The 54,980-nt window shown below is 74.4% G+C and carries 51 protein-coding genes and 1 pseudogene; 23 read left to right on the forward strand and 29 right to left on the reverse strand.

Annotated elements, in window-relative coordinates:
• The 3 genes from ABZW32_RS20735 to ptsP form a co-directional block, all read left to right on the forward strand.
• On the forward strand, positions 1-313 hold a 313-nt coding region (locus tag ABZW32_RS20735), incomplete at its 5' end, for a hypothetical protein (protein WP_356217872.1).
• A 293-nt stretch (positions 314-606) separates the two neighbouring features.
• Positions 607-1,056, forward strand: a complete 450-nt coding sequence (locus ABZW32_RS20740) for a PTS glucose transporter subunit IIA (RefSeq protein ID WP_356217874.1) — start codon at positions 607-609, stop codon at positions 1,054-1,056.
• 74 nt (positions 1,057-1,130) lie between these two features.
• A complete protein-coding gene (ptsP, locus tag ABZW32_RS20745) occupies positions 1,131-2,801 on the forward strand; it encodes a phosphoenolpyruvate--protein phosphotransferase (RefSeq protein WP_356217876.1) in 1,671 nt (556 codons plus the stop codon).
• Between the two features lie 70 nt (positions 2,802-2,871).
• Here ptsP and ABZW32_RS20750 read toward each other — a convergent pair whose 3' ends face one another.
• On the reverse strand, positions 2,872-3,789 hold the full coding sequence (locus ABZW32_RS20750; protein WP_356217878.1) for a hypothetical protein: 918 nt from the start codon (positions 3,787-3,789) through the stop codon (positions 2,872-2,874).
• Between the two features lie 58 nt (positions 3,790-3,847).
• Positions 3,848-5,824 carry an acetoacetate--CoA ligase gene (locus ABZW32_RS20755; RefSeq protein WP_356217880.1) on the reverse strand — a complete coding sequence of 659 codons (1,977 nt, stop codon included), beginning with the start codon at positions 5,822-5,824 and terminating at the stop codon, positions 3,848-3,850.
• Between the two features lie 211 nt (positions 5,825-6,035).
• Between ABZW32_RS20755 and ABZW32_RS20760 the strand changes: the two genes are divergently transcribed.
• On the forward strand, positions 6,036-8,384 hold the full coding sequence (locus ABZW32_RS20760) for a TIM-barrel domain-containing protein (protein ID WP_356217882.1): 2,349 nt from the start codon (positions 6,036-6,038) through the stop codon (positions 8,382-8,384).
• 168 nt (positions 8,385-8,552) lie between these two features.
• Here the strand turns inward: ABZW32_RS20760 and ABZW32_RS20765 are convergent, their stop codons facing one another.
• The gene (locus ABZW32_RS20765) at positions 8,553-9,050 is read right to left on the reverse strand and encodes a hypothetical protein (protein ID WP_356217884.1); all 498 of its coding nucleotides are present in this window, start codon (positions 9,048-9,050) and stop codon (positions 8,553-8,555) included.
• 140 nt (positions 9,051-9,190) lie between these two features.
• On the opposite strand from ABZW32_RS20765, the gene ABZW32_RS20770 reads away from it, so the two are divergent.
• Complete coding sequence (locus ABZW32_RS20770) at positions 9,191-9,751, forward strand: hypothetical protein (RefSeq protein ID WP_356217886.1); 561 nt, start codon at positions 9,191-9,193, stop codon at positions 9,749-9,751.
• A 128-nt stretch (positions 9,752-9,879) separates the two neighbouring features.
• Here ABZW32_RS20770 and ABZW32_RS20775 read toward each other — a convergent pair whose 3' ends face one another.
• Positions 9,880-10,389, reverse strand: coding sequence for an NUDIX domain-containing protein (locus ABZW32_RS20775; protein WP_356217888.1), 510 nt, complete (start codon positions 10,387-10,389; stop codon positions 9,880-9,882).
• A gap of 23 nt (positions 10,390-10,412) precedes the next feature.
• Between ABZW32_RS20775 and ABZW32_RS20780 the strand changes: the two genes are divergently transcribed.
• From ABZW32_RS20780 to ABZW32_RS20795, 4 genes are all read left to right on the forward strand, one after another.
• Positions 10,413-11,162 (forward strand): M15 family metallopeptidase, encoded by a 750-nt coding sequence (locus ABZW32_RS20780; protein WP_356217890.1) that lies wholly within the window; start codon positions 10,413-10,415, stop codon positions 11,160-11,162.
• A 13-nt stretch (positions 11,163-11,175) separates the two neighbouring features.
• A complete protein-coding gene (locus tag ABZW32_RS20785; protein WP_356217891.1) occupies positions 11,176-11,514 on the forward strand; it encodes a DUF962 domain-containing protein in 339 nt (112 codons plus the stop codon).
• A 63-nt stretch (positions 11,515-11,577) separates the two neighbouring features.
• Complete coding sequence (locus ABZW32_RS20790; RefSeq protein WP_356217893.1) at positions 11,578-12,033, forward strand: zinc ribbon domain-containing protein; 456 nt, start codon at positions 11,578-11,580, stop codon at positions 12,031-12,033.
• A gap of 26 nt (positions 12,034-12,059) precedes the next feature.
• Positions 12,060-13,250, forward strand: coding sequence for a lipid-transfer protein (locus ABZW32_RS20795; protein ID WP_356217981.1), 1,191 nt, complete (start codon positions 12,060-12,062; stop codon positions 13,248-13,250).
• A gap of 233 nt (positions 13,251-13,483) precedes the next feature.
• Here the strand turns inward: ABZW32_RS20795 and ABZW32_RS20800 are convergent, their stop codons facing one another.
• The 4 genes from ABZW32_RS20800 to ABZW32_RS20815 are packed head-to-tail and all read right to left on the reverse strand — an operon-like array spanning position 13,484 to position 17,894.
• A complete protein-coding gene (locus ABZW32_RS20800) occupies positions 13,484-14,110 on the reverse strand; it encodes an ATP/GTP-binding protein (protein WP_356217894.1) in 627 nt (208 codons plus the stop codon).
• Positions 14,091-14,525, reverse strand: coding sequence for a DUF742 domain-containing protein (locus ABZW32_RS20805; RefSeq protein WP_356217896.1), 435 nt, complete (start codon positions 14,523-14,525; stop codon positions 14,091-14,093). Before ABZW32_RS20805 ends, ABZW32_RS20800 begins: the two co-directional genes overlap by 20 nt.
• A gap of 10 nt (positions 14,526-14,535) precedes the next feature.
• Entirely contained in the window at positions 14,536-14,973 is a 438-nt protein-coding gene (locus ABZW32_RS20810) for a roadblock/LC7 domain-containing protein (protein WP_356217898.1), read from the reverse strand.
• Positions 14,970-17,894 carry a nitrate- and nitrite sensing domain-containing protein gene (locus tag ABZW32_RS20815; protein WP_356217900.1) on the reverse strand — a complete coding sequence of 975 codons (2,925 nt, stop codon included), beginning with the start codon at positions 17,892-17,894 and terminating at the stop codon, positions 14,970-14,972. Before ABZW32_RS20815 ends, ABZW32_RS20810 begins: the two co-directional genes overlap by 4 nt.
• 376 nt (positions 17,895-18,270) lie before the next feature.
• On the opposite strand from ABZW32_RS20815, the pseudogene ABZW32_RS20820 reads away from it, so the two are divergent.
• A pseudogene (locus ABZW32_RS20820) lies at positions 18,271-18,591 on the forward strand (hypothetical protein); the annotation flags it as partial.
• Positions 18,592-18,725: 134 nt separating this feature from the next.
• Here ABZW32_RS20820 and ABZW32_RS20825 read toward each other — a convergent pair.
• The 4 genes from ABZW32_RS20825 to ABZW32_RS20840 form a co-directional block, all read right to left on the reverse strand.
• Positions 18,726-23,465: a hypothetical protein gene (locus ABZW32_RS20825; protein ID WP_356217901.1), complete on the reverse strand. Its 4,740-nt coding sequence runs from the start codon at positions 23,463-23,465 to the stop codon at positions 18,726-18,728.
• Positions 23,466-23,531: 66 nt separating this feature from the next.
• A complete protein-coding gene (locus ABZW32_RS20830) occupies positions 23,532-24,452 on the reverse strand; it encodes a hypothetical protein (RefSeq protein WP_356217903.1) in 921 nt (306 codons plus the stop codon).
• Positions 24,449-24,673: a hypothetical protein gene (locus ABZW32_RS20835; protein ID WP_356217905.1), complete on the reverse strand. Its 225-nt coding sequence runs from the start codon at positions 24,671-24,673 to the stop codon at positions 24,449-24,451. The genes ABZW32_RS20830 and ABZW32_RS20835 overlap by 4 nt, the downstream gene beginning before the upstream one ends.
• The gene (locus ABZW32_RS20840; protein ID WP_356217906.1) at positions 24,670-26,220 is read right to left on the reverse strand and encodes a hypothetical protein; all 1,551 of its coding nucleotides are present in this window, start codon (positions 26,218-26,220) and stop codon (positions 24,670-24,672) included. The genes ABZW32_RS20835 and ABZW32_RS20840 overlap by 4 nt, the downstream gene beginning before the upstream one ends.
• A 63-nt stretch (positions 26,221-26,283) precedes the next feature.
• Between ABZW32_RS20840 and ABZW32_RS20845 the strand changes: the two genes are divergently transcribed.
• From ABZW32_RS20845 to ABZW32_RS20855, 3 genes are read left to right on the forward strand one after another with little or no spacing between them, the layout of a single operon-like run.
• Positions 26,284-27,072, forward strand: a complete 789-nt coding sequence (locus ABZW32_RS20845) for a 5-oxoprolinase subunit PxpA (protein ID WP_356217908.1) — start codon at positions 26,284-26,286, stop codon at positions 27,070-27,072.
• Positions 27,069-27,686: an allophanate hydrolase subunit 1 gene (locus tag ABZW32_RS20850; RefSeq protein WP_356217910.1), complete on the forward strand. Its 618-nt coding sequence runs from the start codon at positions 27,069-27,071 to the stop codon at positions 27,684-27,686. The genes ABZW32_RS20845 and ABZW32_RS20850 overlap by 4 nt, the downstream gene beginning before the upstream one ends.
• Entirely contained in the window at positions 27,683-28,582 is a 900-nt protein-coding gene (locus ABZW32_RS20855) for a biotin-dependent carboxyltransferase family protein (protein ID WP_356217912.1), read from the forward strand. Before ABZW32_RS20850 ends, ABZW32_RS20855 begins: the two co-directional genes overlap by 4 nt.
• 11 nt (positions 28,583-28,593) lie before the next feature.
• On the opposite strand, the gene ABZW32_RS20860 is transcribed toward ABZW32_RS20855, so the two are convergent.
• The 4 genes from ABZW32_RS20860 to ABZW32_RS20875 all read right to left on the reverse strand — a co-directional run bounded on the left by ABZW32_RS20860 (position 28,594) and on the right by ABZW32_RS20875 (position 33,073).
• Positions 28,594-29,130, reverse strand: coding sequence for a GNAT family N-acetyltransferase (locus ABZW32_RS20860; RefSeq protein ID WP_356217914.1), 537 nt, complete (start codon positions 29,128-29,130; stop codon positions 28,594-28,596).
• Positions 29,131-29,746: 616 nt separating this feature from the next.
• A complete protein-coding gene (locus ABZW32_RS20865) occupies positions 29,747-30,250 on the reverse strand; it encodes a DUF2867 domain-containing protein (RefSeq protein WP_356217916.1) in 504 nt (167 codons plus the stop codon).
• A gap of 604 nt (positions 30,251-30,854) precedes the next feature.
• Positions 30,855-32,252, reverse strand: coding sequence for a HEAT repeat domain-containing protein (locus ABZW32_RS20870; RefSeq protein ID WP_356217918.1), 1,398 nt, complete (start codon positions 32,250-32,252; stop codon positions 30,855-30,857).
• Between the two features lie 341 nt (positions 32,253-32,593).
• Entirely contained in the window at positions 32,594-33,073 is a 480-nt protein-coding gene (locus ABZW32_RS20875) for an ankyrin repeat domain-containing protein (RefSeq protein WP_356217919.1), read from the reverse strand.
• 329 nt (positions 33,074-33,402) lie between these two features.
• Between ABZW32_RS20875 and ABZW32_RS20880 the strand changes: the two genes are divergently transcribed.
• Together ABZW32_RS20880 and ABZW32_RS20885 are read left to right on the forward strand one after the other, a co-directional pair.
• Complete coding sequence (locus ABZW32_RS20880; protein ID WP_007262923.1) at positions 33,403-33,597, forward strand: hypothetical protein; 195 nt, start codon at positions 33,403-33,405, stop codon at positions 33,595-33,597.
• 50 nt (positions 33,598-33,647) lie between these two features.
• Positions 33,648-35,285, forward strand: a complete 1,638-nt coding sequence (locus ABZW32_RS20885; protein WP_356217921.1) for a hypothetical protein — start codon at positions 33,648-33,650, stop codon at positions 35,283-35,285.
• A gap of 27 nt (positions 35,286-35,312) precedes the next feature.
• Here the strand turns inward: ABZW32_RS20885 and ABZW32_RS20890 are convergent, their stop codons facing one another.
• The gene (locus tag ABZW32_RS20890; protein ID WP_356217923.1) at positions 35,313-36,815 is read right to left on the reverse strand and encodes a PLP-dependent aminotransferase family protein; all 1,503 of its coding nucleotides are present in this window, start codon (positions 36,813-36,815) and stop codon (positions 35,313-35,315) included.
• A 204-nt stretch (positions 36,816-37,019) separates the two neighbouring features.
• On the opposite strand from ABZW32_RS20890, the gene ABZW32_RS20895 reads away from it, so the two are divergent.
• From ABZW32_RS20895 to ABZW32_RS20905, 3 genes are all read left to right on the forward strand, one after another.
• Positions 37,020-37,790 (forward strand): glycerophosphodiester phosphodiesterase family protein, encoded by a 771-nt coding sequence (locus tag ABZW32_RS20895; protein ID WP_356217924.1) that lies wholly within the window; start codon positions 37,020-37,022, stop codon positions 37,788-37,790.
• Between the two features lie 66 nt (positions 37,791-37,856).
• Positions 37,857-39,227: an MFS transporter gene (locus tag ABZW32_RS20900; RefSeq protein WP_356217926.1), complete on the forward strand. Its 1,371-nt coding sequence runs from the start codon at positions 37,857-37,859 to the stop codon at positions 39,225-39,227.
• A 323-nt stretch (positions 39,228-39,550) separates the two neighbouring features.
• Positions 39,551-39,925: an RNA polymerase-binding protein RbpA gene (locus ABZW32_RS20905; RefSeq protein WP_007262928.1), complete on the forward strand. Its 375-nt coding sequence runs from the start codon at positions 39,551-39,553 to the stop codon at positions 39,923-39,925.
• Positions 39,926-40,028: 103 nt separating this feature from the next.
• On the opposite strand, the gene fxsA is transcribed toward ABZW32_RS20905, so the two are convergent.
• The 4 genes from fxsA to ABZW32_RS20925 form a co-directional block, all read right to left on the reverse strand.
• Entirely contained in the window at positions 40,029-40,631 is a 603-nt protein-coding gene (fxsA, locus tag ABZW32_RS20910) for an FxsA family membrane protein (protein WP_356217927.1), read from the reverse strand.
• 99 nt (positions 40,632-40,730) lie between these two features.
• A complete protein-coding gene (locus ABZW32_RS20915; RefSeq protein WP_356217928.1) occupies positions 40,731-41,498 on the reverse strand; it encodes a polyprenol monophosphomannose synthase in 768 nt (255 codons plus the stop codon).
• Between the two features lie 338 nt (positions 41,499-41,836).
• A complete protein-coding gene (locus ABZW32_RS20920; protein WP_356217929.1) occupies positions 41,837-43,477 on the reverse strand; it encodes an amidohydrolase in 1,641 nt (546 codons plus the stop codon).
• An 88-nt stretch (positions 43,478-43,565) separates the two neighbouring features.
• Entirely contained in the window at positions 43,566-44,006 is a 441-nt protein-coding gene (locus ABZW32_RS20925) for an Lrp/AsnC family transcriptional regulator (RefSeq protein WP_162793337.1), read from the reverse strand.
• A gap of 229 nt (positions 44,007-44,235) precedes the next feature.
• Between ABZW32_RS20925 and ABZW32_RS20930 the strand changes: the two genes are divergently transcribed.
• Positions 44,236-44,676, forward strand: a complete 441-nt coding sequence (locus ABZW32_RS20930; protein WP_356217930.1) for a hypothetical protein — start codon at positions 44,236-44,238, stop codon at positions 44,674-44,676.
• Positions 44,677-44,684: 8 nt separating this feature from the next.
• Here ABZW32_RS20930 and ABZW32_RS20935 read toward each other — a convergent pair whose 3' ends face one another.
• Complete coding sequence (locus tag ABZW32_RS20935; protein WP_356217931.1) at positions 44,685-45,776, reverse strand: phosphotransferase family protein; 1,092 nt, start codon at positions 45,774-45,776, stop codon at positions 44,685-44,687.
• 12 nt (positions 45,777-45,788) lie between these two features.
• Complete coding sequence (locus tag ABZW32_RS20940) at positions 45,789-46,925, reverse strand: hypothetical protein (protein ID WP_356217932.1); 1,137 nt, start codon at positions 46,923-46,925, stop codon at positions 45,789-45,791.
• Between the two features lie 210 nt (positions 46,926-47,135).
• Here ABZW32_RS20940 and ABZW32_RS20945 point away from each other — a divergent pair, with 210 nt between their 5' ends.
• Positions 47,136-47,429, forward strand: a complete 294-nt coding sequence (locus ABZW32_RS20945) for a hypothetical protein (RefSeq protein ID WP_356217934.1) — start codon at positions 47,136-47,138, stop codon at positions 47,427-47,429.
• Positions 47,430-47,435: 6 nt separating this feature from the next.
• On the opposite strand, the gene ABZW32_RS20950 is transcribed toward ABZW32_RS20945, so the two are convergent.
• The 3 genes from ABZW32_RS20950 to ABZW32_RS20960 form a co-directional block, all read right to left on the reverse strand.
• Complete coding sequence (locus ABZW32_RS20950; RefSeq protein ID WP_356217935.1) at positions 47,436-47,816, reverse strand: GNAT family N-acetyltransferase; 381 nt, start codon at positions 47,814-47,816, stop codon at positions 47,436-47,438.
• Positions 47,817-47,827: 11 nt separating this feature from the next.
• Positions 47,828-49,000: an acyl-CoA dehydrogenase family protein gene (locus ABZW32_RS20955; protein ID WP_356217937.1), complete on the reverse strand. Its 1,173-nt coding sequence runs from the start codon at positions 48,998-49,000 to the stop codon at positions 47,828-47,830.
• 145 nt (positions 49,001-49,145) lie between these two features.
• Positions 49,146-49,847: a TetR/AcrR family transcriptional regulator gene (locus ABZW32_RS20960; protein WP_356217938.1), complete on the reverse strand. Its 702-nt coding sequence runs from the start codon at positions 49,845-49,847 to the stop codon at positions 49,146-49,148.
• A 169-nt stretch (positions 49,848-50,016) separates the two neighbouring features.
• Between ABZW32_RS20960 and ABZW32_RS20965 the strand changes: the two genes are divergently transcribed.
• Together ABZW32_RS20965 and ABZW32_RS20970 are read left to right on the forward strand one after the other, a co-directional pair.
• A complete protein-coding gene (locus ABZW32_RS20965; protein WP_356217940.1) occupies positions 50,017-50,655 on the forward strand; it encodes a DUF6230 family protein in 639 nt (212 codons plus the stop codon).
• Positions 50,646-51,659, forward strand: a complete 1,014-nt coding sequence (locus ABZW32_RS20970) for a DUF6114 domain-containing protein (RefSeq protein ID WP_356217941.1) — start codon at positions 50,646-50,648, stop codon at positions 51,657-51,659. Before ABZW32_RS20965 ends, ABZW32_RS20970 begins: the two co-directional genes overlap by 10 nt.
• Positions 51,660-51,710: 51 nt before the next feature.
• On the opposite strand, the gene ABZW32_RS20975 is transcribed toward ABZW32_RS20970, so the two are convergent.
• From ABZW32_RS20975 to ABZW32_RS20985, 3 genes are all read right to left on the reverse strand, one after another.
• Positions 51,711-51,869 (reverse strand): SCO1431 family membrane protein, encoded by a 159-nt coding sequence (locus tag ABZW32_RS20975; RefSeq protein WP_356217943.1) that lies wholly within the window; start codon positions 51,867-51,869, stop codon positions 51,711-51,713.
• Between the two features lie 139 nt (positions 51,870-52,008).
• Positions 52,009-52,440: an SPW repeat protein gene (locus tag ABZW32_RS20980; protein ID WP_356217944.1), complete on the reverse strand. Its 432-nt coding sequence runs from the start codon at positions 52,438-52,440 to the stop codon at positions 52,009-52,011.
• An 82-nt stretch (positions 52,441-52,522) separates the two neighbouring features.
• Positions 52,523-53,896, reverse strand: coding sequence for a C39 family peptidase (locus tag ABZW32_RS20985; protein ID WP_356217946.1), 1,374 nt, complete (start codon positions 53,894-53,896; stop codon positions 52,523-52,525).
• Between the two features lie 125 nt (positions 53,897-54,021).
• Here ABZW32_RS20985 and ABZW32_RS20990 point away from each other — a divergent pair, with 125 nt between their 5' ends.
• On the forward strand, positions 54,022-54,657 hold the full coding sequence (locus tag ABZW32_RS20990) for a hypothetical protein (RefSeq protein WP_356217948.1): 636 nt from the start codon (positions 54,022-54,024) through the stop codon (positions 54,655-54,657).
• Positions 54,658-54,980 lie beyond the last annotated feature (323 nt).

Consider the following 54,980-nt stretch of genomic DNA (forward strand, 5'->3'; position numbering starts at 1 on the left):
TTTTTCAAAGGAACCTCATCCACCGAAGTGGACGGGGTATCAACTTCTGGCGTTGATTTTTGGCACGCTGTTGAGTTCTCAAGGAACGGACGCTTCCTTTGTACTCACCCTCGCGGGCTTTCCTCCGGGCTTTCGTTCTGTTCTTGCGTTTCCGACTCTATCAGACTCTTTCGTGTCCGATTTTCCTCGGCGCTTTCGAGGTTCTGCACTTTCGCGCTTTCCCTTTCCGGCGATCCAAACTCTAGCAGTGGATTTCCGTCTCTCCGACCACCGTCCGTTTACCGAAAGGGCACGCGGAAAGTATGGAGATTGAGAGTTGCACTGCTGGAGGAGGAGTCCCGTCCATCGGCTGTTCGCGAGAAGTTCACACGACACGCCCTGGCGGGAGTCACGACAGTACAGGCCCCGTGGTGCCCAAGCAAATCGATTCACGCGTATGGTCTAGTCCACCGGTCTAGTCCACTAGTCTCCGTGCCGAAGGACCAGCCCGGATCGGGACCAACATCGGGCGAACCCGAACATCCTGTGACATATCCTTCCGAGAGTACGCCGTTCGCGACAGGTAGTGACGGCGACACGAAGAAGCCCCACCCCTGGGAGGCCCCCATGACCAGCGTGACGTCCCCACTTGCCGGGCGTGCCATCGGACTCGCGGCAGTGCCCGATCCGGTGTTCTCCGGCGCGATGGTGGGACCGGGCACCGCTATTGATCCCGTGCGCGAGCCCTCGGAGGCGGTGGCCCCCGTGGACGGTGTGATCGTCTCTCTGCACCCGCACGCGTACGTGGTAGTCGACGATGAGGGCCACGGTGTGCTCACGCACCTCGGGATCGACACCGTCCAGCTCAACGGCGAGGGCTTCGAGCTCCTCGTGAACAAGGGCGACACCGTCACGCGGGGCCAGACGGTCATCCGCTGGAACCCCGCCGCCGTCGAGGCCGCCGGCAAGTCCCCGGTCTGCCCGGTCGTGGCGCTCGAAGCGACCCCCGACTCCCTCTCCGGCGTCGTCGAGTCCGGGGACGTCAAGGCCGACGACGTCCTTTTCGGCTGGCAGTGACGCGTCCGCCCGTGCGGGCGAGTCGGACATCCACCGCGGCGGCTGGGGCCGCCGCTCAATCGGAGACGGGTGAAATGGAGACAACGCTGCGAGGCGTCGGCGTGAGCCACGGTGTGGCGATCGGCGAGGTTCGGCACATGGGCACGGCGGTTCTCGAACCGCCGGCCAGGCAGATCACCGCGGACGAGGCGGGGCGCGAACAGGGGCGCGCCCGTCAGGCCGTGGAGGCTGTGTCGGCCGACCTGATCGCGCGCGGCCAGCTGGCCGGTGGCGAGGCTCAGCACGTGCTGGAGGCCCAGGCGATGATCGCCACGGACCCCGAGCTGATGGCTGACGTGGACCGGCGGATCGCCGTCGGCAGCACGGCCGAGCGCGGTATCTACGACGCGTTCGCCTCCTACCGCGACCTGCTCGCGGGAGCCGGTGAGTACATGGCCGGGCGGGTGGCCGACCTGGACGACGTGCGCAATCGCATCGTGGCGCGCCTGCTGGGCGTTCCGATGCCGGGCGTGCCGGACAGCGACGAGCCGTACGTGCTGATCGCCCGGGACCTGGCGCCCGCCGACACCGCTCTGCTCGACCCGGCGCTGGTCCTCGGCTTCGTGACCGAGGAGGGCGGGCCGACGAGCCACAGTGCGATCCTGGCGCGTGCGCTGGGCGTGCCGGCGATCGTGGCGCTGCCCGGTGCCGGTGAGATCGCCGAGGGCACGGTGATCGCGGTCGACGGCAGCACGGGTGACCTGTTCGTCGAGCCGACCGCGCAGAAGCGGGCCGAGCTGGAGGCCGCGGCCGCCGAGCGGAAGGCGGCGCTGGCCGCCTCCTCCGGTCCGGGCGCGACCTCGGACGGTCACAAGGTGCCGCTGCTGGCCAACGTCGGCGGTCCGGCGGACGTGCCGGCGGCCGTGGAGGCCGGGGCCGAGGGTGTGGGTCTGTTCCGCACCGAGTTCCTGTTCCTGGACGACAGCAAGAAGGCTCCGTCCGAGGAGAAGCAGATCGAGTCGTACCGCAAGGTGCTGGAGGCCTTCCCCGAGGGTCGTGTGGTGGTGCGGGTGCTGGACGCCGGCGCCGACAAGCCGCTGGACTTCCTGACCCCGGGCGACGAGCCGAACCCGGCGCTGGGCGTGCGTGGTCTGCGCACCCTGCTGGACCACCCGGAGGTGCTGCGCACGCAGCTGACCGCGCTGGCCAAGGCGGCCGAGGGCCTTCCGGTGTACCTGGAGGTCATGGCGCCGATGGTGGCCGACCGGCGCGACGCCAAGGCCTTCGCCGACGCCTGCCGCGAGGCGGGTCTGCGGGCGAAGTTCGGTGCGATGGTGGAGATCCCCTCCGCCGCGCTGCGGGCGCGCTCGATCCTGCAGGAGGTCGAGTTCCTGTCGCTGGGTACGAACGACCTCGCGCAGTACGCCTTCGCCGCCGACCGTCAGGTGGGTGCGGTGTCGCGGCTCCAGGATCCGTGGCAGCCGGCGCTGCTCGACCTGATCGCCATGTCGGCCGAGGCCGCCAAGGCGGAGGGCAAGAGCTGTGGTGTCTGTGGTGAGGCCGCTTCGGATCCGCTGCTGGCCTGTGTGCTGACGGGTCTGGGTGTCACCTCGCTCTCCATGGGTGCCGCTTCGATTCCGTACGTGCGGGCGACGCTCGCCAAGTACACGCTCGCGCAGTGCGAGCGCGCGGCCGCGGCCGCGCGTGCGACGGACAGCGCGGAGGAGGCCCGGGCGGCCGCCCAGGCGGTGCTGTCCGGCGAGTAGCCGTGGCGTGTGTGATCGATCGAGGGGCCTTCGCCGGTGGCGGGGGCCCCTCGGTCGTGTGCGGGGCCGGTCAGTGGTGGGGGTCGGGGAGGTCCACCTCGTAGCCCGGGCAGTATTCGACGCCCGGTTCGGGTGCCACGGGCTCGCCGGTGTCGGCGTCGGTGCAGTAGGCGTCGAAGACCGAGGCGGCGTTGAGGGCGATGAGGCGGCCCCGGTCGAGGCGCCAGCCGTGGACCCGGTCGCGGAAGCCCTCGGTGGTGCTGCGGAGCACCAGTCCCCCGGCGGCGCCGAGGGCGAGGCCGGCGGCGAGGACGGTCACGAATGCGAGGGCTTCGGTGCCTTCGGTGCGGGGTGGGCCGCAGGGGTCGTCGGGTGTTTCGGCGTGGAGGACGGCGAGGAGCTGTTCGTCCGGGCCCGGGACGCTGCAGACGAGGTGGTGGTGGCCGGGGCCGGCCACGGCGAGGAGCCGCCGGAGGATTTCGGTGGCCCGTTCGAAGGAGGCCCGGCCGATGTCGGTGCCGCAGTCGGCGCATTGTCCGGCGCGGGCCAGGAGCATGCCCGCGTACTCCCTGGTCGCCTGCCGGAGGGAGGCGTCGACGAGGAGGGGTACCAGTTCCTCGACGGGCTGGCCGGTGTAGGGCAGGCCTCCGGGGCCGCCGAGTCCGGAGGTGAAGCGGGTGCGGGCCGCGGCGGTGTCCGGGTCGAGGCCGTGTTCGGCGCAGTAGTCGGCGTACTCCTCGGGATCGAAGAGGGCGACGGTGGTGTGGACGCCCTCGGTGGCGAGGGTGCGGAGCAGGGCGTCGACGTGGCGGAGGTAGTCGGCGTAGGCGTCGTGGTGGTCGAAGCAGAAGCTGCGGTAGTCGCGCATGGCCGCGAAGTCCCCGGGGTCGGCGAGGAGGCCGACGGTGCTGGGGACCTCGCGGCGCAGCGTGCCGTCGATGTCACGGGTGGTGCGCGAGGTGCGTGAGGTGTCCGGTGTGCCCTTCATGGTTCCCCCTGAGTGGTGCGACAGCTTGCTCACTCAGAGTAATCGCGGGCACTGACAGTCACTTCCGGGTGCGGGCCAGCTCCTCGTAGAAGGCGAGCAGGTCCGGGTTGTCGACCGAGCCCGGGTTGACGGCCTTCTCCAGGGGGGTGCCCTGGAGGAGCCGCTTGACGGGGACCTCGATGCGCTTGCCGGTCAGGGTGTGCGGGACGGCCGGGACCTCGATGACCTCGTCGGGGACGTGGCGCGGGGAGAGCTGCTCGCGGATGGTGGCGGCGATCTTCTTGCGCAGCGCCTCGTCGAGGACGGCACCGGGGGCGAGGTGGACGAAGAGCGGCATCCAGTAGCCGCCGTTCGGTTCCTCCAGGCCGATGACCAGGGACTCCTTGATCTCGGGGAGGCGTTCGACGGCCTCGTAGATGTCGGCCGAGCCCATCCGGACGCCCTGCCGGTTGAGGGTGGAGTCGGAGCGGCCGTGGATGACGACCGAGCCGTGGTCGGTGATCGTGATCCAGTCCCCGTGGCGCCAGACGCCGGGGAACATCTCGAAGTAGCTGTCGCGGTAGCGGCTGCCGTCGGGGTCGTTCCAGAAGTGGATCGGCATGGACGGCATGGGGGCCGTGACGACGAGTTCGCCGACCTCGCCGGTGAGCGGCTTCCCCGCGGGGTCCCACGCCTGGAGGTCCGTACCGAGGCAGGCCGCCTGGAGTTCGCCGATGTGGACCGGGAGGGTGGGGACGGCGCCGGCGAAGCAGCTGCACACGTCGGTGCCGCCGCTGACGGAGGCGATCCAGAGGTCCTCGGCCACCTCGTCGTGGAGCCAGCGGAAGCCGTCGGGCGGGAGCGGGGAGCCGGTGGTGGCGACGCACTTCACGGCGGAGAGGTCGAAGTCCCGGGAGGGGTGGACCTCGGCCTTGCGGCAGGCCATGACGTAGGCGGCGGAGGTGCCGTAGAGGGTGGCTCCGGTGCGCTCGGCGATCCGCCACTGGGCGCCGGTGTCGGGGAAGCCGGGGCTGCCGTCGTAGAGGACGACGGTGGTGCCCGTGAGCAGGCCGGAGACGAGGAAGTTCCACATCATCCAGCCGGTGGAGGTGAACCAGAAGAAGCGGTCCTCGGGGCCGAGGTCGCAGTGCAGGCCGAGCTGCTTGAGGTGCTCCAGGAGGATGCCGCCCTGGGACTGCACGATCGCCTTGGGGGCGCCGGTGGTGCCGGAGGAGTAGAGGATCCAGAGCGGGTGGTCGAAGGGGACCGGCTCGAAGACGGGCTCGGTGTCGGCGGAGGTCAGTTCCGACCAGGGGCGGGTGCCCTCGGGGGCGGGGGTGCCGAGCAGCGGGATGTGGACGACGGCGCGCAGCGAGGGGAGCCCCTCGCGCAGTTCGGCGACGGTCTCGCGGCGGTCGTGCTCCTTGCCGCCGTAGCGGTAGCCGTCGACGGTGAACAGGACGACCGGCTCGACCTGCTCGAAGCGGTCGAGGACGCTGCGGGCGCCGAAGTCGGGGGCGCAGGAGGTCCAGACGCCGCCGACGGCGGCGGTGGCGAGGAGGGCGACGACGGCTTCGGGGATGTTGGGGAGGTAGCCGCTGACCCGGTCGCCGGGGCGGACGCCGAGGGCGCGCAGTTCGGCGGCGAGCGAGCCGACCTGGCGGCGCAGGTCGGCCCAGGTGACGGGGGTGGGTTCGTGGGTCTCGTCGACGTGGAGCAGGGCGGGGTCCGCGGCGCGGGCCGGGTCCTCGGCGGCTCGCAGGGCGTGCTCGGCGTAGTTGAGGGTGGATCCCGTGAACCAGCGGGCGCCGGGCATGGCGCGGTCTTCGAGGACGGACTCGTAGGGGGTGGTGAAGCGGACGTCGAACCACTCGGCGACGGCCTGCCAGAAGGTGTCGAGCTCGTCGACGGACCAGCGCTGCAGGGCCGGGTAGCCGCCGTCGGCGGGGGCGCCGAAGCGGTTCGCGGCCCAGGCCTGGAAGGCGGTGACGCGGGCCGCGGCGATCCGGTCGGGGCTCGGGGACCAGAGGGGTTCCGGCTGGGTGGCTGAGGTCATGGGTCGGCTCCCGGTCAAGTCTGTGGATCGCGCTTCGTGTGCGTACGGTGCCACCGGTGCGCGGGTGTGTGCGCGGCGGCTCACAGGGACCATGCCATGTGATCGACATCCGCACCAGAGGTGTCCCGGGCGGTCGGATGTGATCGTTTTCCGGGTGAACGGCAGCTGAACGCACCCCGCGGGCCGGGAGGCCGGTGGCAGGGTGAGCGGCATGGACGGTCGTGATCTGGTGCGTGCGGTGAAAGAGATCGGTACGGCGCGCGGGCGGCGGGCCTGGCGCTCGGCCTGGAGCCACCGGCGGGCGGATGCGGAGGGGCTCCCGCGCCGGGGTGCCGAACGGGCCCGGGTGCCGGGGCTGCTGACGGGGACGCAGGCGCGGCCGGGCGGGGGCGTGCTGCGGTTCGCGCGGTCCGAGCTGCTGGTACGGGTGACCGTGGGCGGGGCGGTGTTCTGGAGCTGGGACGGGGCGGAGCCCACGCCCTCGTACGCGGTGGTGGGCGGCGGCCCGGAGCCCGATCCGCGGGCGGTGCTGGAGCCGGACACGGGCGGCGGCTGGCGGGTGGTGTCGGAGCGGGTGACGGTGGCGGTGTCCCGGCACGGGGCGGTGGAGGTGCGGACCCCGGGCGGGGCGGTGCTGCGGCGGGAGCTGCCGCCGCGCTGGTGGGATCCGGTGGCGGGGCCCGCCGAGGGCGGGTCCCGGTGGCTGCAGCGGGCGGAGGTGCCGGCGGACGCGCGGTTCTTCGGGCTGGGCGGGCGGGCGCGGGGGCCTCGGCTGCGGGACGGGGAGTACCGGCTGTGGAACACGGACCCGAAGGGCGGGTTCGGGCCGGACACCGATCCGCTGTACATCACGATGCCGGTGCAGGTGGTGGTCGCGGACGCCGGGACGCACCTGGCGTTCTACGACAACACCTGGGACGGGCGGGTGGCGCTGCGCGGCGGTGAGGAGGGGGCCGGTTCGGGCCCGGACCGGCCGGGGGCGAGCGAGCTGCGTCTGGAGGGCGGGCCGGCGCGGTGCTGGGTGCTGGTGGGGACGCCGGCGCGGGTGCTCCAGGGGTGGGCGGGGCTGACGGGGGCGGCCGCGGTGCCGCCCGAGTGGGCCCTGGGGTACCAGCACGCGCGCTGGGGGTTCGGGAGCGCGGCGGAGGTGCGGCGGGTGGTGGACGGGTACGCGGAGCGGGGGCTGGCGCTGTCGGCCGTGCACCTGGACATCGACCACTACGACGCGCACCGGGTGTTCACGGTGGACCGGGAGGCGTTCCCGGACCTGCCGGGGCTGGCGGCGGAGCTGGCGGAGCGGGGGGTGCGGCTGGTGTCGATCGTGGACCCGGCGGTGAAGGCGGGGGACGCGGTGCACGCCGCCGGGCTGGCGGTCGGTGACCGCGGGGCGTTCGTACGGGACGCGCGGGGGCGGGAGGTGCGGGGGGAGGTCTGGCCGGGCGAGTGCGCCTATCCGGACTTCACGGATCCGGCGGTGCGGGAGTGGTGGGGCGGGCTGTACGAGGAGCGGCTGGGTCAGGGCTTCGCCGGGTTCTGGCACGACATGAACGAGCCGGTGTCGTTCGCGCCGTGGGGGGACGCGACGCTGCCGCGGTCGGCCCGGCACGTGCTGGAGGGGGCGGGCGGGGACCACCGGGCCGGGCACAACGTGTACGGGCTGTCGATGGCGCGGGCCGGGTGGGAGGGCCTGGTGCGGCTGCGGCCGGCGGAACGGCCGTTCCTGTTCTCCCGCTCGGGGTGGGCGGGGATGCAGCGCTACGGGGGCACGTGGTCCGGGGACGTGGAGTCCGGCTGGGACGGGCTGCGGGCCTCGCTGGCGCTGGTGCTGGGCCTCGGGCTGTGCGGGGTGCCGTATTCGGGGCCCGACGTGGGCGGCTTCGGGGGGTCGCCGTCGCCGGAGCTGTACCTGAGGTGGCTGCAACTGGGGGCGTACCTGCCGCTGTTCCGGACGCACTCGGCGATCTGGGCGGGCCGGCGCGAGCCGTGGGAGTTCGGGCCGGAGGTGGCGGAGCGGGCCGCGGAGGTGCTGGCGGAGCGGGAGCGGCTGCGGCCGTACTTCGTGACGCTGGCGCACCTGGCGCGGCGGACCGGGGCCCCGTACGTGCGGCCGCTGTGGTGGGGGTCGCCGGAGGACCGGGTGCTGCGGGACTGCGAGGACGCGTTCCTGCTGGGGGACGCGCTGCTGGTGGCGCCGGTGCTGGAGTGCGGGGCGGACCGGCGGGCGGTGCGGTTGCCGCGCGGGCGGTGGTACGACACCGCCACGGGGGCGGCGCACGAGGGGCCCGCGCAGGTGCTGCTGGACGCCCCGCCGGGGCGGACGCCGGTGCTGGCGCGGGCGGGGGCGGTGCTGCCGGTGCGGCGCCGGGACGGGACGGTGGGGCTCGAGGCGTGGGCCCCGGCCCGGGGCCGGACGGGCGGCGGGGTGGTCATCCGGGACCCGGGCCCGGGGTTCGAGGCGGGCGAGGTCGAGCGGTACACCGTGCGGTGGGCCGGGGACGCGGTGGTGGTGGAGGACGAGGCGGGCGCGACGGTGCGCGGCGTCGAGCTGCGGGGGCTGTGAGGGGTGTGAGGGGCGGCGGCGCACGGGGTGCACGGGCGTCGCGGCGTCGGGCGTGCGGGGTGTCGCGGCATACGGGCACGGCGCGGCGTACGGGCGCGGCGTACGGGGCGTCCTGTTCCCGGCTCGGGGAGGCCGCCCCGCGCCCACGGGCGACGGCCCGACGGCTGGTCAGTCGGGCGAGTGGTGCATGACGACGAGGGAGAGCATGCTGTCCCCGTCGTGGAGCTCGGCGAGCTTCTCCTTGCCCGTGACGGTGGCCAACAGGTGCCAGTCGGACTTCTCGTAGCCGAGGAGCCCGCCGTCACGGGGTTGCCGCCGCCAGCCGAGGCGCTCCAGTTCGGCTCCGATCGCGGGCAGGGAACGGTCGGCTTCGCCGGTGTCCACGGCGACCGCCCAGTCGACCATGGTGGGGTGCTTCCTGCCGTCGCGGGTCGTGGTCGTCCGCCCGCGCTCGGGGTCGATGCCGGCCCTCCGCACGGCTTCCCGGACCTCTCGTTCCACCGTGTCCCGGGTGAAGGCTCCGGCCGCCGCGGTGGAGGAGCGGCTCGGGGCCGACGGCTTCGCGGCGCCCCCCTGCTGGTCGGCCGTGCACCCGGCCAGGGCCAGGGCCGCGGCTCCCGCCACGGCGATCGCCGCCGCCGTCGGCAGCTTGGTGCGTACGTACATGTGACTCCCCCGGGTTCGATCCGGTCGAGTCTCACACGCGCGGTGGGGCTCCTGGAAACGGTATAGCGGCGCTATAGGCCGGCGGGACAGCCTGTGGGGCGGCGGCGGGCGTGCCGCCCCGATCGGACAGGGAGTCAGTGATGGTCTTAGCCGGCACCACGACGCGGCCCCGCGCAGCGAACCGACGCCTGCCGGGCGGGGTGCGCAGACGGGACCTGGCGCCGGGTGCGGAGGTGGTCGGCGCCTGGCAGCTGGTCACGGTGTGGGCGCTGCTCCTGGTCACCCGGCAGCCCTCGGGCGGGTCGTTCGCGGAGCTGGGGCTGACGGCGGTGGCCGCGGTCGCGGCGGGGTTCCTGCACGGGCTGCTGTTCGTCAAACCCATCGCGGTGCTGGGTCGTTGGACGGCCCGGCTGAGCGCGTGGCCGGAGCCGGTCGCGGTCGCGGTCCTGGTGGCCGCGCTGTCGGTGCCGCCCGCCCTGCTCGTCCACCGGTGGCTCGGGACCCTGCCGGAGGCCCTGCCGGGCTTCGGGAGCGTCTGGGCCTGGACGGCGCTGAGTGCGGTGCTCCCGCTGCTGGCGGGGGCGTACCTGCGCGCGCGGCCCGTTCCGGCGCGGGCGCTGTGGGCGCGGGGTGCGGTCGTCGCCGGCACGGTGGTGGGCGTGGTGACGCTGGCGTCGCTGGTGATGGACCTGCCGCTGTAGGGCGGTGGCGGTGCCCGTCCTGCCCGCCGGCCGCGCCGCGGAGGGGATGCGGCGGCCGGCCGGACGCGACCCGGCCCGGGGCCTGTCGTCGAAGCGGTGCCGGTCGGGCGCCGCATGGACGACAGGGGCTAGGTGTAGCGGCCTTCGAACCAGGCGGCCGCCGCTCGGGTGTGGAGCGGGAAGGCCAGTTCGGCCGGTGCGCGCAGGACGTGCCAGCCCGTCGTCTCCTCGGTGGCGACCGAGGGTGGCAGGGCGGACGCCGGCCGCGGCGGCAGGAGGCCGAAGACGAGCAGGTGGCCGGCCGGGGAGCTGAGGACGTCGGCCACGGCGACCTCGTCGGCCGGGGCCTCGATGCCGGTCTCCTCGCGGAGTTCGCGGACGACCGCCTCCCGCCAGTCCTCGCCGAAGTCCACGAACCCGCCGGGCAGGGCGACGCCGCCGAGGGCCGGTTCGATGGTGCGGGTGATGACCACCAGGCCGGTGCCGGAGGCGTCCTCGACGGGGAGCAGGGCGATCGCGACCGGGAGCGGGTTGCGGTAGGCGACGGCGCCGCAGGCGGCGCACTTCCGGGGCCAGAGCGCCGTGTCGAACGGGGCTCCGCAGGTGGAGCAGTGCGAGTCCTTCAGCTGTGCCGGCATGCGGTGATGGTATTCCAGGGGGCATGAGGACGCTGGTGGTCGCCGCGGTACTGGCCGGGCTGGCGGTGCCCGTGGGCGCGGAGGGCCGGCTCGCGGGGTACGCGGGCGCGGAGGGCCGGCTCGCCGTGCCCGCGGGCACAGAGGGCCGGCTCGCGGGGTTCGTGGCGTTGCGGGACGTGGATCCGGGCATCGGTGAGGACATGCGGTACGCGGGCGCGCGGAACTTCACGGGTGCCGTCGTGGACGGGTACGCGGAGCCGGTGTGCCTGCTGGCCCGGCCGGCCGCCGAGGCCCTGCGCCGGGCGCAGCGGGAACTGCTGCGCGGCGGGTACGCGTTGAAGGTGTACGACTGCTACCGGCCGCAGCGGGCGGTGGACCGGTTCGTGCGCTGGGCCGGGGAGCCGGACGACCCGGCGGCGAAGGCGGAGTACTACCCGGAGGTGGACAAGGGCCGCCTGATCCCGGAGGGGTACATCGCGGCGAAGTCGGCGCACAGTCGCGGGAGTACGGTCGACGTGACGCTGGTCGCGCTGCCCGCGCGCCGGGAGGTGGACATGGGGACGCCCTTCGACTTCTTCGGTCCGGCCTCGCACACGGACTCCCCGGAGGTCGCGTTGGCGGCGCGGGCGAACCGGAGGCTGCTGGAGCGGGCGCTGGGGGCACAGGGGTTCGTGAACCTGCCCGAGGAGTGGTGGCACTTCACCCTGCGGCCCGAGGCCTTCCCGGACACGGCTTTCGACGTTCCGGTGTCTGTCGCGGCCGTGCGGCCCTGAGTAGCGTGCCCATATGACTTTCGGATCGTACGAGGAGTTCTGGCCGTACTACGTCGCCATGCACTCCCGGGCCGCCACGCGGTGGGTACACCTCTGCGGGACGCTGTCCGGGCTGGCGCTGACCGTGTACGGGGTGGCGCGCGGGCGCCGGCGGTACCTGGCCGCACTGCCCGTGATCGGGTACGGGGCCGCGTGGCCCGCGCACTTCCTGATCGAGGGGAACAACCCGGCCACCTTCGGGCATCCTGCCTGGTCACTGCGGGGGGACGCGCAGATGATCCGGATGATGCTGGCCGGGCGGGACGCGGAGCTGGACGTGATCGCGCGGAAGTGGCTCGCCGAGAACCGGTGACCGGCAGGGCCCGCCGTGGCAGACTTCTGACGCTTCGTCAGATCACGCTGTCCGGGAGGGGTCTTGGAACGCACACGCACACCCGTCGTGCAGGGGTGGTTCACGGAGGCGGACGCGGAGGGCGGCTTCCGCCTGCTCGGCACCCGGTGCTCCGCCTGCACGGCGGTGTTCTTCCCGCGCGAGGACGCCCACTGCCGCAATCCGCACTGCCCCGGCGGCGGTGAGCTCGCCGAGGTCCCGCTGTCCCCGCGCGGCCGGGTCTGGTCCTACACCGACGGCCGCTACCGGCCGCCCGCACCGTACGTGTCCGATCCGGCCGCACCCTGGGAGCCGTACACCCTCGTCGCGGTGGAGCTGGAGGCCGAGGGGATGGTCGTGCTCGGGCAGGGGGCTCCCGGGGTGACGGTGGCGGACCTGGCGGTCGGCATGGAGGTCGAGGTGGTGGGCGGCGTCCTGCACGAGGACGCCGAGACCACCTGGCTGACCTGGCAGTTCAAGCCCGTGGGAGGGGTCGCGTGAGCGGGGACCGGGCGGGCGGGGCCGAGGTGCGGGGCGAGGTGGCCGTCCTGGGGGCCGGCATGCACCCCTGGGGCAAGTGGGGGCGCGGCTTCGTGGAGTACGGACGGGCCGCCGCCCGTGCCGCGCTCGCCGACGCCGGGCTGGAGTGGACCGACGTCGATTCCGTCGTCGGGGCCGACACCGTGCGCTCCGGATACCCGGGCTACGTCGCCGGGGCCACCTTCGCGCGGGCCCTCGGCTGGCAGGGCGCCCGGGTGACCAGCGTGTACGCGGCCTGCGCCTCGGGTGCCCAGGCCATCGGGGCGGCACGGGCGCAGATCCTGGCCGGTCTGGCGGACGTGGTGCTGGTGGTGGGCGCCGACGCGGCCCCGAAGGGGTTCTTCGCCCCGGCCGGCGGCGAGCGGCCCGACGACCCGGACTGGCTGCGGTTCCGGATCCTGGGGGCCGTGAACCCGGCGTACTTCGCGCTCTACGCCCGCCGCCGCATGGCCCTGTACGGGGACACCGGGGACGACTTCGCACAGGTCAAGGTGAAGAACGCGGCCGCGGGGGCGCTCAACCCGCACGCCCGCTACCGCAAGGCGGTGACCGCCGAGGAGGTGGCGGCCTCGGCGGTGGTGGCCGATCCGCTGCGGCTGCTGGACATCTGCGCCACCTCGGACGGGGGCGCGGCCCTGGTGCTGAGCAGCATGGAGTTCGCGCGGGCGCGGGGGGCGGCGGACCCGGTGCGGATCCGGGCGGTGTCCACGGTGACGCCCACGTATCCGCGTACCGTGCTGGACCTGCCGGACATCGCGACCGACTCGGCGGTGGCGGTGGAGCCCGCAGCCGGCTCCTTCCGGGCGTCGATCGCGCGCGCCGCCTACGAGGAGGCGGGGCTGGGGCCGGGCGACCTGTCGCTGGCCGAGGTGTACGACCTGTCGACCGCGCTCGAACTGGACTGGTACGAGGACATCGGGCTGTGCGGCGAGGGCGAGGCGGTCAAGCTCCTGCGGGAGGGGACGACCGCGCTCGGCGGACGGGTGCCGGTCAATCCGAGCGGCGGGCTGTCCTCCTTCGGGGAGGCGGTGCCGGCGCAGGCCATCGCCCAGGTGTGCGAGCTCACGTGGCAGCTGCGGGGTACGGCCGGGGCGCGTCAGGTGCCGGGTGCGCGGGCCGGGATCACCGCGAACCAGGGGCTGTTCGGCCACGGTTCGGCCGTCGTGGCGGTGCGCTGAGGGGGCGTCGGGAGAGCGGCGGGGGCCGTGAACTGGGTGTGTTGTCGGGGTGCTTGACGGCCCCCGGCGGCGGGTTCACACTCTGTCCACGGTCCCGCGCCGCGAGCGGGATCGCCGGATCCCCCCATGAGAGCTGCGGCCCGTACCCCAGTCGGCGGGGGTACGGGCCGCCTCCGTGAACCGGCTCCGTGAACCGGCTCCCTGACGGGCGCGCGGACGCGCACGGACGGCGCTCAGGCGCCGGCGATCAGGCTCCTGCGGCGGGACCGGGCCAGGGACATCGCGTGTTCCACGACGCCCACGAGGACGTCCTTGACCGATTCCCGGTCCCTGGCGTCGCAGAGCAGGACCGGCACCTCCGGATCGAGGTCGAGCGCCTCGCGGACGGTGACCACGGGATGGCGCTCGGCGCCGTCGAAGCAGTTGACCGCGACGACGAAGGGGATCCCGCGCCGCTCGAAGTAGTCGATGGCGGCGAAGCAGTCGGCGAGGCGGCGGGTGTCCGCCAGCACCACCGAGCCGAGGGAGCCCTGCGCCAGCTCGTCCCACAGGAACCAGAAGCGGTCCTGGCCCGGCGTGCCGAAGAGGTAGAGCACCAGGTCCTCGCGCAGGGTGATGCGGCCGAAGTCCATGGCCACGGTGGTGGTGCTCTTCCCCTCCACCCCGTCGATGTCGTCGACGGCGGCGCCCGGTTCGGACAGGCGTTCCTCCGTCCGCAGCGGACGGATCTCGCTCACAGCACTGACCAGGGTGGTCTTGCCCACCCCGAAACCGCCCGCGACCAGGATCTTCAGGGTCAGCGGCTCGACCGGCGACACGGCATGCATCGCGCCGGTGCGGCTAGAGCGCCCGAAGGCCATCGATCACCTCACGCAGAATGGATTCATCAGGCAGTTCGGCCGGCGGTACCGGCCTGGTCACGTGGACCAGTTCGTCGTGGACGAGGTCGCCGATCAGGACCCGCACCACGCCGATGGCGAGGTCCAGGTCCGCGGCGAGTTCCGCCACCGACCGGGGGCGTTCCCGGCACAGCCCGAGGATGTGGGCGTGCTCCGGGGACAGGGTCAGGTCCCAGACCGGATCGTCGGCCGCCGCTTCCGCGACGACGAGGGCGATCAGATCCAGGCGGTGCTGCCCGGCGTGGCTGGTCCGGCCACGCGTCATGGCGTAGGGGCGTACGACGGGACCCGCGTCGTCGTCGAACCAGTGCGGGTGGCCGGTGTCGGGCTGGGTCCCCCGGGGATCGCCGGGTCGGTCCTGGCCTGGGTCGCTCATGCCGTCCGACTCACCCTCCGGCTGGCAGCCCGGTACGCGGGGCGGTCGCCAGGTGGTCGCCGACGCGCTTGACCATCAGCGTCATCTCGTACGCGACCTGGCCGACGTCGGAGTCGGCGTCGGACAGGACGGCCAGGCAGCTGCCGTCGCCCGCCGCCATGACGAACAGGAAGGCGTCGTCCAGCTCCACCACGGTCTGGCGGACCCGGCCGGACTCGAAGTGCCGGCCGACGCCCTTGGCCAGGCTGTGGAAGCCGGAGGCCACGGCGGCCAGGTGTTCGCTGTCCTCGCGGGTGATGTCCTTGGAACTCCCGGTGGGCAGGCCGTCGCCGGAGAGGACGACCGCCTTGCGGATGCTGGCGACCTTGTCGACGAGTTCGTCGAGGAGCCAGTTGAGCGGGCCGGAGCCGCGGCCCCGGGTGTCGTTTCCGGTCTGCGGTGCGGTCATCGACCGTCCCCTTCGTTCTCGTGCGCGGGACCGCTGGCGGCGGGGGTGCCGGCCTCGGTCTCGGACTGCTGCTGTGCGTACTGTTCGCGGCCCGCCGTCCAGCCGCGCTGCAGGGCGGACATGCGCCGGCGCACGGCCTCCGCGTCGCGGTCGGTCACCGGGTCGGCGTCGGTGCCTGCCTCGGCGGGCGCCGGGCCGTTCTTGAGCTGGGGTGCCAGGTTCGCCTGGCGCACCCGGCGGGGCAGCCCGCCGGGGCCGGGCGCGGGCGCCGACGTACGCGGCTGCGTCCCCTCGTCGGCGCCGGACCGCGGGCCGGTCGCGGCCGGGGGCCGGGGACCGGCGGTCGCCGGGCGGGGCTCTACGCGGCGGCCGTGCTCCGCGACCAGGGTCGGGGTGGGGTGCCGCCGGGGCAGCGGGACGGCCGCGCCCGTACGGGGGGCGTCCGGGCGCACCGGTTCCTGGTGGGGGCGCTCCAGGCGGACCGGGCCCGTGGGGGGCAGCGGCTCCCGTTCGCGCCCGGTGGCGCGGGTGCGGGTGCGGCCGGACTCCGCGTCGGCGTCCCGGTTCCGGTGGCGGTCCGCGCCGTGGTCGCCGATCCGGTCGCCCTTCCAGGCGCCGCGTTCGGGGTGCCGGTCGCTGTGGGGGCGGTCCGCGGCGCGCAGCCCCAGCAGGGCGGTGCGCGAGATGCCGCCGGGCGGGGTCTCGTCGTCGAGGGAGGCCATGGGCGGGCGCCCGCCGACACCGGTGAGGCCCGGGATGCCGGGGGTGCCGGGGGTGAGTTCGTCGAGGCCGTCCGGCCCGTCGAGGCCGAGCGCCCCGAGCGGCGCCTCCAGCTCGACCGGTCCGTTCAGCACCCCGGCGGGCAGCGGGCGGGCCGGCGCGGACGCGCGGTCGACGGCGGCGTGCACCGGCCGGTCGGACGGCTTGGGGGCGGGGGCGGCCTTGACACCCTTGGCGCCCTGGCCGCTCAGGAAGCCCTTGGCCCCCTTGATGCCGTCGAGGCGGATGCCGGTGCCGTTGGTGTCGGGGGCCTCGGTGAGGAGCTCGGCGGGCAGGAAGACCACCGCGGTGGTGCCTCCGTAGGGGCTGGTCTGGAGGACGATCTTGACGGCGTGGCGGCGGGCGAGGCGGCTGACGACGAAGAGGCCGAGGCGGTCGGTGTCGGAGAGCTCGAAATCGGGGGTCTCCGCGAGCCGGAGGTTCGCGTCCAGGAGCGCCTCCGGGTTCATGCCGAGGCCGCGGTCGTGGATCTCCAGGGTGAACCCGTTCGCGACCCGTTCGCCGTGGACCTGGACGGCCGTGTGCGGGGGCGAGAACACCGTGGCGTTCTCCAGGAGTTCGGCGATCAGGTGGGTGACGTCCGCGACGGCGGGACCCTCGATGCCCAGGCGCGGCAGGCGGCGGACCTCGATGCGTTCGTAGTCCTCCACCTCGGCGACGGCGGCCCGTACGACGTCCATCAGCTGGACGGGCTTGCGCCACTGGCGGGAGGGGGCGGCGCCGGAGAGGATCACCAGGCCCTCGGCGTGGCGGCGCATGCGGGTGGTCATGTGGTCGAGGCGGAAGAGGTCGGCGAGTTCCTCGGCGTCCTCGGTGCGCCGTTCCATGGTGTCGAGGAGGGTCAGCTGGCGGTGCAGGAGCACCTGGTTGCGGCGGGCGAGGTTCACGAAGACCTCGGAGACGCCGCGGCGCAGCTCCGCCTGCTTGACGGCTGCCTCGACGGCGGCCCGCTGGAGGCTGTTGAGGGCCAGGCCGACCTGGCCGACCTCGTCCTTCTCGAATTCGAGGCGGGGTGCCTCGGTCTCCACGTCGACGGTCTCGCCGGCGGCGAGGCGGCGCATCACGCCGGGCAGCCGGACGCCGGAGGCCTCGTGGGCGTCCTTGCGCAGCTGCGAGAGGTCGCGGATGAGGTCGCGGCCGATGCGGACGGACAGGACGACGGAGACGGCGAGGGCGATGAAGCCGAGGACGCCCGCGAAGGCGGCCTGGGCGAGGACTTCGATCGCGACCGGCTTGACGCGCTTCTGGTAGCGGTCGCCCGCGGCGGTGCCCATGGTGGCGAGGTCGTCGAGGACCTTGCCCGCGGCCTCGTCCCACTGGGCGGCGGTGACGGCGCGGGGGTTCTTGCCGGCGCCGGCCGCGATGAACCGTTCCTCCGCGTCGCGCAGGGCCTTGCTCTCCGGGCCCTTCCAGTACCGCTCGAAGAGCACGCGGTCCTCGGCCGGGAGGATCGCGAGGTTGAACTCGTAGAGCAGGCCGCGGTTGGCGGCGAGGTCGGAGACGTGCCGGACGTCGGGTGCGCTGACGTTGCGGGCGGCGAGGGAAGCGGCGATGACCGCGTCCTCGCGGGCGAGGGTCTCGCGGGCGCGGGTGATGCCGACGAGGGCACGGCCCTGCTTGTCCATCTCCACGTTCTCCAGGGCGTGGAGGTTCATCAGGAACTCGTAGCAGGGGTCGACCAGCCGGCTGTAGAGCTCCAGGGCCTGGCCGGGGGCGAGGGAGCTGCGGTCGACGGAGCCGCGCAGCGCGGCGATGCCGTGGAAGGCGTCGAGGATGGAGCGGAGCCTGCCGCGGGCCTGCGGGGTGAGTTCGTCGGCGACCTTGGGGTCGCGGGCGCTCGCGGTGATCTTGCGGACCATGGCGTCCGTGGCGGCCCGGCTCTTGGTGAGTTCGGCGGTCGCGGCGGCGGCGGTGGGGTCGCCGATCACGACCAGGGTCTGGCGGCGTTCCTTCTGGATGACGCGGACGACGTCCTCGATCGGGTAGCCGACCTTGTCGATGACGTACGCGACGTCGAGGAGCTGGATCGCCTCCCGGCCGGTGATGACCGTGGAGAAGCCCCACAGGGCGGTCAGGGAGACGAGCGGCACCAAGAGCAACGCCACGATCTTCCGGCGGATGGACTTCCCGCGAAAGCGCATGGCCTCCCCAGCCTCCCCCAGCTCAACCCCCGTGCCGGAGGTCGGTGTTCCGTCATTTAAACGGCGTGAGCCTACTACTGCCGGGGCGCGCCTTCGAAGGCGTGTCCGGACGTTTTCGGTCTGCCCCCTGGACGATGATCACGAGTTGTCCGATACTTCCGGTCAAGTCCGGCCCGATATGTGGCAGATGACACTCGCTGGGGCCTCGGTTCCCGCAATCGGATGGATGGCTGGAATTCTTCCTTCCGCGATCATTGTCACCGGTGCGGACGTTCGGATTCCGGGAATCTCCGGGCGCTCCCGCACGTCTGACAGGACGAGGGCGCGGACGGGCACGGCGGGCATGGCCGGCCACGGGGCGGGAAGTGAGCGGACCATGAGGATGTACGAAGAGGACGGCGCGGCGACCCGAGGGGCGGGGCGGGGCCTGTGGGTGGAGGAACCGGCCCGCCGGCGCCGCATGCCGGACCCGGTACGGGCGTCCGCGGTGCGGGCGCTGCTGATCGTGGCGGTGACCCTGACCGAGGCCACGGTCACCTTCTTCCTCGCGGTGACGGGCTCCTGGCTGGCCTTCCCGATGGTGCTCTGCGGGATAGCCGGGACGGTCGTGGCCACCTGGGCGGTGCTGGACGTGTGGATCACCCGGCAGATGTGGAACCAGCGCGGCGGCGTGGTGTCCGAGCCGAGCAGCGCCGCCCGGGAACCCTGGGCGGCGCGCGCCCCCGGGCACCCGGGCCGGGGCGTGGGCGACCCGCGCGGGGCGGCGCCCCGGCCCCGGTAGCCCGCGGGTCCCCGCCGGTCCCCCCGGTAGCCCGCGGGGACCCGCGGGCCTCAGGAAGCGGTGGCCGAGCGGCGGAACATGCGGGTCGCGGTGATCTCGCCGTGGATGGTCTCCCCGTCCGGCGACCGCTGCGGCAGACCGGGCCGCAGGTGCTCCTCGACGCTGATGTACTTCAGGCCCGCCCGCAGGTCGGCGTCGTTGCGCAGCCGGATGACCAGCGGGAACTCGGCGAGGGCCGTGGTGTCGAAGAGGCCCGTCGTGTAGAGCAGCTGGACGCCGAGCGCGTCGGAGACGGCCCGCTGGAGTTCCAGCAGGTAGGTCGCGTTCGCGCGCCCGATCGGGTTGTCCAGGAACAGCGTGCCCGCGTGGCGGTGCTTGTCGCGGCCCCGGTCGTTGCTGCGCAGCGCCGCCATCGTGCAGTACAGGGCGATGGCGGCGGTCAGCAGCTGGCCGCCGGAGAAGACGTCGCCCATCTGGCCGACCGGGACCCGCTCGGCGCGCAGCACCGCGTCCGGCTTGAGGATCTCCACGGCGATGCCCTTGGGTTCGAGGGCCGCCTGGACGCCGCGCAGCAGCAGGGACATGCCGTCGCGGCGGCCGCCCTCGCCGAAGGAGGCGGTGCTGTTCTTCTTGACGGCCGCGCGGGTGGCCTCGTCGATGACCTCGCCCAGCCGCTCGGTGAGGGTGGCCTGGTCGGGCTCCTCGAAGCGGATCCGCAGGAACTCCTGGCCCGACCACTCCCCCAGGCCCTCCGGCAGCTGGGAGAGGCGCTGCGCGGAGCGCAGGGTGGCCAGGGCGGATTCGACGAGGCCGCGGAGCCGGTCGACGATGCTGTCGCGGTTGCGCTCCAGCTGGGCGAGCTCGTCGGTCAGGACGCGCAGCCGGGGCGCGAAGGCCGCGGCCCAGGCGGCGGCGTGCTCGGGCAGCGCGGAGGCGGGCAGTTCGCGGATCTGCTGGCGGGCGGGGGTGCGCACCTGCTCGTAGCGGGTGGCGTTGGCGTGCCGGACCAGGACGTCGCTCGCCTCGCGCACCGCGGACTCGGCGGCCGAGAGGTCGGCCGCGCAGCCGCGCAGGGAGCGGCGTGCCTCGGTGGCGGACTGCCGGGCCTCCTCCAGGCTGCCCGGGTGCGGCACCGGCTCCTGCTCGTCCTCCGGGTGGCTGTGGTCGCGCAGCAGGTCCCGCAGGAGGGCCGCGGTCTCGTCGAAGCCCCCGGCGCCGTCCTCGGCCGCGCGGTGGGCGCGCAGCAGGTCGGCGTGGGCGGCGCGGGCGCTCTCCACGGCGGCGGAGTGGGCGGCGAGCTGGGCGGTGGCGGTGCGCAGCAGGCCCTGGGCCTGATCCACGTCGGCCGGGACCAGTTCCTCGGGGAGTTCGGTGTGGGCCTCGCCGTCGGCGGGGGCGTGCCGTTCGGCCTCGCCGCGCAGCCGGCCGAGCTGCTCGCTGGCGGTGGACGCACGGGATTCCAGCATCTGTACGAGGGCCTCGGCGCGGGCCGCGGCTGCCTGCCGGGAGGGGCCGTCGGCGCCGTCGGTGCCTTCGAGGAGCTGGGCGGCACGGGTGCGGACCTTGTTGGTGAGGCGGTCGAGTTCGGCGAGGGCGGCGCTCTCGTCGCTCTCGGCGCGGGCCTGTTCGGCGCGCAGGTCGGCGCCGACGCCGACCTTCTCGTAGAGCCGGGAGGCGGCCCGGTAGGCCTCGCGCAGGTCGGGGAGCGGGGCGCGCGGGGCGTCCTCGGCGGGCAGCTGGTCGGGAGCCCCGGCGATCTCGGCGCGTTCGGCACGCAGGGCGCGGGCGGTGCGGCGGGCGTCGTCGGCGGCGCGCTGGGCGGCCCGGCGGTCCTCGTCGGCGGCGCGGGCCCGGTCCAGGCAGGCCTCGGCGCGGGCCTCCGACTCGGCGGCCTCCTCGGCGAGTTCGCGGGCCCTGGTCTGCCAGCCGGAGCGCTCGCGCAGCCGGTGGGCCAGGCCGGAGAGGGCGTCGGCGGCACGGCGGGCGCGCTGGGCGGTGTCCTGGCGCTCGTCGCGGACCCGGGCCGCGTCGGCGGCGGCCTCCTCGGCCTCGGCGCGTACCGTACGGGCCTCCGCGAGCTCGGCGTCGGCCTCCTCGGCGAAGGTCCGGGCGGCGGCGGCGTGTTCGGCGAGCTGGACGAGGCGGCCGGGCGGGCAGCCGGTGCGCCAGGAGCTGAGCCGGGCGGCGAGCTCTCGGTCGCCGGAGAGGCGGGCGGCGAGGTCGCGGATCTCGGTGTCGCGGGCCGTGGCGCGGGCGCGGAGAGCCTGGCGCTCCTCGTCGGCGGCGTGCTCGTCGTGCATGGCCGGGTTCGGCGGCACGAGGAACACGGAATCGGTGTCCCCTGCGGGCGGTACGGGCGCCAGCAGGGCCGCGGCGGTGCCGACGGCGACGGTGGAGCGGGGCAGCAGCGCGGCGGCGGAGAGGACCTCGCGGGCGCGGCCGTGGGTGTCGGGGTCGGTGATCACGACGCCGTCGACGAGTTCGGGGCGGGCGGCGAGGACGGCGGCGTGGTCGGCCGGGTCCACGGACTGCGCGAGGTAGCGCCAGCCGGGCAGGGCCGGGATGCCGTGTTCGCCGAGGTACTCGACGGTGGCGAGGACGTCGGGGCCGGGCGGCAGCAGGCCGCCGTCGCCGAGGGCGCCGAGGATGCGGGCGTCGTCGGCGGCGGCGGTGCGCAGCTCGAACAGCTGGCGTTCGGCGGAGCCGACGGTGTCGGCGAGCAGCCGGACCAGCTCGTCGGAGCCCCGGTCGAGGTCGGCGACGGTCAGCCCGCCGGGGGCCGCGGCGGTCGCGGAGACCGCGGCGGCGGCGGAGCCCTGGGCGCCCGGCTGGCCGGCTGCGCCGGCGCCGACCCCGGCCCTGTCCGGGCCCGGCCCGGCCGCGCCCGACGGGGCGGAAGCGGGCTGCGTACCCCCGCGCGGGCGCGGGAGGAAGGTGTCGGGGGCCGACGGGAGGCCCAGGAGCTCCGCCAGGCGGGGCGAGGCGGCCAGCGAGGCGGCCGCTCGTTCCTCGGCCGCGTGGGCGGCTTCGGCGGCTTCCGCGGCGTCGGCGGCGCGGGCGGCGGTGAGCTCGGCGCGGGATTCGGCGGCGGTGGCCTCGCGGGCGGCGTCGGCGGTCGCGCGGGCGGCCTCGCGGGACTCCTCCCAGGCGGCGACGGCGGCCTTCTCGGCGTCGCTGGCGGCGAGCGCGGCGCGGGCCGGGTCCGCGTCGGGTGCGGTGTCGTCGAGCCAGCCGGCCTTCACGGCCTCGGCGGTCTCCTGCTCGACCTCGGCGAGGCGGGTGCGCAGGTGTTCGGCCTCGCTGCGGGCGCGCTGGGCGGCGGTGGCGGCGGAGGTGGCGTCGCGGTGGGCGGTCTCGCCGATGTCCTGGAGCCCGGCGGAGCGCTCCTCCTCCTCGTTGGCGGCCCGCTCGCCCTGTTCGGCGGCGGTGTGCAGGGCCCGTACCAGCTCGGCGGCGGCCGTGGCGCGCGCGGCCAGGGCCGGGGCGGCGTCCCGCTCGGCCTCCAGGATCGCGGCGGCGACCCGGGCGGAGCGGTCGGCGGCGGCGCGGTGGCGCAGCACGGTCTCGGCGGCCTGCCAGGCGGAGTGCAGGGTGCGGGCTTCGAGGAGCTCGCGGCGCTGGGCGGCGGCGGCCTTGTCGGCCACGGTCAGGGCCAGCGAGGCGTGACGGTAGGCGAGTTCGGCGGAGACCGCGGCGCTGCGGGTGCGCTGCGCCTCGGCGGCGGTGACCCCGTGGGCGGCGCCGGTGACCCGCTGGGCGAGGTCGGCCGCGCGGCCGCGTTCCGCTCCGGCGCGGGCGGACAGCCGCCGGGCGAGGGTGCGCGTACGGCGTTCGGCGCCGGCGTGGACGTCGCGCAGCCGGGAGCGGGTCTCGGCGGCCTCGACGATGCGGGTGAGGAGGTCCACCGAGCCCGCGGTGAAGTCGCGTTCGGCCATCAGCTCGGCGCGGCGGCCCAGCTTGTTGCCGAAGCCGTGGACCAGGTCGGCGAGGCCGTCGGTGTCGCGGGTGTCGGTGACGGCGCGCAGCAGCAGGTCGGTGAAGTCGGAGTCCTTCTTGACCGCGAACAGGCCGGCGGCCTCGCCCTCGTCGGCGTTCATCTCGCGCTGGTAGCGGAAGAGTTCGGGGTCGAGGCCGAGTTCGGTGAGGTGCTCGTTCCAGCGGTCGTGGATCTCCTCGAAGTACACCTCCAGGTGCGGGTACGCCTTCCCGGCCTCGGTGAGGGCGTCGCGGAAGCCCTTCATCGTGCGGCGCCGGCCCTGGGCGCCGGAGGCTCCCTCGACGGGCGGGCGTACGGCGGTGGCCTCGGCGACGGGGAGGTTGTCCAGGCTCAGACCCGGACCGGGGCGGAAGGAGTACCAGGCCTCGGCGAACTTGCGGGGGTCGTTGGAGACCTGCCGGCCGCGCCACTCGCTGACCTTGCCGACGACCACGCACTCGCCGGTCTGGGTGTGCTGCCACTCCAGGGCGACGTGTCCGCAGTCGTCGGCGAGCAGGAACTTGCGCAGCACGCCGGAGCTGGCGCCGCCGAGGGTGTTGCGGTGGCCGGGGAGCATCACCGAGAAGATCAGCTTGAGCAGGACGGACTTGCCGCCGCCGTTCTCCAGGAAGAGCACGCCGGCGGGCGCGGGGCGCCGGGGCGGCCCGGTGGGCTCGTCCTCGAAGAACTCCGCCTGGGCGGGCGCCGGGTGGGGCACCGGCTCACCGACTCCCCGCAGGTCGAGCACGGTGTCGGCGTAGCGTGCGCCGGCGGGCCCGATGGAGTAGAGGCGGATCCGGGACAGCTCGTACATGGCGGCGGACTCTCGTGCTCTGTCGTGGGTCGTGTGCGTGGGGGGCGTACGGGATCGGGTGCGGGCTCAGGCGTGGAAGGGCAGGCCCGCGTCGGCGGCGAGTTCCAGGTCGTCGCCCTCGGGCGGCGGCAGGAGGGTGGCGGAGCCGTCGCTGACGGGGACCACGCCCAGTTCCAGGAGTTCGGCCATGGCCGCGCTGCCCGCCATGTCGCGGACCTGGAGCTGGTAGCGGGGGGTGGTGCGGTAGGTGCCGCCCGCCTCGTCGCCGGTGCGCTGGAGGAACCCGGACTCGGTGAGGAAGGCGGCGGCCTTGCCGACGATGCCGGTGGTGGAGCCGGCGAGGCGGCGGGCGTCCTTGGTGGCTCCGGTGGCGCTGCGGCGGGCGTAGACCCGCCAGGCGGCCTCCAGGCCGGGGGCGTCGGAGGCGGGGTCGGTGTTCTCGCCGAGCTGCTCGGCGCGCTCCTCCAGGCGGCGGCAGGTCTGGCGGACGAAGGCGTCGACGCCGTTGACGGTGACGCGGCCGATGTAGCCGTTGTCGGCGAGGTCCTCGGGGCGGGGGAAGGCGAGGGCGGCGACGGCGAGGTGGGCGAGGCCGTGCAGGAAGCGGTCGCCGCCGTCGGCGGCGGTGCGGCGGGCGTAGTCGCCCATGCGGACGGCGAAGACGGAGTCCTCGGCGGCGGCGACGGCCATCCCGGCGCGGGGGGACACCTCCAGGACGACGAGGCCGAGGCCGGTGGCGACGGCGTCGGCGAGCCGCCCGAAGGCGGGCTCCTCGCGGTAGCGGCGCAGCAGCTCGGCGTACTCCGCGTCGCGGGCGGGCAGCAGCCGGGGCTGGAGTCCGAAGGCGACGAGGCGGGCCGCGTCGGCGGCGTCGGCGGGCGTGACGGATCCGGCGGCGGGCGCGACGGGAGCCGACGGCGCCTCGGACTCGCTCCACGCGGGGTGCGGCTCGCTCCACGCGGGGCGCTCGGCGTGGTGGTCGCTCACTGGTACGTCTCCTCGGCGGTGCGGTGCGGGGGCTGTGCGGTGGGGGTGGCGGCCCGGGGACGGCGGCCTGTCCGCGGCAGCGCGCGGCGGCGGTGCGGGACGGCTCCGGGGCGGCCGGGCCCGGCGGCGGACGCCGTCGGGGCGGTACGGGGGCCGGGCTCCGGCGCGGGCCGGCGCGTCCCGGTTCCCGCGCCGCCGGGGCGCGGGCGGGGCGGGGTCACGATGCCTCCGCACGGTCGGCCGCCATGCCGGCGGCGTCCAGGAGGGCCGTGCCGACGATGAGGTCCGCACCGCCGAACTCCGGGTCGTCGAGCTCGGTGCCGTCGTCCACGGCGAACAGCATCCGCTCCTCGCCCTGGCGGTACGCCGTGCCCACCGCCGGGCTCGCGGCGTGGACGGCCAGCAGGGCCACCAGGTAGGGCAGGTCCGGGTCCTCGCGCCGGGCCTCGGCGAGCAGCCCGGACAGCCGGCGCGGGGCGTCGTGCGGGAGGTCCAGCAGCCCGGTCGCGCGGGCGAGCTGCTCCTCGCTGAAGCGGCTGTCGTCGGGGGTGGCGATCAGGTCGGGCTCCGGCATCTCCACGCCGAGGTGCTCCCGCTCCACGGGCGGGGTCAGCAGGATCTCCACCAGGTCGGCGACCCGGACCGAGACGGGGGTGCGCAGTCCGGTGCCCGCGGCGAAGAAGGCGTCGGTGACCCGGGTGGCGTGCTCCAGCGGCAGCGGCAGCAGGGGGGCCACGAGCTGGCCGTAGAGGTCGATGCCGGAGCGCGGGGCGGGCGCGGCGAAGGCCTGGCGGTCCTGTTCGGCGCGGAAGAGCGGGCCGGCGTCGAGCAGCCGGGACTGGAGCTGGGTGTGCCGGCGGATGCAGTCCTTGACGATGTCGACGAGCTCGGCCGCGCGCCGCTTGTTGTCGGGGTCCTCCGCCTCGTCGCGCGCCTTGCGGATGTTGGTGAGGATCGCGTTCTCGTGCCGGTAGCGGTCGGCTACGTGGTCGAGGGCCTCGGCGATCATGTCCGGGACGGCCTGGAGCCAGTCCACGGCGCGGACGTTGCGCCGCGTCGCGTCGAGGGTGCGGCGCAGCGTCTCGGCGTACTGGACGGTGCGGTAGCGGGCCTGCTCGGCGGCGAGCTGCGCGTCCGCGAGCCGGCCGCGGCTGATCAGCACCTCCAGCTTGACCTCGGCGGCGATCTGCGCGCTGGTGACGTCCGTGTCGAGCGCGCCGACGAGGACGTTGACGGCCTCGTCGGTGGTGCGCAGGTACACCGCGCCGCCGTAGCCCGGGACCTCCTCGATCAGCTTGAAGTCGTAGTCGCGCCGGACGTACACGCCGTCGGGGCCGAAGGTGCCGTAGATCGCGCGGAAGCCGCGGTCCACGCTGCCCACGTTGATCAGGTTCTCCAGCACCCAGCGCGCGACGCGCTCGTGCTCGGCCGCCGGGCGCGCGGGGGCCTGGGCGGCGACGCGCGGCAGCAGGCGGGCCACTATCTGCTCGTGGTCGGCCCCGGTGTCGAAGTCCATGTTGAGCGTGACCAGGTCGATCGCCGACAGCGCCACCTCCGCCATGGCGTAGACCCCGTACTCGCCGGCCAGATTGGCCTTGCGGACGTCGAGGTCGTGCAGCGGGGCGGTGCAGGCGAGGGCGCGCAGCCGACGGGCCAGGCCCTCGTCGGCTGCGGGGCCCGGCGCCGGGGACGCGAGGGTCTTCGCCGGGGCAGGGAGAGTCACGACGGAAAGACTAGGCGGTGTCACGGACAACATCCCAAACGGCATGGTTCGGCCGGATCGTCCCCGCCGTCGTGGAGGGACGCGCGCGCCCTGTTCTACGCTCGCCGCATGGCTCCCATGATCACATCTCCCACGGCCCCGATCGACCTCAACGCCGACCTGGGCGAGGGTTTCGGACGGTGGACGCTGACCGACGACGCGGCCCTGCTGTCCGTGGTCACGAGCGCCAACGTGGCCTGCGGCTTCCACGCCGGCGATCCCTCGATCATGCGCCGGGTCTGCGAGCTGGCCGCCGAACGCGGCGTACGCATCGGCGCGCAGGTCTCGTACCGCGATCTGGCGGGCTTCGGACGGCGGTCGATGGACGTGCCGCCCGGGGAGCTGGCGGACGAGGTCGCCTACCAGATCGGGGCCCTGGAGGTGTTCGCCCGCGCCGCCGGGTCCCGGGTGTCGTACGTGAAACCGCACGGCGCCCTCTACAACCGGACCGTGCACGACGCGGCCCAGGCGGGCGCGGTCGTCGCCGGGGTCCGGCTCGCCGCCGGGGAGGCCGGGCTGCCGGTGCTGGGCCTGCCCGGGTCGCGGCTCCTCGCCGCCGCCGCCGAGGCCGGGCTGGAGCCCGTGGCGGAGGCCTTCGCCGACCGGGCGTACGCGCCCGGCGGGACGCTGGTCCCGCGCGGCGAGCCGGGGGCGGTGGTCCACGACCCGGACGCGGTGGTCGCGCGGGCGGTGGGAATGGCCGCCGGGGGCTCCGTGACCGCCGCCGACGGGAGCCGGATCGCCGTGGCCGCCCGTTCGCTGTGCGTGCACGGGGACACCCCGGGGGCGGCGGAGCTGGCCCGGCGGGTCCGGGACGCGCTGGGCGCGGCCGGGGTGCGGGTCGAGGCCTTCGCGTGAGGGCCCTGGTGGTGGGGGCGCGGGCCCTGCTGGTCGAGGTGGACTCGGCGGACGAGGTCGCCGCGCTCCACGCCGAACTGCTGCGCCGCCGGGACGCGGGCGAGCTGGAGGGCGTACGGGAGGTGGTGCCGGCCGCCCGGACCGTGCTCCTGGACGGCGTACGGCGGCCGGCCGCGCTGGCGGCCCGGATCGCGGGCTGGGAGGTGCCGCCGCTCGCGGAGACCGAAGGGCCACTGGTCACCGTCCCCGTACGGTACGACGGCGCGGACCTCGCGGAGGTGGCCGCGGCGTGGGGCGTGGCGCGGGAGGAGGTCGCGGGGCTGGTCGGCGCCACCGTCTTCCGGGTGGCCTTCTGCGGGTTCGCACCCGGCTTCGGCTACCTGACGGGGCTGCCGGAACGGCTGTGGCTGCCCCGGCGCGCCACGCCCCGTACGGCCGTCCCGGCGGGCTCGCTCGCGCTGGCCGGGGAGTACGCGGGGGTCTACCCGCGCTCCTCCCCCGGCGGCTGGCAGCTGATCGGGTCCACCGACGCGGTGCTGTGGGACCCGGCGCGGGAGCCCGCGGCGCTGTTCGCGCCCGGGGTACGGGTGCGGTTCACCGAGGCGGGGACATGACGGAGCTGCTGGTGCTGCGGGCGGGGGCCCTGACCACCCTCCAGGACCTGGGCCGCCCCGGGTACGCCCACCTGGGCGTACCCCGCTCGGGCGCCCTGGACACCGCCGCGCACGCCCTGGCCAACCGGTTGCTGGGCAACCCGGCCGGTGCCGCGACGCTGGAGACCACCTTCGACGGGGTCACGCTGCGCGCCCTGTCCCCGGTCACGGTGGCCGTGACCGGGGCTCCCTGCGCGGTACGGGTCTGCGGGCGCCCGGCGGCCTGGGGTGCGCCGGTCCGGCTGCGGGCGGGGGCGGAGCTGGACGTGGGCCGGGCGGAGTCCGGGCTGCGCGGCTACGTCGCGGTGCGGGGCGGGTTCGCCGTCCCGCCGGTGCTGGGCAGCCGCGCGACGGACCTGCTCTCGGGGCTGGGCCCGCCGGTCCTGACGGCCGGGACGGTGCTGCCGGTGGGACCCCCGGGGCCCGACCCGGTGTCCGGGACGGACACCCTGCGGGTGCCGGCCGCGCCCGGGGCCCCCGGGGTCCCGGGCGAGCTGGTGCTCCCGCTGCGGCCGGGGCCGCGCGCCGACTGGTTCACGGGGGCTTCGCTGGCCCGGCTGCTGACGGCGCGCTACCGGGTGTCGGGGGCGTCCAACCGCATCGGGCTGCGCACCGAGGCGGGCCCGCCGCTCACCCGCGCCCGGGGCGGGGAGCTGCCGAGCGAGGGGATGGTGCTGGGCGCGGTGCAGGTGCCCCCGGACGGCCTGCCGGTGGTGTTCCTGGCCGACCACCCGGTGACCGGGGGCTACCCGGTGGTCGGCGTGGTCCCGGAGGGCCCGGCCCTGGACGCGGCGGCCCAGGCCCGTCCGGGGGTGGGGGTGCGGTTCGTGGGGGTGGGGTTCGTGGCCGAGGGGTGAGGGGTGAGGGGCTAACGGGTGGTGCGGGCCAGCCGGTAGAGCACGTTGCGGCGCAGCGGGCCCTCGGGCTCCTCGGGGTCGTCGAAGTCCCCGGCGGGGTCGTAGGTCATCCCGATGCGCCGCATCACCGCCTGTGAGGGGAGGTTGGTGGCCGTCGTCACCGCGAGGACCTCCGGCAGGGCGAGGGTGTCCAGCCCGAAGGACACGGCGGCCAGGGCGGCTTCGGTGGCGTACCCCTGCCCCCAGGCGGAGCGTGCCAGCCGCCAGCCGGCCTCCACGCCGGTGAAGGGCATGCCCTCGTCGACGGGGTCCAGCCCGGTGAGCCCGATGAACTCACCGGTGGCCACGACCTCGACGGCCCACCAGCCCCAGCCCCGCTCTTCCAGGCCGGCCTGGAAGCGGGCGGCGGACGCCGCGCTCTGCTCGGGCGTGAGCACCCTGGAGAAGTACCTGCGGACCTCCGGATCGGCGTTCATCGCCGCCCAGGGCCCGAGGTCGGCCTCCCGCCACCCGCGCAGCACCAGACGCTCGGTCTTCAACTCGTACATCCCGCCAACGTAGCGGGGGTGGTCGGGGTCGGGGGGCGGCGGGACTCGACCTGGTCCGGATCAGGGAGGGTATGGGGGTTTCCCGTCAGTCTCACTGTCCTTCCGTGTCGGGCCGGGCCGTCAAGGGCGCTCCTTCGTCGCGTCGCTTCGCGATGGCCTTCGGCCACCCTTGACAGCCCGTCCCGCCACGGAATGCCAAAGACTGTCGGGAAACCCCCAAAAGAACGGTCCACGGGTTCATGGGCGAGGGGCGGGCGGCTCAGAGATGTGCGAGCCCTTTCCCGCCCATCCTCCAATCCGGCCGATAAGCGCCTCGGCCCCAAGCCCGGGCCGAACCAGACCTCACGAAACGGCGATCAGACCGTCCAGCCACAACATCGGGACGGCAGACGCATCGGATCGCTACGCGCTTCGCACGGCTTGGCGTCCGGCCGTCGTCTGGGGCTGGTACCCGCACAGGAAGACGATCGAATGGGCCTGGAGGCATGACGGACGCATCGGATCGCTACGCGCTTCGCACGGCTTGGCGTCCGGCCGCCGTCTGGGGCCGATACCTGCACGGAAGGACGATCGGATGGGTCTGGGGGGGCAGGCGCTGCCCTCGGCACGCGTGTGGTCAGGAAGCGGCGCGGGCGAGCATGGAGGCGACGATGAGGTGGTGGAAGGGCTCGATGAGCCTGAAGTAGAGGCGGCCGACCGGCCGGTTGAAACGGACGACCGTGGTGCAGACGCCCTCCAGGCCCGGTCCTTCGGCCTTGGGGCGGACCGCGAAAGAGGCACGGAAGGCCAGGTGCTTGTCGTCGTCGCCGCAGAGGATCTCGTCCTCGTGGACCTCCAGGACCGTGAAGGGTCCCCGCCTGACGCCCGGCTCGATGCGGGTGTCCCGTGCCGCCGTACGCTCCTGCACCCGCAGGCCGAAGGGGGCCACCAGCCTGTCGCGTACGGCCATCAGCCGGCCCGCCCACCGTGGACGCTTCGACAGGAGCAACCGGGTGAACCCTTCGGCGTTCGTGCCCGGCGGAAGGTCGACGGCCACCGCGTCGACGTGGTCGTACGACCCCAGACTCGCACCTGCCGCCTGCACCACGGGGAGCACGTTCCTGCGAACTGCCTTGGCCATGAGCCCCATTAGCTCACACGTCCCCCGACCCGCCGCCCCCGGGCCCGGTGTCCGACCCATGACGGCCGCCGGACGCCAAGCCGTGCGAAGCGCGTAGCGATCCCACGCGCCCGTCATGCCTCCAGGCCCATCCGACCGTCCTTCCGTGCAGGTATCGGCCCAGGACGGCGGCCGGACGCCAAGCCGAGGGAAGCGCGTAGCGATCCGGTGCGCCAGGGCTCGGGAGGGAGTGGTTGGACGATCTGGTCGTCGTTCGGTGTGGTCTGGCGGCCACCGGCCCGGAATCACATGCAAATGGGCCCGCATCTCGGGTCCACCCAGGCGGGACGGCTCGCACATCCCTGATGAACCCTCCTGCCTTCGCTTCCCTCCCGGCCGTTTCCCTGGGGGCTTCCCGACAGTCTTTGGCATTCCGGGACGGGACGGTCTGTCAAGGGTGGCCGAAGGCCATCGCGAAGCGACGCGACCGCAGGGAGCGCCCTTGACAGGCCGGCCCGGCACGGAAGGACAGTGGACTGGCGGGAAGCCCCCAGCCCCTCCCGATCCCGGCCGGGGGAGCACCGCCCACCACCGACCCCGACTCCGGCCCCGACCCGTACCAGCCCTACACCGCCGACTCCGGCGCGATGCGGCTGCGGACCGCCGACTGGACGTCCTCTTCCTCCGCCGGGTCCGCGGCGAGGCGGCGGAGGCGGGGGGCGACGCGGGCGTCGGCCGTCTCCGCGTGGCGGGCGGCCACCTCGCGGGTGGTCTCCTCGCAGTCCCAGAGGCACTCGACGGCGAAGCCGGCCCCGAAGGACGGGTCCGTGCTGGCCAGGGCGCGGGCGGCGCGCCCGCGCAGGTGGGAGGAGGACGTCTCCCGGTAGACGTGCCGCAGCACCGGGGCCGCGCAGCCGATGGAGAGCCGGCCGGCGCCGTCGACGAGGGCGAACAGGCGGACGGTGTCGGGGCCCGAGCCCCGGACGGTGGAGCGCAGGGCTCCGAGGACCAGGCCGGCGTCGTCGGCTCCGCCGCGGGCGGCCAGGAGGGCCGCGGCGGCCGCTCCCAGGGCGTCGGGCCGGTGCACCCAGAGCCGGGCCCGGTCGAGGGCCGCGGGGCCGCACATGCGCTCGTAGGCGGCCACGGCGGGCTCGTCCCCGGCGGCTTCGATGAGGTCCAGGACGGCCGGGTTCTCCGGTTCGGCGAGGACCAGGTGGTGCAGTGCGGTGGCGCGGGCGGCCTCGCCGTCGGCTCCGGCGGCGGCCGCGAGGATGGCGGGGCGGTCTTCGGGCGCGGCCACGGCGGCGAGGCAGCGCGCGGCGGGCACGTGCAACGGCGTACCGCGGCGCAGGCCGTCGGCGGCCCAGTCGAAGACGGCCTGCACGCCCCAGCCGGGGCGGGGTCCGCTCGGGGTCAGCTGGCGCTGCCAGCGGTCGAAGGAGCCCTGCTGGCGGGCGGCGCGCAGGCGCTCCCCGTACAGCGGGGACTCCTCCCACAGGCACCACGGGCGGGGCTCGTAGGCGTCGCGGACGGCGGTGGCGAGCCGGGCGTCGCCCTCGGGGGTGGAGGGGAACCGGGCGAGGACGGCGTCGGCGAGGGAGCGCAGCCCCTCGTCGTCGTCGCGCAGGGCGAGCTCGTCCAGGGCCCACGCCCAGTTGGCGCCGCAGGCGGCGTAGCGGCGCAGCAGCGCGATCGCGTCGTCGCGGCCGTAGGAGGCCAGGTGGCCGAGGACGGACAGGGCGAGGCCCGTGCGGTGGTCCTCTTCGTCGACGAGGTCGTCGGGGCTGAAGAGGTGGGCCTCGATCGTGCCGAGGGGGCCGTCGAGGTCCAGGTACAGGCGGGCGTAGTACAGGGAGCGGTTCTCGACCTGCCAGTCCTGGCGCGGGTCGCGGAGCACGCACTCGTCCAGGGCCGCGAGGGCCTCCGACCGGGGCGCCGCGAGCGCGTGCAGCGTGCCGTCGCCGCGGCCCCGCTGGAGGAGCCCGAGCAGGGTGCCGCTTGGCGCTATGACTGGTTCGAACATGGGAATGGCCTCAAATCAAGCTGGGGACGCAACCGGGAATCGGGATTCACAGAGCCGCGTAACAGCATGTGAGGACGTCCGCCGTCATGTTCCGCTCGATGTAGACCATTGCCTTCTCACTCTCGTCGGTGCTTCGCGACCCTGGCGGCCGGTTCGGCAGGGGTGGGTGTGGACACCCGTCGTGTCCAGCCCGCTCCTGCCCGTCCGTCATGTCCGCGAATCGAATCCGACGCCATGATGACCCAGGCGGTTTGTGTGCCGCGACCACATTTAAGGCCGCCGTGACCAAGCCGTGAGGTCTCGGCCGGGTCCGGGCCGGGCGTGGCCCGGGAAAAACCGGATTACCGGGCTCCGAAGAGTTCCAGCAGGTCGGCCTTGGCGAACATGCGGGCGGTGTCCACGGCGGAGGGGGTTCCGGCGTTCGGATCGGCCCCGCCGGCGAGGAGCGCGCGGATGACCGCCTCCTCGCCCTTGAAGACCGCTCCGGCGAGCGGGGTCTGGCCGCGGTCGTTGGCGCGGTCCGCCTCGGCGCCGCGGGCCAGCAGGACGGTGACGGCATCGGCGTGGCCGTGGTAGGCGGCGAGCATCACGAGGGTGTCGCCGCGGTCGTTGGTGAGGTTCGCGGGGACGCCGGCGTCGAGGTAGGCGGTCAGCGTCTCGGTCTCGCCCTGGCGGGCGAGGTCGAAGATCTTGGTGGCCAGCTCGATGACGTCCGCGTCGGGAACGCCGGCCGCGGCGTCGGACGCCTGCGCCGCGTTGGCCGTGCCGGCCGCGTGGTCCGCATTGGCCGCGTGGTCCGCGTTCTCGTCGGTCCTGCTCATCACTCGTGCCGCCTTTCACTCGCTACTCGTCGCTCGCCGCTTCGGCAAGAGTTTCCCCAGGCCGGGCGGGCCGTGGGGTGCACGGCACTGCGTCCGTACGGGTGAATCGTCAGGGTAGCGCCCGGTGAGGGACATGAGGGGGCCGGTCCGAGGCAAGGATGCCGGTCGGCGGCGTGCGCACACCCTGCGAGGCGGACGCGCCAGTCAGGGTGGGCCGGGCCGGTGAAAAAGCTAAAGATTCACCCGTATGCACCTTTTGTCGCATTGATACTTCCTGTGAGCCTGGAAGAACTGATGGTGACCGTCCCCACCCACCAGGAGAACGTCTCATGGTCTTGTCCATCTCAGGTGTCGTCCTGCTCGGCATCATCTGCTTCCTCTTCTTCAAGAAGGACGGGATGAAGCTGACGCACGCGTTCGTCTGCGCGCTCTTCGGCTTCTTCCTCGCCGGCTCCGCCATCGCCCCCAGCATCACGGCGAGCACGGCGAGCCTCGCGAGCCTGCTCGGCGGGATCAAGCTCTAGACCGCCCCGACCCGCACCGTCCCGCACCACCACAACTCCAGGAGACGACCGTGGCACGGCGCCCACTCCCCCGAATCCTCAGCAGCGGCACCGTGTCGCTCGCCCGGGGCCGCGACTTCGCTCGCACGGCCGCCGACAGCGCCACGGACGTCCTCCATCCGCTCCTCACCATCGGGCGCGGTCTGCGCATCCTGGCCGCGGCCGGGCGGCGGAAGTGGACCGCGACCCCCAAGGACAAGCGTGGTCCCGCGTTCTTCCTGGGAGCCGCCTGCGTCCTCGTGGTCGCGCTCCTCCCCTACGGCCCCCTCGCCGCCCTGATCTCCCTCATGGCGGCGGCGGCCTGGCAGGGACGCGACCGCACCCCGGTGAAGACCGGGCCCAGTGACGCCGAGACCGAACGGCTCGGATCCCTCTACGAGGCCCTCGTGCCGTACTTCTCCATCCCCGAGGACCCGAATCCGCTCTTCACCCACGGCGGGAGCTGGGACGGGGCCTTCGGCGACCACGCCTTCGACGAGGCCGGCCGGGTCACCCGGCTCCGCATCCGCTACCCCGCCTACTTCACCGACGGCGAGGCCGCCTCCCGGGCCCGGATCGAGGCCCTGCTGCACGCCAAGTCCGGGCGCGGGCGGGAGTACCGCTTCGACTGGGACGAGGAGGGCAACCAGCTCGACCTGCGCGTACTGGCCGCACTGCCCACCGGTATCGCGGCCCAGCCCTTCGTGACCTCCCCGGGCGAGACCGTCCTCGGCTTCACCGACCCGGCGGGGGTCCGGCGCACCCTGCCCGTGATCGAGGACGACGAACCCCGCGACGAGCCGCCCGTGGTCTGGCGCACCGGCCCCCGCTCCACCGAGCCGCACCTGCTGGCCGTCGGCCAGCCCGGCAGCGGCACCTCCAGCCTGCTGCGCTCGATCGCCCTCCAGGCCCTGCGCCACGGCGGCGACGTCATGATCGTCGAGGGCGGCGGCAGCGGCGAGTACTCCTGCCTGTCCGGCCGCGCGGGCGTACGGGCCGTCGAGTGCGGGCCGAGCGGGGCGCTGGCCACGGTCGAGTGGGCCGCGCACGAGACCGAACGCCGTCTGATCGCCACCCACCGGGCCCACGAGGCGGGCCGGCCCGCCCCCGAGGACACCCGGCGCCCGCTGTGGATCCTGCTGGACCGGCCGAGCGTGCTCGGACACCTGGCCTCCGCCCAGGGCCACCCCGATCCCCTGGCGCAGCTCCAAGTGCCGCTGCGGCACGGGCGCGCCGCGCACGTCACGGTGGTGGTGGCCGAGCAGTTCGACCAGCTGGAACTGCTGAACGACGCCGTCTGGCAGCACACCCGGGCCCGCGTGGTCCTCGGGCCGGCCTCCGTCCAGCAGATCACCGACGTCCTCGGGCTGCCCCCGCACACGACCCCGCCGGCGCAGCCGCCGCCGGGCCGCGGGTACGCCCGGCTCGGTACGGGGCCGGTGCACCGGCTCCAGGTGCCCGCGACGCCGGACCCGTACGACGACGGCACGCACCCGGGCCACCGTCAGGCGGTCCTGGAGCTGCTCCCCGAACGGCAGGCGCCGGGTGCGGGCGGCGGGGAGGAGCCCACGACCCTGTCCAAGGCGCTGCGGCTCCAGCCCCCCGCGCAGGCGCCGGGTCCCTCGATCGACGCCGCGGAGATCCCGGAGGTGGCGGTGGAGGCCCCGTAGGCCCGCACCGCCCCGGTCCCGCCCCCGCTACGCGACGAACGTGCGCGGGGGCTCCGCGCCGCCGCCGCCCGCTCCGGTGCCGACCAGCCGGGCCGCCGCGGCGAGCCGGGCGGCGGCCTCCTCGGCCACCGGGCCGCCCACGGTGAACGGCAGCCGTACGTACCCCTCGAAGGCCCCGTCCACGCCGAACCGGGGGCCGGAGGGGACGCGGACCCCGACCCGCTCCCCCACCTCGGCCAGCCGGGAGCCGGACAGGCCGCCGGCGCGGGCCCACAGGGTCAGCCCGCCGCGCGGTACCTCGAACTCCCACTCCGGCAGCTCCCGGCGGACCGCGGCGACGAGCGCGTCCCGGTTGTCCCGGGCCTGCTCCCGGCGGATCCCGACGGCCTCCTCCCAGCCGCCGGTCCGCATCAGCCAGTTCACGGCGAGCTGTTCCAGCACCGGCGTGCCGAGGTCGGCGTAGGCGCGCGCGGCCACGAGGCTGCGGATCACGTCCGGGGCCGCGCGGACCCAGCCGATCCGCATCCCGGCCCAGAAGGCCTTGCTGGCGGAGCCGACGGTGATCACGGTGGAGCCGGCGGGGTCGAAGGAGCAGACCGGGCGCGGCATCTCCAGGTCCGGGTCCAGCCGGAGTTCCGCCATCGTCTCGTCGGCGATGAGCACGGTGCCGGCGGAGCGGGCGGCCTCGACCATGGCCCGGCGCTGGTCCTCGGAGGCCAGCGCGCCGGTGGGGTTGTGGAAGTCGGCGACGACGTAGGCCAGGCGCGGGGCGGCGTCGCGCAGCACCTGCCGCCAGACGTCCATGTCCCAGCCGCTCAGGCCGTCCGCCATGGCCACGGGGACCAGGCGCACCCCGGCGGCGCGCATGAGCTGGAGGATGTTGGCATAGGAGGGGGATTCGACGGCGATCCGCTCGCCCCGGCCCGCGAAGAGGCTGCAGATGGCGTCGATGGCGCCCATCGCCCCGGTGGTGACCATGATCTGCTCGGGCATGGTCGGGATGCCGCGTTCGGTGTAGCGGTCGGCGAGCATCCGGCGCAGCGCGGGGAGTCCGGCCGGGTAGTCGCCGTGGGTGTGGGCGTAGGGCGGGAGTTCCTCCAGGGCGCCCTGGACGGCCTTGGTGAGCCAGGGTTCGGGGGCCGGGAGGGCCGCGCAGCCGAGGTCGATCATCGAGCCGAGGGATTCGGGCGGGAGCGGTTCCAGGCCCCGGGCGGGGAGCGGGTTCCCGGCCGGTACGGAGGTCCAGCTGCCGGCGCCGCGGCGGGATTCCAGGAAGCCCTCCCCGCGCAGGGCCTCGTAGGCGGCGGCGACGGTGGTGCGGCTGAGGGACAGGGCGACGGCCAGTTCGCGTTCGGCGGGCAGCCGGGCGGCCACGGGGACCCGGCCTTCGAGGACGAGCAGCCGGATGCCGTCTGCCAGGGTGCGGTAGGCGGGTGACTTGCGGGCGCCGGGCGCGCCGGGGCGGTCCTGCTGCGAGGTGATGAGACGGGCGAGCTGTGCGGCACCGACCGCTGAGGTCCACTGAGCCATGGCGTCCGGTCCACCTTCATCGAATTGGCCTCGGCGGGCGGGATCCGGGGCCGGTATTGGATTGGTTCCGCGGCCCCAGAGTGTCACGGCGGGGTCCGTCCGGGCCAGAGGGGGTGGCGGGACCGGCTCCCCGGGGCGGGCCCGTTCACCCTGTGGCCACGCGTCCGCTGCCGTCCCGGGGAGCACAGCGGGCATACTGCGCCCGTGACTCACGTACGCCTTCGCCATCCGTATCTGGACCATCCCGCTCCGATCCCCTTCGCCCACCGGGGCGGGGCGGCGGACGGGCTGGAGAACACCTCCGCCGCCTTCCGCCGGGCGGCCGCCGCCGGGTACCGGTACTTCGAGACCGATGTGCACGCGACGGCGGACGGGAAGCTCGTGGCCTTCCACGACGCGACCCTGGACCGGGTCACCGACGGGCAGGGCCGGATCCGCGAGCTGTCCTGGAGCCGGGTGCGCGAGGCGCGGGTCGCGGGGACCGAGCCGCTGCCGCTGTTCGAGGAGCTGCTGGAGGAGTTCCCCGAGGCCCGCTGGAACGTCGACATCAAGGACGAGTCGGCCCTGCACCCGCTGGTGAACCTGATCGCGCGGGCCGGCGTCTGGGACCGGGTGTGCGTGGGGTCGTTCTCGGAGAGCCGGGTGGCCCGGGCGCAGAAGATCGCCGGACCGCGGCTCGCGACCTCGTACGGGGTGCGCGGGGTGGTGGGGCTGCGGCTGCGCTCCTTCGCGATCCCGGCGGCCCTGCGCGTGGGCGCGGTGGCGGCGCAGGTGCCCGAGACGCAGGCGGGCATCCGGGTGGTCGACCGGCGCTTCGTACGGACCGCGCACGAACGGGGACTCCAGGTGCACGTCTGGACCGTGAACGAACCGGAACGCATGGAGTCTCTGCTGGACCTGGGTGTCGATGGCATCATGACCGACCGGATCGACATCTTGCGCACGGTGCTGGACCGGCGCGGGGCCTGGGCCTGACGGGCCCGCGGGCCGCCGCGCCCGGTGCGGCGGCCGGGGCGTTCGGGGACCAGCGAGGGGGCGCTCATGACCGAGCGGACGGAAACAGAAGCGGAATCCGGCGAGGACGACGGCAAAGCCGCCGCCGCGCGCCGGCGGGAACAGCACGGCTGGTACTTCTACGACTTCGCCTGCTCGGTGTACTCGACGAGCGTGATCACGGTGTTCCTCGGCCCGTACCTGACCGCCGTGGCCAAGGCCGCGGCGGACGCCGAGGGCTACGTCCACCCGCTGGGGATCCCCGTCCGGGCCGGCGCCTACTTCGCCTACGCCGTGTCGGCCTCGGTGATCGTGGCGGTGCTGATCATGCCGCTGGTCGGGGCCGTGGCGGACCGGACGGGGCGCAAGAAGCCGTTGCTGGCGGCGGCCGCGTACACGGGGGCCACGGCGACGGCCGGGATGTTCTTCCTCGGCGGCGACCGCTACCTGCTGGGCGGGCTGCTGCTGGTCGTGGCGAACGCCTCGCTCTCGCTGTCGATGGTGCTCTACAACGCCTACCTGCCGCAGATCTCCACCCCGGACGAGCGGGACACCGTCTCCTCGCGCGGCTGGGCCTTCGGGTACACCTCGGGCGCGCTGGTGCTGGTGCTGAACCTGGTGCTGTTCCAGGGCCACGACTCCTTCGGGCTCTCCGAGGGCGCGGCGGTGCGGATCTGCCTGGCGTCCGCGGGGCTGTGGTGGGGTGCCTTCGCGGTGATCCCGCTGCGCCGGCTGCGGGACCGGACGGTGGTGCGGGAGGCGGGCGCGGGTCCGGCGGTCAGCGGGTGGAAGCAGCTGGTGACGACCCTGAAGGACATGCGGCGCTATCCGCTGACGCTGTCCTTCCTGCTGGCGTACCTGATCTACAACGACGGCGTGCAGACCGTGATCTCCCAGGCCTCGGTGTACGGCTCGGAGGAGCTGGAGCTGGAGCAGTCCACGCTGATCGTGGCGGTGCTGCTGGTCCAGGTGCTGGCGGTGGCCGGCGCGCTGGCGATGGGCCGGCTGGCCGTCTCGTACGGGGCGAAGCGGACGATCCTGGGTTCGCTGGCCGCGTGGGCCCTCACGCTCGCGGCGGGATACTTCCTCCCCGCCCGGACGCCCGTGTGGTTCTTCGCCCTGGCCGCGATGATCGGGCTGGTGCTGGGCGGCAGCCAGGCGCTGTCGCGCTCGCTGTTCTCGCACCTGGTGCCGGCGGGCAAGGAGGCCGAGTACTTCTCCGCCTACGAGATGAGCGACCGCGGGCTGAGCTGGGTGGGGCCCCTGGTCTTCGGCCTGACGTACCAGCTCACCGGCAGCTACCGGAACGCGATCGTCTCGTTGGTGGTCTTCTTCGCACTGGGTTTCGTGCTCCTCGCGCGGGTGCCGGTGCGGCGCGCGGTGGCGGCGGCGGGGAATCCTGTTCCCCTGCGCGTCTGAGCGTGCTCCGGGGCCGGATCCGGCCCCGGAGGGCCCCGGACCCACGAACGAATTCCGAACGAATTTCGACGTTGAAGCAAAGGGCCGGTAGTGTACGCCTTTGGCCTGCCAGGCGGACCGTTACTGCGCACGCGCAAAGCGTGGACGTTGGGTGACATCTGCTGCCAGATGTGACAAAACGGGCATTGGTGGGTACAACAAGGGGCGGCACGACGGGCGACGCATGACCCGGAGCGGGAATCTATACCGCCGACCGGACGTTGACCGGATGACGACGACAGCGACACCTGTCCTGTGGGCGACAAGCCCGGGAGGCACGATTCATGAGTGAGCGAGCTCTCCGCGGTACGCGGCTCGTGGTTACCAGCTACGAGACGGACCGCGGCATCGATCTGGCCCCGCGCCAGGCGGTGGAGTACGCATGCCAGAACGGACATCGATTTGAGATGCCGTTCTCGGTTGAGGCAGAAATTCCGCCGGAGTGGGAGTGCAAGGCGTGCGGCGCCATGGCACTCCTGGTGGACGGGGACGGGCCCGAAGAGAAGAAGGGCAAGCCTGCGCGAACGCACTGGGACATGCTCATGGAGCGACGCACCCGCGAGGAGCTGGAGGAAGTGCTGGCCGAAAGGCTGGCGGTCCTGCGTTCCGGCGCCATGAACATTGCCGTGCATCCGCGGGACAGCCGCAAGTCCGCCTAGCCGGGGACTGGAACACGCGATAGGCCGAGGGGCCCCGCCACATCAGTGGCGGGGCCCCTCGGCTTGTCGTCGTCGCGTGCCGCGTGTTCTCGGTCACTCCCCCTCACGGGGTGAGCGGCGGACGCCGGTCGGTGTCCGGGCCGCCCGAGGGCCGGTCCTCCCGGATGACCTCGCCCTGGACGACCTTGCCGTCGGGGTAGTGGATCCGGGCCTGCGTGAAGGCGTCGCCGAAGCCGCCGGGGGCGGCCGAGGCCATCCTGCGCTCCAGGCTGCGCCCGGCCCTGCGGGCCACGAAGGTGCGTACGGGCGGCAGCAGCAGGAGCAGGCCGGCCACGTCGGAGAGCAGGCCGGGCACGATCAGGAGCAGCCCGGCCAGCATCATCAGGCCGTTGCCCGACCCCTTGGGCGTCTGCGGGGTCGGCACCTCGCCGGCCATCGCCTGCGCCTGGGCCTGCTGGAAGGTCTGGGTGAGGTTCTTGAAGGCCCGCCGCCCGGCGCGCTTGATGACCACCACGCCGAGCACCAGCCCGCCCGCGAGCAACGCGGCGACGGTCACTCCGCCGGCCGCTCCCGCGACCAGGCCGAGCAGCCAGATCTCCAGGATGAGCCAGGCGGCGACCGCCAGGGGAACGAAGGTGCGGGCGGGTGAGCGCCGTCGAGGGGCCGTAGATGTGCCGGTCCTCAAAGAACCAGTGCCGGTCGTCATACCGTCCAGTGTGCCCGGTCCGGGTTAAAAGCGGCCTCAGTCGGAGGTACCGGACATCCCCTAGGGGTCCCCCGGTGCCGGCGCGTCGGTGCCGGGCGGTCAGACGGGGCGCTTGCCGGTGAGCCTGGCGGCGCGTTCCCGGACGCCCCACTGGGTGACCCGCCACAGGGCCTCGACCACGATGTCCTTGCTCATCTTGCTGTCGCCGAGCTCGCGCTCCACGAAGGTGATGGGCACCTCCACCACGCGGAAGCCCTTGCGGACGGCCCGGCGGGCCAGGTCGACCTGGAAGCAGTACCCGGCCGAGGCCACCTCGTCCAGGCCCAGCCCCTCCAGGGTCTCGCGGCGGAAGGCGCGGTAGCCGCCGGTGACGTCGCGGATCGGGACGCCCAGCATCAGGCGGGAGTAGGTGGAGCCGCCGCGGGAGAGGAACTCGCGGCTCTTGGGCCAGTTCACGACCCGGCCGCCGGGCACCCAGCGGGAGCCGAGCACGAGGTCGGCACCGGTCAGGGCGGTGAGCAGGCGGGGCAGCTCCTCGGGCCGGTGGGAGCCGTCGGCGTCCATCTCGACGAGGACCCCGTAGCCGTGCTCCAGGCCCCAGGCGAAGCCCGCGAGGTAGGCGGCGCCGAGGCCTTCCTTGCCCTTGCGGTGCAGGACGTGCACGTGGTCGTCGGCGGAGGCCAGCTCGTCGGCGAGCTTGCCCGTGCCGTCGGGGCTGTTGTCGTCGGCGACGAGGATGTGCGCCTCGGGCACGGCGGCGCGCACCCGGCCGACGATCAGGCCGATGTTCTCGGCCTCGTTGTACGTCGGAATGATCACCAGCGTGGTGCCGAGCGGTCCGTAGGTCCGCTGTCCGCCGTCGCTCACTGGGTCCCCTTGCGTGTTCCTCGACCGGTCGGCCTCGTCCGTCCCGTCACAGCAGGACGATTTTAGAACAGCGATCGGGGCCGGCGGTCCTTCGGGCCGGACCGGCTCCCGCTGGCTGCGGGCCGCCGTGACCGTTGTCTACTGGAGCGCCGGGCCCCGATCCGGGACCACCCTCTCCCGAGCTCCCTCGGAGTACGGGACCGCCGTCCGGCGAAACCTTCCCTCGCCCCCGAGGCGCGGGTGCGGTGAGCCGGATCCGGCCGGCCCGGACGTCCTGTGGTGGACCCGGCCGAACCTATCCGGGTCCGGCCGCCCGTACCGAGCCGAGGCCGGGGGGATCACCCCTGTGGCCGTACGAATACCTCCCGGCCGCCGACCACCGTCGCCAGGCACACCGGCAGCTCGCGGCCGGGGCTCAGATCGGGCAGTCCGGGCGTGCCGGAGCGCGGGTCGGTGGACCAGCGGGCGACCCGGTCGTCGGGGGCCTGGACCACCAGTTCCCCGGTCTGCCAGACGGCGTAGTCGGCGGGGGCGCCGGGTACCAGGGTGCCCGCGTCGTCCCGGCCCAGCGCCCGCCAGCCGCCCCTGGTGTGGGCGGCGAAGGCCGCCCGTACGGAGATCCGGTGCCCGGGGGTGCGGTGGAAGGCGGCCGCGCGGACCGTGCCCCAGGGGTCGAGCGGGGTGACGGGCGCGTCGGAGCCGAAGGCCAGTGCGACCCCGGCCTTGAGCATGGCGGCGTACGGGTTGAGGGTACGGGCGCGCTCGACGCCGAGCCGGTCCGCGTACATCCCCTCGTCCCCGCCCCAGGCGGCGTCGAAGGCGGGCTGCACGGAGGCGGTCAGGCCCAGCTCCGCGAAGGCGGCGATGGTGTCCGCGGTCATCATCTCGGCGTGCTCGACGCGGTGCCGGGCGGCCCGGACCCGTTCGAGGCCGACCTTCCCGGCGGCGGCCCGGACCCCTTCGACGACGGCGGAGACGGCGGCGTCCCCGATGGCGTGGAACCCGGCCTGGAGCCCCGCCTCGGTGCAGCCGGCCACGTGCTCGGCGACGGCCCGCGCGTCCAGGTACCCGGTCCCGGTGTGGGGCGCGTCGGCGTACGGGGCGTGCAGGCAGGCGGTGTGCGAGCCGAGCGCGCCGTCCACGAAGAGGTCGCCCGCGGCGCCGACCGCGCCGAGTTCCCGGGCGCGGCCGAGGTCCCGGTCGGCCCAGTAGCCGAAGACGCGCGGTCCGGGGCGCTGCCCGGCCAGGTCGAGCAGGGCGGTGAAGTCCTCGGCGGAGGAGATGTCCGGCCCGCCGCACTCGTGCACCGAGCCGATGCCGAGGGAGGCGGCCCGGTCCAGTGCGGCCCGCTGGGCCTCGGCGCGCTGGGCCGGGGTGACGGCGGCGAGGGCGGCCCGCCGCACGGCGTGGTGGTCGTCCCGGGTGAGGGGCTCGTCGCCGCGCGCGCGGACGGCGGGGACGAGGTCCAGGAGGGCGGTGGTGACCACGGCGGAGTGGACGTCGACGCGGCTGAGGTAGAGCGGCCGCCCCCCGGCGGCCTCGTCCAGTTCGGCCCGGCGCGGGGCCCGCCGCTCGGGCCAGCGGGCCGCGTCCCAGCCGTGGCCCAGGAGCACCCGGTCGGCGGGACGGCGGGCGGCGTACGCGCGGACCAGTCCCAGCGCCTCGGACAGGGAGCGGGCCCCGGTCAGGTCCAGGCCGGTGAGGGCGAGGCCGGCGGAGGTGGTGTGGACGTGGGCGTCGGTGAAGGCCGGGGTGACGAGCGCCCCGTCGAGGTCGACGACCTCGTCCACGCCCCGCGCGAAGGCGTCGGCGGCCCCTTCGGAGCCGACCCAGGCGACGTGCCCGCGTTCGACGACCATCGCGGTGGCGAAGGGGTCGGCGGGGCTGTGCACCTCTCCCCCGCGCAGCAGGACGGTACGGGCGGGGGCGGCCTCGGGGGCTCCGGCGGCGTCGGCGGAGCGGGCGGTGCGGTCGGTCATGGGCCCTAGTCTCGCCCCTCGGCGGGGCGTGCCGGGACCGGGGGTGGGTGGCGCGGCCGTGGGCGGTCCCTCGCGGGCGCGTCAGCGATCAGATGCGCGGGGGGCGCGCCTCGTAGGGGGTGGACAGGACCACGGTCGTGCGGGTCGAGACGTGGGCCAGGGCGCGCAGGCGGCCCAGCAGGTCCTCCAGTTCGAGGGGCGTGGCCACCCGTACCTTCAGGATGTAGTTCTCGTCTCCGGCGACGCTGTGGCAGGCCTCGATCTCGGGTACCCCGGCCAGCCGCTCGGCGATGTCGTCGGGGGCGCTGGGGTCGAACGGCTTGACCGAGATGAAGGCGGTCAGGGGCAGCCCGACGGCCTCGGGGTCGACCACGGCCGCGTAGCCGCGGATCACTCCGCGCTGCTCCAGCCGGCGTACCCGCTGGTGGACGGCCGATGTGGACAGTCCCGTGGCCTTGCCCAGGTCCGTATAGCTCATCCGCCCGTCCCGCACCAGCAGATCCACGATCTGGCGGTCCAGCTCCTCCATTGCGCTCATAGCCGCTCAACCTATTGCCCAGAGCCGCTCCAGGCACAGCGGTGTCCACGCCGAAGTGCCCCCAGAACCGGCACCTGCACCGGGCATGTGACCAAAGCCACAGGGGTGGACGGGCGTACGGCGGGCCGTCGTGGTTACTCGTGCCGCGCGGCGGGAAGTGCTTGGTGTGGCCGTGGCCGAAGAACCTGCCCGCCCGGCCCACCCAAGGGGGAGTACATCCATGCTGAACACCAAGCGCGCCGGTCGCACCGAACCGGAGCCCCTGGAACTGATCGAGACCGCGTACGCGGACGACGACGAGTACCCCGACGACGCGGAGGGGTTCGAGGTCCACCACGCGATCTGCCCCGACTGCGGGCAGTCGATCGCACTCGTCGCCGACGAGGAGCACCTGCCCCAGCACGCACTGTGCCTGAGCCCGTGGAACCCGTTCGGGCTCACGGTGTGCGCGGGCACCGGCCGACCGGTCGCGGACGCGCTGGCGACGGTGGGCGGGCTCCAGGCCGAGGGGCCGGAGCTCGAAGTGGTCCACTTCGACCTGCCGCAGGGTCTCGACTGGCGGACGCAGCCCTTCTCGCACGTCGGCGGTCCGGGCTCGCGTCCCGTCCGGGCGGTGGCGGCCCCGCTGCCGCAGATGCGCCAGCACGCGCAGGCCGCCTGAGACACCGGCTACCAGTAGGTCCCCTGCACCATGGCGGCGAGGCTGTCATGGTGCAGGATCAGGCCGTCCGGGTCGGCGGGGACCTCGACCTCCCCGAAGTGCGCCTGCCGGTAGGCGATGCGCAGCATGAGGATCCCGTGCCGCAGGGCGGCGTAGAGGGTGTGGAACTCCATGTCCCGCGGGGTGTGCCCGGTGAGTTCGGCGTACCGGCGTTCCAGGTCCTCGCGGCGCAGGAAGTCCGGCAGTCCGCTCTGGCCGAAGCCGACGGTCAGGTCCTGGAAGAAGCGGTGCAGGTAGACGGTCCAGCCCAGGTCGACCTCGCGGGGGGCGCAGGCGGCCATTTCCCAGTCGAGGACCGCGACCGGCTCGAAGCCGTCGTAGACGACGTTGCCGATGCGGGCGTCGCCCCAGTTCAGGACGGGGTCGCCCTCGTCGGCCGGCCAGAGTTCCTCCAGCCGGTCGAAGGCGCGTTCCAGCAGGGATGAGCGGGACAGGCCGGACACGACCCAGGTGTAGTAGGCGCGCTGGGCGTCGACGTGGCGGCGCAGCGGGCTGCCCTCGCCGGCCGGGAGCAGGAACCGGGCCTCCTCGGCGGGGAACTGGTCGTGGAGGCGGGCCAGCAGGGAGACGCTGGCGTCCTGGAGGGCGGCGCGTTCGGCGTCGGTGGCGGCGTGCAGCCAGTTTCCCTCGTAGGTGTAGGGCATGACGTCGGGCGGTACCCGCCCCTCGGCGCGGGCCATGACGAAGAACGGCGCCCCGAGCGGGGCCGGGTCCTGCTCCAGCCACAGCACGCGCGGTACGGGCAGGTCGGTGTGCGCGGCGACCAGGCTCATCACGCGGTGCTGGCGCGGCATGTCGTAGGAGGGGAAGACGGTGTAGGCGGCCGGGTCCGCGGCCAGGCGCAGGGCGCAGCCGCGGACGGGCGCGTCCGGGTGTTCGATGTCGAAGAGCAGGGTCTCGCTGGACATGCCGTTGGAGGCGGGGACGTGGGCGTGGGTCACCTGCGCCCCGGGCAGGTGGCGGTCGAGCCAGGACGCGAGGCGGCGGCCGAGTTCGGCCGGTTCGCGGGTGGAGGTGCGCGGGCGTGGTGCCGTGGCCATGGACGGGCTCCTTCAGTGCGGGGCGACGGAGGAGTGGTCGGAGAAGCCGCTGGGGTCGTGGCGGCCGAAGCTGCCGTGTTCGAAGATCCCGAAGCCGGTGCGGCCCTCCAGGGTGAAGCGGGCGGCGTGGTCGGTGACCCCGAAGGCGGCCATGGGGTGGGCGGCGGGGTCGGTGAGGTCGTAGACGCGGCGGTCGGTCCAGCCGCGGCCCTGCCAGCTGCCGTGCTGCCAGTCGGTGGCGGGCGGGTAGCCGGCGCCGACGGCGAGCGGGGAGGAGGCGAGGATCTCCACGCCGAGTTCCAGGGGCTTGCCGGCGGGGTCGGCGAGGTGGACGACCGCGCTCTCGGGGTGGCGGGTGCCGGGCCGGTAGCGGATCTCCGTCCGGGGCCAGCCGAGCTGGACGTCGGGGCGGCCGCTGTCCTCGGGGAAGACCTGGACGGCCTCGTTCAGGGTGCGGTGGCCGTCGGCTTCCTCCTGGGCGATGACCATGAGGAAGCGGTCCTCGAACCGGACGGGGATCCAGAGCCAGTGGAAGCCCTCGGGGCGGTGTTCCTCGGCGGCCCGGCCGCCGTCCTCGCCGGGGATGGGGCGCACGCCCCAGCTGCGGTCGCGGGTTCCGGTCCATGCGCCGGGGGTGAGGGTGAACTCCTCCCCCCTGGCGCGGAGGGTGCCGGTGACCTGGCCCGCCTGGACGAAGCGGCGGCCCTCCAGCATGAGGCGGTCGCCGCGCCGCTGGACGTGGTGGGGTTCCCAGACCGCGGGGAAGGCCGCGGTCCAGGCGATGTCGTACGAGAGCCCGTGCGGGTCGTCGGGGTCGGGGTCGCAGCGCAGGGTGAGCCGGCGGAGGGGGGCGTCGACGGTGATCGACAGCGGTCCGACCGAGAGGTTCATCCGGTCGTCGGTGAGGGCGTCGGAGGCGCGGACGGCGAGGAGTTCGCCGCCGAGGCGCAGGGTGGCGTAGGCGTCGATGACGCCGGTGTTGGGGTAGACGCCGAGGCCGAGGATGAGGACGGCGCGGCCGGTGTGGTCGAAGACGTGGAAGATGCAGCGGTCGTAGGCGTTGCGGTCGCCGGTGACCAGGTGCTTCATCGACAGGGGGGCCTGGTGGATGGGGTATTCATCGAGGGGGACGGGGCGGTCCGCGGGCACGGCAAACCTCCTGGGCACAGGGGTGGGCGGCGGCTGAGCGGATATGACGGTACGTCAGAAACCGGGTGCCCGGCCAGGGTTGTGGCACATCCTGACAGTTCGGCACGCCGGGCCACACCGTGGGCCGCGGGAAGGGCCGTGGGAAGGGTCGAACGGATGGGCGCGGGCGGGAGGGGGTTACTCGTGCTCCCGGTCCCGCGTTGGCCGTGCATGACGACTGTGGAGACGCCCGCGCCGAGAGCGGGGCGCCGGCGGCGCCCGGTTTCCCCCGGCTGCGAAGAATCGGTTCAGCAGTTCGACCGGCCGGCCGACCGGCCCTCCGAACGGACGGCGGAGCGGCAGCAGCCCCCGCGGCAGCGGCATCCCGACCCGCCGATCTACGGAGCCCTGCTCGCCCGCTGGGCCGCCGACGGCCGGACGCTGCCGGGGCGGCGCGATCCGGAGTGGTCCCGGATCGCCTCCTCCCCCATCTGGCCGAACGGCCCCCTCTACGACAGCCCCTGAGCGGGCTCAGAGCGCCAGCAGCCCCGCCGCGGTCGGGCGGAAGCCGCAGGCCGCGTAGAAGGGTTCGAGGTGCGGTTCGTAGTCGACGTGCAGCCACTGGGCGCCGCGCTCCCGCGCCGCGCCGGCGGCCGCCCGCACCAGGCGGACCCCGAGTCCGGAGCGGCGCAGGTCCGGGTGCACCGTGGTGTCGAGGACGAAGGCGTGCACCCCTCCGTCCCAGGCGACGTTGACGTAGCCGACCAGGCGGCCGCCCTCACGGGCGGCGACCCAGGCCAGGCTGCGTTCCAGCACCGGCACGAAGGACGCGGTCCGGTGCCCGGGCCAGGCCGCGGCGAACAGGGCGTTCAGCTCGGCGTCGGTCAGGACCGGGCGGACGAGGAGCTCCACACCGGGGCCGTTCAGCGGCTCTCGGGACCGGCCAGGTGGCGGGCGATGACCATGCGCTGGATCTGGTTCGTGCCCTCCACGATCTGGAGCACCTTCGCCTCGCGCATGAGGCGCTCCACCGGGAAGTCCGCCGTGTAGCCGTAGCCGCCCAGCACCTGCACCGCGTCCGTGGTGACGGCCATGGCCGCGTCCGTGCAGAACAGCTTGGCCATCGCCGCCTGGCGGGAGAACGGCTTGCCCGCGTCCCGCAGCCGGGCCGCCGCGAGGTACAGCGCCCGGCCCGCCTCGATCTTGGTGGCCATGTCGGCCAGCATGAAGCGCAGGCCCTGGAAGTCGGCGATCGGGTGGCCGAACTGCTTGCGGCCGAGGGCGTACGCGAGGGCCTCGTCGAGGGCCGCCTGGGCCACTCCTATCGCGCAGGCCGCGATCCCGAGCCGGCCGGCGTCGAGGGCGGCGAGGGCGATGGTGAAGCCCTGGCCCTCCTCACCGATGCGCCGGGTGTCGGGGACGCGCACGCCGTCGAAGTGCAGCTGGGCGGTGGGCGAGCCCTTCATGCCCATCTTCTTCTCGGGCACCGCGGCCGTCAGGCCCGGGGCGTCGCCCGGGACGAGGAAGGCGGTGATCCCCTTGGCCCCGGGGGCACCGGTGCGCGCGAGGACGGTGTAGAAGTCGGCGACCCCGCCGTGGGTGATCCAGGCCTTGGTGCCGGTGATCAGCCAGTCGTCGCCGTCACGGACCGCCTTGGTGGTCAGCGAGGCGGCGTCGGAGCCGGCCGCCGGCTCGGACAGGCAGTACGCGCCGAGCAGCCCGCCGCCGAGCATGTCGGGCAGGTGGGCGGCCTGCTGCTCCTTGGTGCCGTACGCGGCCAGTCCGTGGCAGGCCAGCGAGTGCACGCTGACGCCGAGCCCGACGGTCAGGCGGGCCGCCGCGAGCTCCTCCAGGACCTGGAGGTAGACCTCGTAGGGCTGGTCACCGCCGCCGGACTCACTCGCGTAGGGAAGTCCCAGCAGCCCGGACTCCGACAGCAGGGTGAAGACCTCGCGGGGGAACCGGCCGGTCTCCTCCTCGTCGGCGGCCCGGGGACGGATCTCGCGCTGGGCGATCTCGCGTACGAGCATGAGGAGGTCACGGGACTCCTCGGTGGGCAGCTGACGGTCCACCGGCTGCGGGGCGCGGTCGGTCATGGCGGCGCTCTCCTCCCTCGTCGGGCACGGCGACGACGCGTGAGGTGTGGGACGCGCCGCCGGGTCTCGGTACTCGCAGCCGATGCTGCCCTCCCGGATCACGAAAGGGCCCGCTCAGAGGCTGCGGCGGGTTGAGTATGCCCGATCAGGCGCTTTCCGTCACCGGTACCCGATCGCGATGATCGTCCGGCGGGCTCGTGGGCCCGTCGGAGGTGACCGGAGGCGCGGTGCACTCCGGGACGAACTCCTCGATCACCGTCAGTGTCGCGCGGAGCTGGCGCACCAGCAGCGCGGCGAGCGCCGGCCGCTCGGGCCGCCCGTCGGCGCCGGCGGAGCCGATCCAGTCGAGGGTGGCGCCCTCCACCCCGGAGAGCCAGCCGACCAGGGCGAGGCGGGCCAGTGGCGGGACCGTACGGCGCCCGTACGCGCCCTCGGCGATCGCGGCCACGAGCTCCTCGCGGACCCCGTCCCGGATGGCCAGCACCTCGGCGTCGGAACCGACCCCGCCGGTGACGATGGTCCGGTAGGCGGCGTGGTGGTGCTCGGCGTAGTGGAGGTAGCCGTCGATCGTGCGGCGGACCCGCTCGGCACCCGGCAGGTCCGGCTCGCCCGTGGCGCGGGCGACGAGTTCGGCGACCGAGTCCTCGACGATCGCGAGGTAATAGCCCCGCTTGCTCTTGAAGTAGTAGTAGATGAGCCCCTTGGCGACGCCCGCCTGCTGGGCGATGTCGTCCACGGAGAGGGCGTCGTACGAGGTGTCGGCGAACAACTTCCGCCCGATCGCTATGAGTTCGGCCCTGCGGACCTGCGAACGGCCGGTCGCACCACGCTGTTGACTATTATTCAAATTCGGCCCTAGCCTCGAACTGCCACAGGATGCCCGCAGTATGGCAGAGCCACCCGGCGGGCCCGTGCGCACCTTCGCTCCGCAGATCCTGCACACATCCCCCGCAACTCCCCCGCAATTTCCAGCGCGGTTCCCCCGCGCACCGGACGACGTACGGGAGGCACACGCCATGGGCACGGACAAGGACAAGGACAAGGGCACGGGCCGGAGGGCGGCCGCCGAAGGCCGGGTGGACTGGAAGAGGTCGGCGGCCGTCGCGCTGCCGGCGCTCGTCGCGGTCGGCGCGCTGGCCGTGGTGACGGCCCAGGGCGCGCTGGCCGCGTCCTTCGCGGTCTCGGGGACCGCCTTCCAGGTCTCCTCGTCGAAGCTGACCAGCAAGGGGCTCGCCTCCTACGTGCAGACGGACCGCTCCGCCGACGGCACGGGGCATCCCGTCGCCCTGCTGGGCATCGGAGAGGCCACCCTCGGCGACATCTGCCAGGCGGCGGAGGTGGACACCCCGGTCGGGAAGGTGGTGTTCAAGCTGACCGCGGGCGGCCCGGCCGGCGAGGTGACCGCCAGCAAACTGGTCATCGACGGCGAGGACCTCGACGGCGACGCCACCTTCGGCACGGCCCAGATCGGCCGCGACGCCTCCACCCTCGACCAGGTGGACGGGGTGAAGGGCGCGCCGGGCGCGTTCGGGCTCCAGGCCGGGAACATCGAGGTGGTGGGCGTACGGTCGCACGCCTGGTCCGCGACCGGCGGGAACTTCCGGCTCAAGGGCATGCGGCTCAACGTCAGCCTGGACGGCGAGAAGTGCTTCTAGGGCGGCCGGCGCCGGCGCGACCCCGGCCGCCGTCCGGTCCCCGGCGGCGGCTGCGCGCCTGGCGGCGCTCCCGGCCCTTCTGGGGCGGGCTGCTGCTGGTGCTGGGCGGGGCCGAACTGCTGCTGGTCCCGCTCTCCCCGGTGACCGTACTGGTCAGTCTGGGTGCGGGCGGGATAGCGGCCCTCGCGATCGGGGCCGCGCTGATCCTGGCGGGGCTGTTCCTGTGGTGCGTGCCGCAGGCCCGGACGTACGTCTCGGTCCACGCGCTGCTGCTGTCGGTACTGTCCTTCGTGGCGACCAACCTGGGCGGCTTCCTCGTCGGGATGCTGCTCGGCATCGCGGGCAGCGCGCTGGCCTTCGGCTGGACCCCGCTGCCGACGCGGGGGGCGGGCGGCGGGGAGGCGGACGCCGAGACGGAGGCTGAGGCGGAGGCGGACGCCGAGACGGAGACTGAGGCGGACGCTCCCGGTCCGGACGGCCGCGGGTCCCGGGCACTGGCCGCGGTCCTGCCGGTGGTGCTGCTGGCGGCGCTGGCCACGGGCGCGCCCCGGGCGCGGGCGGAGGGGGTCGAGCGGGTGGCGGTGCCCGGTGCGCCGACGGCGGCCCGGACCCCGCCGACCGTCACCACCTCGCTCTTCGCCCCGCGGGGCTTCACCCTCGCGGGGGTCTCGGAGGTTGCCACGGTGGACGGGCCGCGCAAGGTGCTGGTGCTGAAGATGGCGGCGGCCTCACTGCGCGACTACCGGCTGCGCGCCCGCGACGGCGCCGGCGGCGAGTACGGTCTGGCCGCCGCCTCGCTGGAACTGCGCGGCGACGTGACCCTGTACCTGACCCGGTTCAGCGGCTGCGTCGAGGGGCTGGTGTGCGTCACCTTCAGCCCCGAGGGGTTGCCCGCTCCCCCGGTGATCCCGCCGTTCGTCTTCATGACCCGGGTCATCGCCGAGCAGGCGCTGGTCACCTCGGACGAGATCGTCACCGACGGGCTGCGGCTGGAGGCCTCGTAGCGGCGGGCCCGGCGGGCGCGGGCGGTACCGGCGGTGCGGGTGTGCGGGCGGTCAGAACCAGCCGAGCCGGGTGACGAGCATGGCCACGACGACCACGAGGGTCCAGCCGGCCACGTGCTCCAACCAGGAGGAGTCTTCCTTGGGGCCCCCGGTGCCGACGAGGTTGCGGGCCCGGGCGCGGGCGGACAGGGCTGCGGTGTGTGCGGTCATGCCGTCCAATGTGCCGCGTTCGCGGCATTCGCGGTAGATGACGAGGGTCACCGGTGGCACGCGTCACATCGCCGGGCCCCGGAACCCTCCTCCGCGCGGAAGGGGTTCCGGGGCCCGGCGGTGTGCGGGCCGATCGCGGTCAGCCCTTGCCGGTGCGCCGGTCTCCGCCCATGGCCATCATGGCCAGGCCGAGGCAGAGGGCCACGGCGCCCGTGATCACGTTGCTGACGATGCTGCGGGTGACGTCCATCGGTCCGGCGATGACCCAGGGCGCCACGATCGTCCAGGCGCCGATCGCCACGGCCGTCCAGGCCATCGCGTGCGTGCGCTCGTACGCCGATCCCAGCCCGCCCATGCACAGGCAGAAGGCGAGGCCGGCGATCAGGTTGTTGACGGCGAGCGGGCCCAGGATGCTGAACCCGGCGATCCACGGCGAAGCCGCCAGGTACAGGCCCGTGATCAGGGCCAGCGCCTCCACGGCCTGCGCGGCGGGGGTGCTCGTCACCCGCTCGAACCGAGTGCGCATCTCGGCAAGGTCCGGGTGGTGTTCGATGCTCGAATGGGTGGTCATGGTGGGCTGCCTCCTATGAGAAGCCTTATACGGCCCTTATGCCCATATTCGACCCGTTAAGCCCTGCGGGGCGGCGGGATTTTCACAGCACTCCCACCGCCTTCAGAGCGGCGACCCGGTCGCGGCCCGGCGCCGCCGGCCCGTAGAGGTAGCAGATGCCGCCGCTGCCGGAAACGGTCTTCCCCGCGGCGTCGTGGCGCTTGGTGCGGAGCCAGATGTTCTCCCATTCGCGGCGCCGGTAGACCCGGCGGACGGCGGCGTTGTCGGCCGAGTTGGGGTCGTTGGCGATCACGTCCCCCTCCGCGGTGAAGCCGATCACCGTCATGAGGTGGCCGGCCGTGCCGTAGCCCGCGCCGGTCAGTTCCTCCGCGCGGAAGGACTGCGACGTGATCACCGGGATGCCGGCCCGGACCAGGATCTCCAGGTCGGCCAGGGAGCCGAGCCGGGTGACCACCCCGGCGAGTCCCGGGTAGGTGGCGGCGTAGGCGGCGTTGAAGGGCCAGTTGCCGCACCCCTTGTAGGCGGCGTCGTAGGTGGAGCGGGCGGCGTGGCAGACCTGGGGGTCGGCGTAGGCGGGATCGACCCAGGCCAGGGACGCCGCGCTGGGTTTGCCGCCCCAGAACTCCACGATCATCTGCGAGGACGTGGGGCTGCACCAGGCCTCGCCGCCGTTGTCGTACTCCGGGTACTGGCCCGCGTGGACCTCCTGCGAGTAGCGCGGCACCTCCAGTTCGCGGGCGGTGCCCGAGGGGGTGGAGGCGGGGACCGTGAAGCGGTCGGGGACCGCCGAGGCCATGGCCCCGGCCAGCCAGACCGTGGGGCCCCGGCTCGCGCCGGGCTTGCGGTACAGGGTGACGCGCAGCTGCCAGGCGGCGATGCGGGGTCCGGTGCCGGGGTGGTCCACGGCCAGGGTGTCGGTCCACACGGTGCTGCGGCCGTCGGTCTGGCCGTCGACGGAGGTGCGGCGGACGTCGCCGTCGCCGGAGGCCCAGCGGCCCATCACGTACCAGGGGGTGACGGTGCCGTCGGTGTAGGTGCCGCGCAGTTCGGTCTGGATCCAGGTGCCGGCCGGGGTGCGGGCGTTCCAGGAGGCGATGACCTCGGTGGCGGGGACGGCGCAGCGGTGCACCGGAGAGGTCCAGGTGGCGTGCTCCCAGGCGGCCCGGCGCCCGGTGTGGGGGTCGGTGTACTCGGTGCGGCCCGCCGCGGCTGCGATCTCCAGGCCGGGCCGGGTGCCCGGGACGGCCGTGGTGCCCCCGTGGGTGCCGGCCTGCCAGTGGCCGTACGCGTACCAGAACCGGTTGTCGACCGGCCGGACCGGGACCGCGTCGCCACCGGACGGAGAACCGGCTCCGGGCTCCGGCGCGGCGGCGGCGCGGCCCGTGGGCAGGGTGGCCGCGGTGGCGGCGGCGAGGGCGGCGGCCAGGAGGGCCCGGCGCGGGGTGGGTGCGGTCATCTGCGTGGCCCCCAGGGGTCGGAGCGGTGGATCGGCTCGTCCACCCTTCCAGTTCCCGGCCGTGCGGCGGCGAAGCCCCGGGTCCGTGTCGAGGGTGACTCGGGGGCGGGCCGTACGCTGGCCGGGTGGAGCCACAGCAGTCACTCGAATCGCTCGCGCAGGAGATCACCGTCCTGCCGCCCTCCCTCGGACCGGTCCGGCTGATCGGGATCGACGGACACGCCGGCTCCGGCAAGAGCACCTTCGCCGGGCGCCTGGCCGGGGCCCTGGGCGGGGCACCCGTGCTGCGGCTGGACGACGTGGCCACCCACGAGGAGCCGTTCGGCTGGCCGGGGCGGCTGCGCTCGCAGGTGCTGGAGCCGCTCGCCGCGGGCCGGGCCGCGCACTGGACCCCGTACGACTGGGTGGAACGCCGCTTCGGGCCCCCGCGGGTCCTGGAGCCGGCGCCCGTGCTGCTCGTCGAGGGCGTCGGGGCCGGACGGCGGGCGCTGCGGCCGCACCTGGCGCGGCTGCTGTGGATGGAGACCTCCCGGGAGCAGTCCTGGGGCCGGGGCCGGCAGCGGGACGGGCGTGAACTCTCCGACTTCTGGGACGGGTGGGAGCGCGCGGAGCTCGCGCACTTCTCCGGCGACCCTTCGCGCCCCTTCGCGGACACTCTGGTACGCCAGAGTGGTACGGGATACGAGTGGACTTCCGGGGCTCCTGCGACCTCCGGAACCGGCCCGTCCGTCACCGAGAGCGACGGACTCCCCCAGGCCTGAGCGGCCTCGCGCGTCGGCCCGCGCGGGCCTGCTCCGAGCCGCTTGACCGGGCCCCGCGAACGGCCTTACGTTCTGAATGCGCGGTCTGCGAAGGCCGCCGCGGACGCGGAGCCCCCGATTGTTCCCCCGTGATCGGGGGCTCCGCTCTGCCCCGTTCCGGCTCCGGAGGGACCCGGAGGGCGCCGCTCCACCCACCCTCCTTCACCCTGAGTCACCCCGCGCCCCGGGGGATCACCCACGACCCGTGCCCACCGCACCCTGGGTAAGGTGCGTCACCGCGGGTACGATGCAGCCCTGATTTCATCGGCGGGGTGGACAACTCA

Source organism: Streptomyces sp. NPDC004667, assembly GCF_040609475.1.
In the GTDB taxonomy this organism is placed as follows: Bacteria; Actinomycetota; Actinomycetes; order Streptomycetales; family Streptomycetaceae; genus Streptomyces.

Coding starts and splice junctions, on each gene's coding strand:
- ABZW32_RS20740 (WP_356217874.1), top strand. CDS start 607: ATGACCAGCGTGACGTCCCCACTTGCCGGGCGTGCCATCGGACTCGCG.
- ptsP (WP_356217876.1), top strand. CDS start 1,131: ATGGAGACAACGCTGCGAGGCGTCGGCGTGAGCCACGGTGTGGCGATC.
- ABZW32_RS20750 (WP_356217878.1), bottom strand. CDS start 3,789: ATGAAGGGCACACCGGACACCTCACGCACCTCGCGCACCACCCGTGAC.
- ABZW32_RS20755 (WP_356217880.1), bottom strand. CDS start 5,824: ATGACCTCAGCCACCCAGCCGGAACCCCTCTGGTCCCCGAGCCCCGAC.
- ABZW32_RS20760 (WP_356217882.1), top strand. CDS start 6,036: ATGGACGGTCGTGATCTGGTGCGTGCGGTGAAAGAGATCGGTACGGCG.
- ABZW32_RS20765 (WP_356217884.1), bottom strand. CDS start 9,050: ATGTACGTACGCACCAAGCTGCCGACGGCGGCGGCGATCGCCGTGGCG.
- ABZW32_RS20770 (WP_356217886.1), top strand. CDS start 9,191: ATGGTCTTAGCCGGCACCACGACGCGGCCCCGCGCAGCGAACCGACGC.
- ABZW32_RS20775 (WP_356217888.1), bottom strand. CDS start 10,389: ATGCCGGCACAGCTGAAGGACTCGCACTGCTCCACCTGCGGAGCCCCG.
- ABZW32_RS20780 (WP_356217890.1), top strand. CDS start 10,413: ATGAGGACGCTGGTGGTCGCCGCGGTACTGGCCGGGCTGGCGGTGCCC.
- ABZW32_RS20785 (WP_356217891.1), top strand. CDS start 11,176: ATGACTTTCGGATCGTACGAGGAGTTCTGGCCGTACTACGTCGCCATG.
- ABZW32_RS20800 (WP_356217894.1), bottom strand. CDS start 14,110: ATGGCCTTCGGGCGCTCTAGCCGCACCGGCGCGATGCATGCCGTGTCG.
- ABZW32_RS20805 (WP_356217896.1), bottom strand. CDS start 14,525: ATGAGCGACCCAGGCCAGGACCGACCCGGCGATCCCCGGGGGACCCAG.
- ABZW32_RS20810 (WP_356217898.1), bottom strand. CDS start 14,973: ATGACCGCACCGCAGACCGGAAACGACACCCGGGGCCGCGGCTCCGGC.
- ABZW32_RS20815 (WP_356217900.1), bottom strand. CDS start 17,894: ATGCGCTTTCGCGGGAAGTCCATCCGCCGGAAGATCGTGGCGTTGCTC.
- ABZW32_RS20825 (WP_356217901.1), bottom strand. CDS start 23,465: ATGTACGAGCTGTCCCGGATCCGCCTCTACTCCATCGGGCCCGCCGGC.
- ABZW32_RS20840 (WP_356217906.1), bottom strand. CDS start 26,220: ATGCCGTTTGGGATGTTGTCCGTGACACCGCCTAGTCTTTCCGTCGTG.
- ABZW32_RS20845 (WP_356217908.1), top strand. CDS start 26,284: ATGGCTCCCATGATCACATCTCCCACGGCCCCGATCGACCTCAACGCC.
- ABZW32_RS20855 (WP_356217912.1), top strand. CDS start 27,683: ATGACGGAGCTGCTGGTGCTGCGGGCGGGGGCCCTGACCACCCTCCAG.
- ABZW32_RS20860 (WP_356217914.1), bottom strand. CDS start 29,130: ATGTACGAGTTGAAGACCGAGCGTCTGGTGCTGCGCGGGTGGCGGGAG.
- ABZW32_RS20865 (WP_356217916.1), bottom strand. CDS start 30,250: ATGGCCAAGGCAGTTCGCAGGAACGTGCTCCCCGTGGTGCAGGCGGCA.
- ABZW32_RS20870 (WP_356217918.1), bottom strand. CDS start 32,252: ATGTTCGAACCAGTCATAGCGCCAAGCGGCACCCTGCTCGGGCTCCTC.
- ABZW32_RS20875 (WP_356217919.1), bottom strand. CDS start 33,073: ATGAGCAGGACCGACGAGAACGCGGACCACGCGGCCAATGCGGACCAC.
- ABZW32_RS20880 (WP_007262923.1), top strand. CDS start 33,403: ATGGTCTTGTCCATCTCAGGTGTCGTCCTGCTCGGCATCATCTGCTTC.
- ABZW32_RS20890 (WP_356217923.1), bottom strand. CDS start 36,815: ATGGCTCAGTGGACCTCAGCGGTCGGTGCCGCACAGCTCGCCCGTCTC.
- ABZW32_RS20900 (WP_356217926.1), top strand. CDS start 37,857: ATGACCGAGCGGACGGAAACAGAAGCGGAATCCGGCGAGGACGACGGC.
- ABZW32_RS20905 (WP_007262928.1), top strand. CDS start 39,551: ATGAGTGAGCGAGCTCTCCGCGGTACGCGGCTCGTGGTTACCAGCTAC.
- fxsA (WP_356217927.1), bottom strand. CDS start 40,631: ATGACGACCGGCACTGGTTCTTTGAGGACCGGCACATCTACGGCCCCT.
- ABZW32_RS20920 (WP_356217929.1), bottom strand. CDS start 43,477: ATGACCGACCGCACCGCCCGCTCCGCCGACGCCGCCGGAGCCCCCGAG.
- ABZW32_RS20925 (WP_162793337.1), bottom strand. CDS start 44,006: ATGGAGGAGCTGGACCGCCAGATCGTGGATCTGCTGGTGCGGGACGGG.
- ABZW32_RS20930 (WP_356217930.1), top strand. CDS start 44,236: ATGCTGAACACCAAGCGCGCCGGTCGCACCGAACCGGAGCCCCTGGAA.
- ABZW32_RS20935 (WP_356217931.1), bottom strand. CDS start 45,776: ATGGCCACGGCACCACGCCCGCGCACCTCCACCCGCGAACCGGCCGAA.
- ABZW32_RS20945 (WP_356217934.1), top strand. CDS start 47,136: ATGACGACTGTGGAGACGCCCGCGCCGAGAGCGGGGCGCCGGCGGCGC.
- ABZW32_RS20955 (WP_356217937.1), bottom strand. CDS start 49,000: ATGACCGACCGCGCCCCGCAGCCGGTGGACCGTCAGCTGCCCACCGAG.
- ABZW32_RS20965 (WP_356217940.1), top strand. CDS start 50,017: ATGGGCACGGACAAGGACAAGGACAAGGGCACGGGCCGGAGGGCGGCC.
- ABZW32_RS20975 (WP_356217943.1), bottom strand. CDS start 51,869: ATGACCGCACACACCGCAGCCCTGTCCGCCCGCGCCCGGGCCCGCAAC.
- ABZW32_RS20980 (WP_356217944.1), bottom strand. CDS start 52,440: ATGACCACCCATTCGAGCATCGAACACCACCCGGACCTTGCCGAGATG.
- ABZW32_RS20985 (WP_356217946.1), bottom strand. CDS start 53,896: ATGACCGCACCCACCCCGCGCCGGGCCCTCCTGGCCGCCGCCCTCGCC.